We start from the raw sequence: 57,671 nt of genomic DNA, 5'->3' as shown, positions 1-57,671 counted from the left end.
AAATGACGAAAACGCGCTGAATCAAGAACACCAGCCATACCAACTACTTTATGTGTAGGGAGACCTGAAAATTTCTGCAATGCCCACACCATCGCATCAAGGGGATTGGTAATACAAATAACAAACGCTGAAGAAGCGTATTTTTTAATTCCAGCTCCAACTTGTTCCATAACCTTTAAATTAATGCCCAAAAGTTCATCACGGCTCATACCAGGTTTTCGCGCAACACCTGCTGTTACAATAACAACATCAGCATCTTCAATTGCTTCATAAGCATTAGCACCTTTTAGACTGATATCAAAACCATCAACGGGAGAAGATTCGGCGATATCTAGAGCCTTACCTTGTGGCACACCTTCTGTAATATCAAATAAGACCACATCAGCAAGCTCTTTAAGCCCAATAATATGTGCTAAAGTACCACCAATCATACCTGAACCAATGAGAGCTATTTTTTTCCGTGCCATTTTATTTTTTCCTAACTTTTAGATCATTCAGCGCACACCCAATCAACGTCCGTATACTGAATATTTTTGACTTCAACCATATTCAAACAATATCATAAAAAGGAGTAAAGAAATGAAATTTACAAATTTATCTCCTTACAGAAACAACAACCCTCCGCTGAAACAACTATTAGAAAATTATCACGATGTATCGATAAAGTGAATTTAAAAAAAATACAACAGAATTATTATATTTCTTTAATTTCAAAAAGTTATTGTTTTGACAGTTTACGTAAAGGTAAAAGTATAATCAATGCTTCTTCTTCAAAAGAAAATGTTCTTCCCAAAGTTTTAAATAATCGTAGCTTTGCATTTCGAAAAGACGTGATTGTGTTCTTTGAAATTCAAATGTTTCCGTAATCTGCGCATGCCCTTTATACAAATCCCCTATCCCTGCGGCTGCCGACATAAACAACCGTATATGCCGCTCATAAAGAATATCAATAAGCAAAATAAACCGTTTTGTTTCATTGCGACATGTATCATCCATGACCGGTACATTATCAATAAAAATCGTATGATAATGCTCTCCTAATAACAAATATTCAGCCGCGGCCAAAGGCTTTGCACATAAATCCCCATAATCAAAACGAGCACATCCTGCACCAAAGCGCGGAATAGGAATAAAGCGCCCTTTTATAGAAAGCTCATCAGACATCTCCTTATGTCCTTGCAATACAAGTGCCCATGCTTGATCCATATATTCATTTGCTTGGACCCCCAACGGCGATACATACATCTGTTGTAGATTTGATTTTTCAAGGCGATAATCTGTTTTTGCATCAAGATTAACAACACGAACATATGCTTTCAAAACTTGAATAAAAGGCAAAAAGAGCTCACGATTCAAACCGTTACAATAAAGGTTATCCGGCGCCACATTTGAAGTCGCAATAAAGAAAATTCCTTTATCAAACAGAGCAGAAATAAGCCGCCCCAATACCATAGCATCAGCAATATCCGTTACACTAAACTCATCAAAACAAAGTACTTTTGCTTCTCGTGCAAGATCTTTAGCAACAGCTAAAATAGGATTATCTTGTTTAAATTTTGTACACCCAGATGCTTGACGATAAGAATTAATACGCTCATGCACATCAGCCATAAAATCATTAAAATGGGCACGCTTTTTATGAACTTTAGGCAAACAAGAAAAGAACAAATCCATCAGCATGGTTTTGCCCCGTCCTACTTCACCATAAATATACAGTCCCTGAAAAAAAACTGTTTCATCTCCTTGTTTTACAACGCAAGAAATATTTTGTTTTTTCCTTTTAAATATTCTGTTAAAGAAAGAGCAAAATATCCAAGGCAAAGAATGAGAGATATTTTGTTCCGCAATTTTTTTTAATAAATGATCAAAATATTCTGTTATAGCTAATTGAGCGGGATCAAAACAAACCTCTCCTTTAGCGACAAGCTCCTTATAACGTGTTGAAACGAGAATCATCCAAAAAACCTTTTTCAAACCGACCTCAATGAAAAATACAAATACTTTTCAAGAATCTGTCCGTCTAGTTTAGTTTGTCATAAACGATCAAAAATGATTTAACGACTTAAAATAACGGGATGATCATCAAGTGTACGTCCCTCAAAACGATCAACATTTGAAGAATAAAGAACGAGGATAACACGTCCAGAGTTATTATAAAAATATAATCTTTTTCCTTTAACAGCCCACGATCTCACTTGGGAAACAATTCCTGGACAGTGTAAAGGACCAGCACGGTACCCTTGTCCAAACTTTGTTTGTGGAGTTGCAATCCGGCAAACTTTTCCTCCCATAGAAAGATTCCATACCCCAGCAATACTTGCAGGAAATAAATCAGTGGCATTGCTTGGCAATTCGAGACTAGCCATTCGTCCATCGCTCTGAGAATCTCCTTTTTCATACATCGGAGCGTTTGCATCTTCAGATATCGACGAAGAAGTAGACGACAGATCAGACGCTTCTAATATTGTCATTTTTTGAGATGGATAAAAAACTTCTAATGCGTTACCATCGTCATTACCATCAAACCGTGTTGTTGAACACCCCCCTAAAAACATTACAGTTGATAGTGCAACGAAAAACGAAACTTTTGAAAACGCCATGTCTGTACTCTCTCCCACGACAATAAATAAGTTCACAAAAAAATTAAGCGAATATTTGTTATAGTTACAAAGATAAATTAACAAATTAAAAAAAACAGGTTAAAATCACTTATTTTAAAAGAAATAATTTATGTACCCAATTTTATATTTATTAAACACTAGAAATTTATAATATTTTCAGTCATATATCTTTTTATAAGTAATCATTAGAAATAGAGAAGTTTCATGAAAACGCCATTTAGCAAAATGGACGGTCTTGGAAATCAAATTATTGTTGTTGATATGCGTGAAAGCACATACGCTCTTACACCACAAGCAATCCTTGCTTTGTCGGCAGATCCTGAAATGCATTTTGACCAAATCATGGCTATCCACACACCAACCCAAAAAAAAGCCGACTTCTGCATAGAAATATGGAATGCCGACGGATCAATGGCTAAAGCTTGTGGCAATGGTACCCGCTGTGTCATCGCATGGCTTAAAGATCACAATTTTGGTGAAAAATTTCATTTAGAAACTCCCGCTGGAATTATTGAAGGAAAATACCAAACCGATAATCTCATTTCTGTTGATATGGGATGCCCAAATTTCAATGCAAAAGAGATGCCTGTTTCACGTGAAATAGTTGATACCAATCACGTAGAAATTATGGCTGGTCCCATAAAAGACGCTTGTCTCATATCCATTGGCAATCTCCATGCTATCTTTTTTGTTGAAAATGATATTCAACATATTCCATTAGAAAAATATGGGCCAAAACTTGAACATGATCCCCTGTTTCCCGAACGATGCAATATTTCCATTGCTTGCATAACGTCAAAGAAAAGTCTAAATTTACGTACATGGGAGCGAGGGGCAGGATTAACACAAGCATGTGGGAGTGCTGCTTGTGCAAGTGCAGTGGCTGCTTATCGTCGTGGACTTACAGAGCGCCATGTTGATGTAAATTTACCAAAGGGAACACTTAATATTTTTTACCGAGAAGACGATCATATTATCATGACAGGACCAATTAAATATCACTTTAGTGGTTTTTTAAGCCCTTTAACAGGGTGCTACAAAAAGGATCACTCCTGATGGCAATAGAAATTGTAACTTTTGGTTGTCGACTTAATAGCTACGAATCGGAAATCATTCGCAAAGAAAGTACTTCTTCAGGGCTAGATCAGCTTAAAGATGGTGCTATTATCTTTAATACCTGTGCTGTCACTGCCGAAGCCGTACGACAAGCAAAACAAGCTATCCGCAAAGCAAGACGTGAAAATCCTCATGCGCGTATCATTGTAACAGGGTGTGCAGCCCAAACAGAAGCACAAAATTTTGCCTCAATGACAGAAGTAGATATTGTTTTAGGAAACGAAGATAAACTTCACGCTCATTCTTATCGTCAACTTCCTGATTTTGGTATTAATCATTCTGAAAAGGTGCATATCAATGACATTATGGAAGTACAAAAAATTGCTCCACATATGGTCAGTGCAATGCAAGAGCGCACCCGCGCTTTTGTACAGGTACAAAACGGATGCGATCACCGCTGTACATTTTGCATTATTCCTTATGGACGAGGACCATCTCGTTCAGTTCCCATGGGTGCTGTCATAGAACAAATTAAAAAGCTGATAGGTGGGGGTATCCAAGAAGTGGTCCTTACAGGTGTTGACCTTACAAGTTATGGCCACGATCTTCCTGGAAAAGCTACTCTAGGAAAATTAACTTCAGCTATTTTGCATCATGTCCCTGACTTAGCCCGATTACGCCTCTCATCTATTGACTCTATTGAAGCAGACGAAGAACTCATAAATCTTTTAGCTTATGAAACAAGAATCATGCCCCATTTGCATTTATCTTTGCAAGCAGGTGATAATATGATTTTAAAACGGATGAAACGGCGTCATCTGCGCGAACATGCCATTCAATTTTGCCAAGAATTGCGTACCAAACGTTCTACAATGGTTTATGGTGCCGACTTAATTGCTGGTTTTCCTACAGAAACAGAAGAGATGTTTCAAAATAGTCTTGCCTTAATCAAAGACTGTAATTTAACCCATCTCCATGTCTTCCCCTTTAGTCCAAGAGAAGGAACACCTGCCGCACGTATGCCACAAATCAACCGTAAAATAGTTAAGCTGCGTGCTGAAAAATTGCGTAAAGCAGGTGATATGGCTTACCAAAAGCATCTTGCTCATTTACAAAACAGTCTACAAACAATTCTCGTTGAAAAAGATGAAATCGGACGAACAGAAGATTATACTCTTGTACAAGTTAAAGGTGCAAAAGCAGGAACAATTGTTCAAGCCCTTATCGTTGATCATGATGGCGATAAATTGATTGCTGTCCTTCCAAAATTAAACGCTGCTTGAGCAGGAGAATTCTTATGACTAAATCTTTTATTAAAAAAATATTCTCTTTTAACAAATCTCAAGAGCAAGAAATAGAACAACAAATTTCTATTCCTGATAAAAGCGATATAATAGAAGAAAATAATGAAAAGACAAAAAATAATCAAATTTCTATAGACACAGAAAAAGAAGAACAAACAAAAAATCCAGAGTCAATACTTACAAAATATGATGAAAAATCTCCATTTCTAGAATCCCATTCTGATAAAATTCCCTTTTCTGGTAAAATTATTGTCACAGACAACATCCGTAAAAAAAAGAATGAAGAAATTTTATCTGAACCTTCTGTTGAACAAAAAAAGACAGCGTGGTTTGGGCGCCTTAAAAAAGGCCTATCCCTTTCTTCACAACGCCTAAGCGGATCAATTGGCGATCTCTTTGTTAAAAGAAAACTTGATGAAGATACATTGCAAGAGCTCGAAGATATTCTTATCCAAGCTGACATAGGTGTAGAGACGGCAACACGTATCACAAATACTTTAGCTTCCAGTCGTTACGGAAAAAACCTCTCCCCAGATGATATTCATACTATTGTAGCTGATGAAGTCAAAAAAGTTCTGGAACCTGTTGCAATACCATTAGAACTTGATCTCAGCCATAAACCTCATGTTATTTTGCTGGTAGGTGTAAATGGCACTGGAAAAACGACAACTATTGGAAAACTTTCAGCCAAATTAACAGAAGGGGGATTAAAAGTTATGCTGGCAGCTGGTGATACTTTCCGAGCCGCCGCTATTGAGCAACTACACATTTGGGGTGAACGTACCAATTCTCCTGTTATTTCGACAAAATTGGGTGCAGATGCCGCCAGCTTAGCATTTGATGCTTATGAAAAAGCAAAAAAAACAAACAGTGATGTATTAATTATTGATACAGCAGGGCGTTTACAAAATAAATCTGAATTAATGGATGAGTTGGCAAAAATTATTCGTGTTTTAAAAAAACACACCCCCCAAGCACCCCACACAATCCTTCAAACTCTTGATGCAACAACCGGACAAAATGCACTCAACCAAGTGGACATTTTCCGTGATATTGCTGGTGTTAATGGTTTAGTTATGACAAAGCTAGATGGGACTGCACGAGGAGGAATTCTTGTCGCTATAGCAGCAAAATATAAATTACCCGTTTATTTTATCGGTATAGGAGAAGATATTGAAGATCTTCAACCCTTTTCTGCTTCTGACTTTGCCGAAACTATTGCAGGAAAACACGCATGAAACAGCCTTTATCTAATCTTAATTTACACAATAATTCTGAAAAAAAGATGAATAACAATAAAAAAATTTCTCTCTCACCAACACTTAAGTTTCTTTTGGAAATGGGTCCATTGGTTGCCTTCTTTTTTGCCAATTATAAGGGAGAATGGCTGATAAAAAACATTGGATTTTTTCAAAATTTTAGTAAGCCTATTTTCCCTGCAACAGCTATTTTTATGGTGGCTATTATTATTTCCCTAAGCTTATCATGGATCCTTGCAAGACAAATTCCTATTATGCCTCTTATTTCAGGAATATTTGTTTTAGTTTTTGGCTTTCTAACTCTCTGGCTTCATAATGAAACTTTCATAAAAATGAAACCAACAATCATTAATAGCTTATTTGCTTTTATACTTTTTGGTGGGATGTTTTTTAAAAAACCACTTTTACGTTATGCTCTTGATTCTACCTTAAAACTTGATGATTTAGGTTGGCAAAAACTTACCTATCGTTGGGCGTTTTTTTTCATTTTTCTTGCCATTTTGAATGAAATAATTTGGCGTAATTTTAGCGATAATTTCTGGACAAGTTTCAAAGTATTTGGCGTCATGCCTATAACAGTCCTTTTCATGCTTACCCAAATGCCTATAATTATAAAACATTCAAAAGGACTTTTTACAGAAGAGGACAAATCTGATTCTTAAAAAAATCATCACTACCGATTATTTTATAGATTCATCGCCAAACACTGTTCACGAGAAAAAATATGTTGATTGAACAGTTTATTTGTCGAGAAGACAATTTCGGTGTACTCCTTCATGATGAAAAAAGTGGTATGACAGCTGCAATAGATGCTCCTGAAGGCAAAGCGATTCACAATGCCTTAAAGCGCCGCAATTGGACACTTAACACTATTTTTGTAACTCATCATCATCACGACCATGTAGAAGCCCTATCAGAATTAAAACAAGTTTACAACGCTACGGTTATCGGACCAGAAGCAGAAAAAGAAAAGATCAATCATCTTGATAAAACACTTCAACCTGATGAAAGTTTTTCTTTTGGCTCACACCTTCTTTTAGCTCTTTCAACACCTGGTCATACTCTAGGCGCATTATCTTACTATTTTCCTGAAAAGAATTTACTCTTTGCTGGAGATACACTTTTTTCATTGGGCTGTGGACGTCTTTTCGAAGGAACACCAACACAAATGCTGAATTCTTTAAAAAAACTTCGTAAACTTCCTGATGAAACACTTCTTTATTGTGGACATGAATATACAAAAAATAACGCTCTTTTCGCACTAACAATTGACCCACATAATAAAAAACTCCACCAAAGAATAGAGGAAGTTTTTTTGCTACGTGCAAAAAACGCTATGACTTTACCAGTAACCTTAGGGCAAGAAAAAGCCACCAATCCCTTTCTCCGCTGGGATGATAGTGTGTTGCGAAGAAACCTTGTAATGGAAGAAGAAACAGATGAAGAAGTCTTTGCTGAAATTCGAAGAAGAAAGGATAATTTTTAACTATGCGTAAGTTCGTATTACGTTTGTTCCTGCTTTTTCTTTTCGTGATACATATTCAACAAACAATGGCAGAGGAAAAGGAAACAGATAATTCTTCTCTTATATCATCTCTCATTGCAAATTATCCCTTAACAGAAGATTTTCTTTTAAAGCTGGAAAAAATTGAAAAAGAATGTAAAAACTTACTTCCAGAAACAAAAAATAATCTTATAACTTATGATTCTAGTATCCAATCTAGTATTGAAAATTACACTACCTATATTTCTAGTAAACCAAAACTTGTAAATATTTTAAAAGAAAATAATATAACACCGAAAGATTTTGCTTCAGGAACCTTAGCTCTTAAAGAAATATCAACGCTTCTCATATTTGTACCTGAAAAGGAATATTCTACTGAGAAAAATACTATATTTCTAAACAATCTTGAATTTGTTAAAAAACATTTTTTTAAAGCGACAATTCTTTTAGATAACTGTGAAAAACTCATTTTGAGCAACTAATCAGCTATGACACATTAAAAAATCACCGTGTTTTTATCATTCCTAATAATTGGGTTTATTTCGATTATATTTAACAAATGTTTTTATAAAAATAAAGAATAACAGACGAAAAAATATTTATTGAAATTCAAAAAAGAAAGGATAATTTTTAGTCATGTTTAAACTTCTATTGTGCTTTTTCTTCATTTTTCCTTTTGCATCATACGCTCAAGAAAAAAAACAAGAAATAGATGATCTTTCTTTTATACCGCCTTTCATTGCAAATTATCCCTTAACGGAAGATCTTCTTTTAAAGCTGGAAAAAATCAAAATAGAATGTAAAAATTTATCTTCAGAACCAGAACAAACAAATAAAAAAAGTGATTTCAATAATTATAATGATAATATTGAAAAATACGCTGCCTATATTTCTAATAATCCAAAACTTGTGAATATTTTAAAAGAAAATAATATAACACCGAAAGAGTTTGTTATTGCTCACCTAGCACTTCAAGCGACATTGTATGTACTTACTGATGAAGGAAATTCTACTTATGAAAAAAACTTTTTACCTCCAAGCAATATAGAATTTGCTAAAGAGCATATGTATAGAATAATAAAAATTTTAAAAGATAACTGTTAAAAAACTTTTTATAACAATTGATTAACTTTGTAAACGCCGACAAATTTCATCTAATTGTTCTAATGAAGAGTAATGTATTTTTAAATCTCCACCTTTTTTACCATGTCGAATAATAACTTTCATTCCTATCACATCTGCAAGTAATTTTTCTAAAGATTTTGTTTCAGCATCTTTCTCCGTATTGGTACGCTTTTTAGTTTTAGGATTAGCTTGCTCATATGCAAGTATTTCTGTTTGACGTACTGAAAGCCCTTCACGAATAATTTTCTCAGCTAAATTTTGTGGATCATCAACCGTTATAAGACAACGTGCATGACCTGCAGAAAGTTGTCCATCAGTTAAGAATTGTTGTACTTTTTCTGGAAGTTTTAACAAACGAAGCGTATTTGCAACATGACTACGACTTTTTCCTATAACTTGCGCTAAATCTACTTGCGTATAATCATGTTCATTTAGAAGCATCTCATATCCCTTTGCTTCTTCGATAGGATTAAGATCTGCACGTTGAACATTTTCAATAATTGCCAATTCCAAAGCCGTTTTATCGTCCACATCACGAATAATAACGGGTAATTGACTTAAATTTGCACGTTGTGCTGCACGCCAGCGCCGTTCACCCGCAATCAATTCAAACCGATGAGGATGATCTCTTAAAGGTCTCACAATAACCGGTTGAACCACACCGTGTTGACGAATTGATTGTGTCAAATTATCAAGCTCTGTTTCAGTAAAATGACGCCGAGGATTGTGAGGATTACATGAAATAGTTTCAATAGAAATAAATCGCTCAGAAAGACTACCGGATTCATTTAATTTATCAAAGCTTGATGAACGTGCAATATTGTTGTTTAAATTGATATCTCCAATCAATGCCGCTAATCCACGTCCTAGTCTTTTTTTTGATAGATCATCGTTCATAATTTTGCTCTTTGAATTTTCTTACAAAATTTTTTACATTTTTAAGCAGCAGCACGTGCTTGTTTTTCACGTTGAATCATTTCTGATGCTAGACGCAAATAAGCTTGGCTTCCAGCACATTTAAGATCATAAAGCAATACAGGTTTGCCAAAAGAAGGCGCTTCTGATACTCTTACATTTCGTGGAATAACAGTACGATAAACTTTATCTCCCATAAAAGAACGTACATCTTCAACAACTTGATTTGAAAGGTTATTACGTCCATCATACATTGTTAAAACAATACCTTGGATTTCTAAAGATGGATTAAGTACGGATCGCACTTGTTTTACTGTTTCAAGTAATTGACTTAAACCTTCAAGTGCTAAAAACTCACACTGCATAGGCACTAAAACAGAATCCGCAGCCCCCATAGCATTAAGTGTTAAAAGATTAAGGGAGGGAGGACAATCAATTAAAATATAATTGAATTTTTCTTCCATTTCCGGATCATCATAGAGAGCTTTACGTAAGCGTTGTATGCGATCTTTTGATGAAGAAATTTCCATTTCCACACCTAAGAGATCAAGTGTAGAGGGAACTATATAAAGATTGGGTACGGCTGTTTTTAAAGCCGCCTGTGTAATTGAAACGCCCGAAACCAAAACATCATAAGAAGATAAAGGACGGCTATTACGATCAATCCCTAAACCTGTACTAGCATTACCTTGTGGATCAACATCCATAATAAGGACATTTTCACCAATAGCCGCTAAAGCTGTAGCAAGATTAATTGCTGTGGTTGTTTTTCCGACTCCACCCTTTTGGTTTGCAATAGCGATAATTCGTGTTTCGCTCATTTTGCTCTACCCTCTATATGATCGAATATGAGAAATTTCCAAAATAACAGAATTTTCATCAACTTTACTTTTATGTTTTAACAGATCAAAGTGCCAATTGGCAGAGGCATTTTTTATTTCTGTAGCGTAATCCCGACCTTTTTGCAAAAGAGCTATTGTTTTTTCTGTTAATAAAGGAAAAATGAGTTGTAAAAGAGTATCAAGCGGCGCTAATCCCCGTGCCGTTATAATATCAGATATGGGAATTTTTTGATATATATCTTCAATTCTAGCGTGATAAACCGTTGCTGGAAGATTAAGTTGAGCAATAACTGTTCGCAAAAAAGCAACTTTTTTCCCATTACTTTCAACAAGATTAATATGTGCTGTTTTTTTTTCTTTCAAAAAGATAGCAATCACAATTGCAGGAAAACCTCCTCCTGATCCTAAATCACACCAATGTAAAGAATGAGCATACAAAGGAAAAATTTGTGCTGAATCTAGAATATGTCGTGTCCATAGATCTGGTATAGTTGTAGCAGATATCAAATTAATATGTGTATTCCACTGAAGTATTAAAGACTCAAACTGAATTAAATTTTCCATCGTTTCACGTGAAACAGAAGGAACAATATTTAATAATTGTTGATATTTTTTTTCTGTAGAAAAATTCATTAAGCTGTTTTAGCCTTTTCACGTCGTTGACGTTGAATATGTGTAATAATAAGCGATAACGCGGCGGGTGTCATGCCATCAATTTTTTGTGCATCAGCAATTGAACGCGGCGACACTTCTTGAATTTTTGATTTAAGTTCATTTGAAAGACCTGAAATTGCCTGAACATCAAGAGAAGAAGGAATTTCTAAACGCTCATCTCTCTGAAGAGAGGCAATATCTTGTGCTTGTTTATCTAAATAAACCGCATATTGTGCTTCAATTTCTAAAGATTCTGCTGTTTTAGAATCAATTGTTTGTAATTGTGGCCAAAAATTTGAAAGACGCTCTAAGGTCATATGAGGATAAGCAAGAAAATCATAAGCCGAACGCCGAATTCCATCATGATTAACATGTAATCCATGAGCAGAAGCTTCATTGGGTGTTAAAAAAAGATTTTGACATATTGATCGTGCTTGATCAAGCCGTTGTTGTTTTTTCTGATAACATTCCCAACGTATTTTACTCACAATACCCCATTTTTGTGCCAAAGGTGTTAAACGCGTATCAGCATTATCAGATCGTAAAGATAAACGAAATTCAGCACGTGATGTAAACATCCTATAAGGTTCACAAACACCACGTGAAACTAAATCATCAATCATAACACCAATATAAGCAGTAGAACGACTTATAAGTATTTCATCTAATTTACCTACTTTACGTGCAGCATTTAATCCAGCTAAAAGTCCTTGTGCTGCTGCTTCCTCATATCCTGTTGTACCATTAATTTGGCCTGCTAAGAACAAACCCGGTAAAGAACGTAATTCTAAGTTTCTCGTTAATTGTTGTGGATTAACAAAATCATATTCAATAGCATAACCAGGTTGCAAAACTATAGCATTTTCCAATCCTTCAATGGTTTTCAATAGAGAAATTTGTACATCTTCAGGAAGAGAAGTAGAAAGACCATTTGGATAAACAGTATCATCATTTAATCCTTCTGGTTCCAGAAAGATCTGATGTCCATCACGTTCTCCAAATTTCACAATTTTATCTTCAACAGAAGGACAATAACGTGGTCCTAACCCTTCAATATTTCCAGAATATAAAGCAGAGCGATAAATATTCTCGCGAATAATTTGATGTGTTTTCTCATTTGTACGTGTTATTGCACATTCAATTTGTGGTTGTTCAATTTTCTCTGTTAAAAGAGAAAAGGGTATGGGATTTTCATCTGCTTGTTGTTTTTGGAGAGCTTCCCAAGCAATTGTTTTTTTACTCAAACGAGCAGGGGTTCCTGTTTTTAATCGTCCAAGTTTTATATGATATTTTTTCAAATGTTCAGCAAGTTTTACACTTGACTGATCTCCCATACGACCAGCAGCCCATGTTTTATTACCAATATGAATAAAACCATTTAAAAATGTACCTGTTGTTAAAACAACAGCACCAGAAAAAATTGTTCCTTGTTTTTTTAAAATAACACCTGATACACAATTATCTTTAACAACCAGATCAATAACTTCATCCTCAATAAGAGTAAGATTTTCTTGTTCTTTTAATAATTTTTGAATTGCTTTTTTATAAAGTTGTCTATCTGCCTGTGTCCGTGGTCCTCTTACTGCCGGTCCTTTACGTCTATTAAGTAGTCTAAACTGAATTCCAGCAGCATCTGCTGCTCTTCCCATAAGACCATCTAACGCATCTATTTCACGAACTAGATGCCCTTTTCCAAGTCCACCAATAGCAGGATTACACGACATTGTTCCCAGTGCTGATATTTTATGTGTAACAAGCACTGTTTTGGCTCCTACACGTGCTGAAGCTGAAGACGCTTCACAGCCAGCATGACCACCACCAACAATAACAACATCATATGATTGCATTTAATTCATTCCGTAGAAAATATTACAAGGTTTCACGTGAAACAGTATATAAATTACATAATCTTTATAATCTGTCTATGAAATAATCAATGTTTCACGTGAATCATTATTTACCAACACAAAATTCTGAAAAAATAATATCAAGCAAATCTTCAACATCAATATCTCCTGTAATTTTCCCAAGAAAATCACTTGCACAACGGAGATGTTCTGCACGTAAACTGAGATCAAGAGAATGATAATTAAGAGAAAATTCAATCTCTTTAACAGCCTGCTTTAATAATTGAAGTTGCCTTTTACGTGCTGGAACAATATTTCCAATTTTAGAAGCACGATAATGACAAAATGATTCAAGTTCTTTTATAAAATAATCAAAATTTAAACCAGTTAATGCGGAAAATTGTATAGACCAACGCTGATCACTTTTTTCATAAAGATCAAGCTTATTGCCAACACACCATATTTCAGCCGATGTTTCTGGTAAATCAACTTGCGTAGGATTTCCTATATCATAAACCAAAATAACCAAATCAGCTTCCATAACATGCTGTTTAGCAACTTCTATTCCCATCTGTTCTATTTTATTTTCTGTTTTTCTAAAACCAGCAGTATCTGTTAAAAAAATAGGTAAACCACCAAGAATAATTCTCATTTCTAAAGCATCACGGGTTGTTCCTGCTTCTTCCGTTACAATAGCAACAGATCTTCCTGAAAGACGATTCATAATGCTTGATTTTCCAGAATTTGGAGCACCAGCAATAACAATTTTTAATCCATCACGTAAAATACTCGCACGTTCTCCTTCAGTAATATATTCCCGAATAGAAGTACAAAGATCATCAACATCTTTCCAAACTTTATCAGATATTGCGTTGGGAATATCTGCTTCATCAACAAAATCAAGTTCTGCCTCAATAAAAGCACGCGCCTTCATAAGCTTATGACGCCAATCACGATAAAGCGTCGTTAAATGTCCACTTGTACCCATAACAGCTAAACGCCGTTGGCTTTCCGTTTCTGCTTCTATTAAATCAGCAAGACCTTCTGCTTGAACAAGATCTAATTTTCCTTCCATAAAAGCACGACGTGAAAATTCACCTGCCTCTGCAATACGGCATCCAGAAAATGTCGACAATTCATCGAGAAAACGATTAACTACTGCTTTTCCTCCATGTAAATGGAATTCTGCACAATCTTCCCCCGTAAAACTATGAGGAGAAGGAAAAAAAACAGTTAAACCAGAATCTAAAAAACTACCATCACGAGCAGTAAGATTTCCATAATGCATAAAACGTGCTTTAGGTAAACGACCACAAAGCGTTTTAACTATATCCACAACATGAGGACCAGAAAGCCGAATGACTGCAACCCCTGAAGGTAACAATCCACTCGAAACAGCAAAGATTGTATCCACAGGTTTTATCCTAATAAAAACTTTAATAACTCTACGTATTCATTGAATCAAAAAATTCACTATTATTTTTTGTTTGCTTTAATTTATCAATCAAAAATTCAATTGCATCTGTTACATTCATAGATGCTAAAATACGACGAAGAACAAAAATTTTGTGTAAATCTTGTCGTTCTACCAGAAGTTCTTCTTTACGCGTTCCTGACTTTAAAATATCCATAGCAGGGAAAATACGTTTATCAGCAACTTTTCGATCAAGAACAATTTCCGAATTACCTGTTCCTTTAAATTCTTCAAAAATAACCTCATCCATACGACTTCCTGTATCAATCAAAGCCGTTGCAATAATAGTTAAAGATCCGCCTTCTTCAATATTACGTGCTGCACCAAAAAAACGTTTTGGACGCTGGAGGGCATTTGCATCCACACCACCTGTTAAAACTTTACCCGAAGAAGGAACAACTGTATTATATGCACGTCCAAGACGTGTAATAGAATCGAGAAGAATAACAACATCACGCCCATATTCAACGAGACGTTTGGCTTTTTCAATGACCATTTCTGCCACTTGTACGTGACGTATTGCTGGTTCATCAAAAGTAGAAGAAACCACTTCTCCTTTTACTGAACGCTGCATATCAGTAACTTCTTCTGGTCGTTCATCTATTAAAAGAACAATGAGATAGCATTCAGGATGATTAGTGGTAATAGAATGAGCAATATTTTGAAGTAAAACTGTTTTTCCCGTTCGAGGAGGAGCTACAATTAACCCTCTTTGTCCTTTTCCCAATGGAGATATCAAATCAATCACGCGTGATGACATATCTTTCTCTGTAGGATCTTGTATTTCCATTTGGAAACGTTCATTTGAATAAAGAGGAGTAAGATTATCAAAGTGGATTTTATAACGAATCTTTTCAGGTTTTTCGAAATTAATTGTATTAATTTTAAGGAGAGCAAAATAACGTTCTCCCTCTTTTGGACTGCGTATGGGTCCTTCAATTGTATCGCCTGTTTTTAAAGAAAACGACTGTATTTGTGCAGGTGAAAGATAAATATCATCAGGACCAGGAAGATAATTAGCATCAGCAGATCTCAAAAATCCAAATCCGTCTTGTAAAACTTCAACAACACCTTCTCCTATAATTTCAACGTCTTGTAGAGCAAGTTTTTTCAAGATAGCAAACATTAATTCTTGTTTGCGCATAAGGGAGGCATTTTCAACTTCTAATGTTTCAGCAAAAGAAACAAGCTCAACGGGATTTTTGCTTTTAAGTTCTTGTAGTTTCATTTTTTGCATGAAATATGCTCTTTGTAATTAAGGAGAAGATTGTTCTAAATAATTTATGGAAATTTATGAGTGAAATATTATTAAGAAAAAATATCCTACACTCAATTTTTTTAATCTGCAAGTACCATTTATATGAAATTTGTTCCTGTAATATTAAGTAATTATATGAAAAACTTGAAAAAATGTAAAATCCAAATAGTATTTAATTATTTTAATAACAAAAATGTGAGTTAGAATTATAGCATTAATGAAATGCTATTCAAAAGTATTTTTTACAGAAATTTATATTAATAAATTTATATTAAAGAAAGGATTATTCTTATTTATAACTGTGTTTAGTGTGGATTATTATTTATCCTCAATTTTATCCACAAAAGGAACTGAAAAAAGAATAAAAATATCACTATCTTAAAGATATTATCCCCTCTTTTTTTATAAGAGGGATTAAATTATCACAAGCATTTAATTTGTGCATAAAAAAGGAGAATTTTTCATAAATTTTAGTTTTATAAAAAACGGTGAGGATATATACACATGTCTTAACAAGGAGTTAAAATTTTTGTGACAAAAGAAAAAAAATTCTTTCATTTACACATGCTTTCTGATGCAACAGGAGAAACATTAATTTCTGTTGGAAGAGCTGTAGCATCGCAATATGCAATGATTCAGGCAACAGAGCATATCTATCCTATGATTCGTAATAGAATACAGTTACAGAAAGCTCTTAATGAAATACAACAAGAGCCAGGTATTGTTCTTTACACAATGATTGATGAAGAATTTAAACTTCTCCTTCAAAAAAGGTGTAAAGAAATGAAAGTTCCCTGTATTGATATATTGCATCCTGTTTTAAATGCTTTTCAGTCTTACCTTGGAATGCCAACACATTTACGTGCGAGCGCACAACATGATCTTAATGCAGATTATTTTCGCCGTATTGAGGCACTGGATTTTACAATAGAGCATGACGATGGACAGTCTTCCAGTAGCTTATCCGAAGCAGATGTGATCCTTGTGGGAATTTCAAGAACCTCTAAAACGCCAACAAGTATCTATTTAGCAAATCGCGGAATAAAAACGGCTAATATTCCTCTTATTCCTAATATTGATTTGCCAGAATCCCTTTTAGAGGCAAAAAATTCTTTAATTATTGGTTTAATTGCTTCAGCTGAAAGAATCTCACATATCCGCCAAAATCGAGATTTGGGAGAAAGTTTTGCTCTTGATAATTATACAAATCGTATCAACATAGCTGAAGAATTAATCTATGCAAAACGCATTTGCGAACGTTTTGGTTGGCCTATTATTGATGTCACAAGACGTTCTATTGAAGAAACTGCTGCTGCAATATTTGAACTGTTATCACGATTTCGTGAAGGAAATGAGAGAAAATTCTCATGAACGCAGATACTTTAATATTAGCATCTCTTAGTTTTTATCGTGCAAAATTATTAAAAAAAGCAGGCTTAAATTTTTCCATTGAAGGAGCTTCTTTTGATGAAAGAGAAGTAGAAAAAAAAGCAAAAGAAAAAAAACCTAAAGAACTCAGCTGTTTTCTTGCGAGTGCAAAAGCAAAAAATGTTTCAGATCGTTTTCCTGATGCTTTCGTTATTGGTTGTGATCAAGTTCTTGATTTGGAAGGTCAAGTTTTTCACAAAGCAACAAATATTAAAGAAGCACATCAACGTTTATGTGAATTATCAGGAAAAGCCCATTCTCTTCATAGTGCGGTAGCTTTATTTAAAAATGGTCAAAAAATTTGGGTTGAAGCTTTTAGTGCACATATGTCCGTCCGTTTACTCTCATCAGAATTTATTGAACGTTATTTAGCACGCGTAGGAAAAGATGTTTTAAACAGCGTGGGAGTATATCAAATTGAAGGAGAAGGAATTCATCTCTTTGAAAAAATTGAAGGAGATTTTTTTACCATTGTTGGTTTACCTTTGCTGCCTCTACTCATAAAACTGCGCCACTTAGGAATTATTGATGGTTGACTTAACAATAAAAAAAACAAATTATCCGCGTGCTTTTGTTGTTGGTTCTCCAATTCATCATTCAAAATCGCCAAAAATTCACAATTTTTGGCTTAAACAATATGGTTTACAAGGAGAATATCTTGCACAAGAAGTAACATCTGAAGAGTTCAGTCATTTTATTGCGTCTTTACAAAAAATAGGCTTTTGTGGAGGAAATGTTACTTTACCTTATAAACAGGAAGCTTTTCGTTTAGCAGATTATAAAGATGAGAGAGCAACAATGATTGGTGCTGTTAATACACTTTGGTATGAAGGAGATAAGCTTTGTGCCACGAATAGCGATGCCTATGGTTTTAGCGCTAACCTTGATGATTTTGCATCTGATTGGGGAGGGGAAACAGCTCTTGTTTTTGGAGCAGGTGGTGCCGCACGCGCTATCATATATGCCTTAAAAAAACGCGGATTTAAACAGATTTATTTAATTAACCGTACAAAACAACGTGCTGATAATTTAGCTCAGCATTTTGGAAAAATCATTAAAGTTTACGATTGGTATAAAATCCATGAAATACTTCATCAAGTTGATTTGATTGTTAATACAACATCTATTGGCATAAAAATTCCAGAAGAAAAAAGTGATTCTTTTTTTTGCGATTTTCATAAAGCAAAAAAAACGGCGTTAGTAACAGATATTATTTATACACCATTGATAACTCCTTTTTTACAACAGGCAAAGGCTTGTGATCTCAAGACGGTTGATGGGCTTGGGATGCTTCTACATCAGGCTGTTATAGGGTTTGAACAGTGGTTTGGAATAAGACCACAGGTGACAAAAGCGTTACGGACAGCCATTTTAGATGATATGAGTGAAAAAAGAGAATGAAGATCGTAGGATTAACGGGATCAATTGCTATGGGAAAATCAACAGTTGCTGATTTTTTCAAGCAAGCGGGTATTTCTGTTTTTAGTGCTGATGAAGCAGTAAAACAGCTTTATAAAAGTGAGCCAGCTTTGTCATTCATAGAGCGTATTTTTCCTGGTGTTGTTGAAAACGGTGAAGTTAATCGTTTGAAACTTTCTGAAATTTTGATTGATGATAAAGAAAAATTACAAAAATTAGAAAAAATAATTCATCCTTTGGTACAAGAAAAAGAAAGGGAATTTATTGATATAGCGCGTGAACAAGGGAAAAAATTAGTTATTCTTGATATTCCACTTTTGTTTGAAAAAAATGGTGAAAGTCGTTTGGATAGCGTTATTGTTGTTTCTGCTCCACTAGAAATACAAAAAGAACGTGTCATGATTCGCCAAGGTATGAATGAGAAAAAATTTGCCTTTATCAATGCTCAACAAATGCCAGATGAAAAAAAACGAGAACGTGCTGATTTTATTATTGATACAGGGAAAGATTTAGAAAATACCCGTCAACAGGTTTTTGATGTGATAAAAAAATTGCTAAAGAATTAAAATCATGCGTGAAATTATTTTTGATACAGAAACAACAGGTTTAGATAAAGAGAAAGATCGCATAATCGAAATTGGTTGTGTAGAAATGGTTGATCGTTATCTCACAGGACGCCAATTTCATGTTTATTTAAACCCTGAAGGCGTTATTATTCCTGATGAAGTTGTAGCAATTCACGGATTAACCAATGAACGCTTGAAAAACGAGAAAAGTTTTAGTGATATTGTTGATGAATTTTTGGAATTTATCAAAGACGCGACAATGATTGCGCATAATGCGAGTTTTGATATTGGTTTTATTAATGCAGAATTAAAACGCGTCAACAAACCGCTTATCAGTATTGATAATATTCTTGATACATTGGCTATGGCGCGGCGTAAATTTCCTATGGGTCCTAATTCTCTTGATATTTTATGCAAACGTTTTGGAATTGATAACAGCCATCGTGTTCTTCATGGTGCTTTGCTTGATGCAGAGATTCTAGCTGATGTTTATATTGAGCTCATCGGTGGAAAGCAAGGTGTATTGGGTTTTGATAACAGAAGGGGTATTGATGAACATATCCAGAACGATAAAGATACATCTTATGCCGTTAAAATTCGCCCACAGGTTTTACCTTCAAGATTGAGTACGCAAGAAAAAAAGTTACACGCTGATTTTATCTACAAAATGGGTGAAAAAGCTCTGTGGAAAAACTTCAAAATTCATGAATAACATCATCTTTTATCTAAAAGAGTCACGATTGAAATTAAAGGATATCGATGTCAAAAAAACGGTCGTTGTGGGGAGGGGAACACCACAACGACCCTGTCGCTACATCGTACCTCAGCTATCATAGGAGGAGCAAAATGAAAGCTATTAATCCTGTAACAGCAAAGAAAAGCTCTAGGTACTTAATATAAAGTGCAACGACTTCACGTTTTATGAAGAGAAAAAATGGCTTTTTAGAGGCAAAGTGAAAAAATATATAAGGGTAATTTGTTTTTTTAGCTGAAATGGAGAAAAAATTGTCATGAAAGCAACAGATCATCTTTTTTTGGTTGACGGATCAGGCTATATTTTTCGTGCTTATTATGCTTTGCCGCCTTTAAAACGTAAAAAGGATGGACTTCCTGTAGGAGCAGTAGCTGGTTTTTGCAATATGTTATGGAAATTACTTTGTGATGCTCGTAATACAGCTACGGGTGTTGTTCCAACACATTTTGCTGTTATTTTTGATTATTCATCTGATACTTTTCGGAAACAAATTTATCCTGAATATAAAGCGAATCGTGTTGAACCTCCTGAAGATCTAATTCCTCAATTTGCGCTAATACGCCAAGCAACGAAGGCTTTTAATTTGCCTTGTATTGAAAAGGAAGGCTTTGAAGCGGATGATTTAATTGCTACCTATGCAAAGTTGGCAACAAAGGTTGGGGCAAAAACAACCATTATTTCTTCTGATAAGGATCTTATGCAACTCGTAAATACGCATGTATCTTTGTATGATGGAATGAAAGATAAGCATATAGGTATCTCAGAAGTTATAGAAAAATGGGGTGTTGCGCCTGAAAAAATGATTGATTTACAAGCATTAATTGGAGATTCAACGGATAATGTACCGGGTATTCCAGGCATTGGTCCAAAAACTGCAGCTCAGTTGTTAAATGAATTTGGTTCTCTTGATCTTTTATTGCAAAACGTAACAGAAATTAAACAAACAAAACGACGTGAAAACATTCAAGCTTATAGAGAACAAGTTAAAATATCTCGTGAACTTGTCAGGCTTAAAACAGATGTTCCTATAGATAATGATTTAGATGATTTTATTTTGGAGCCACAAGATGGTCCACGTTTAATTGCTTTTTTGAAAGCGATGGAGTTTTCAACATTAACGCGTCGCGTGGCAGAGGCAACGACATGCGATGCAGCTGTTATTGACGCACTTGATATAGATGTTGAATGGGAAAAACTAAGCCCCAGGAATGATTCTGATATCAGGCATGATTCTTATATCAAGAATACTGAGCGCGCATCTCTTCATAATTTTTCTGAAAATTCTCCACAAGTTTTTGCACAAAAACGTAAAGATCAAGCGCTGACTCAAAAAATTACAAGAGATGCTTATACAACAATTCTTGATGAGGAAATTTTAAAAGACTGGTTATCACAAGCACAAGAGCAGGGTTTTTTTGCTTTTGATACTAAAACAACATCTCTTGATCCGATGCAAGCAAAGCTTGTTGGTTTTTCACTCGCATTACAGCCGGAAAAAGCAGCTTATATACCTCTTGAACATTTTGATGAAGGAGAAGAGGACCTTTTGAGGGGCGGGCGCATTGCCTCACAGATTGAGGACCAAAAAGCTTTAGCACTTTTAAAACCGATATTAGAAGATTCAGCGGTGTTAAAAATTGGTCATAATATAAAATATGATTGGTTGGTGATGAAGCAATATGACATTATGATAAGCTCTTTTGACGACATCATGCTTTTATCATATGCTTTTGATGCTGGAATGTTAACCCATAATATGGATGATTTGTCTGAACGTTGGCTTGAGCATAAACCAATTGTCTATAAAGATTTAACGCATAACGGGAAAAAAATTACTTCTTTTGCACAAGTAGATTTAAAACAAGCAACCCTTTATGCGGCGGAAGATGCTGATATAAAGCTACGTCTTTGGCAAGTATTGAAACCGCAACTTGTTGCTCGTGGAATGACAAAAATTTATGAGCGTCTTGATCGGCCTCTTGTAGAAGTTCTTGCAAGAATGGAAGAACGGGGGATTCTTATTGATAGGCAGATTTTATTGCGTCTTTCAGGAGAGTTAGCACAAGCTGCTTTGATTCTAGAAGAGGAAATTTACAAACAAGCTGATGAAAAGTTTAATCTTGCTTCGCCAAAGCAATTAGGGGATATCCTTTTTGGCAAAATGGGATTGCCTGGAGGCGCTAAAACTAAGGGTGGACAATGGTCAACTTCTGCACGGACCTTAGAAGAGTTGGCTGCTGAAGGTCATATTTTACCGCGTAAAATTATTGAGTGGCGTCAACTTTCAAAGCTAAAATCTACCTATACAGATGCCTTGCCTTCTTATATTTTTTCAAAAACAGGGCGAGTTCATACAAATTATTCTTTGGCAATAACATCAACAGGTCGGTTATCATCATCAGAGCCAAATTTGCAAAATATTCCAGTGCGAACTGCTGAAGGACGTAAAATTCGAACAGCTTTTATTGCTCCCAAAGGACATGTGTTACTTTCTGCTGATTATAGTCAGATTGAGTTGCGCATTCTTGCACATATTGCGGATATAAAAGCATTAAAAGAAGCTTTTGCTAAAGGGCATGATATTCACGCTATAACGGCATCACAAATGTTTGGTGTTGCGATAGAAGGAATGCATTCAGATATACGACGGCGTGCAAAAGCGATTAATTTTGGTATTATTTATGGTATTTCAGCTTTTGGACTAGCCAATCAATTGGGAATTTCACGCCAAGAAGCGGGTCGTTATATTCAACTGTATTTTGAAAGATTTCCAGGAATTAAAGATTATATGGAGAAGACCAAAATCTTTGCACGTGAAAATGGTTATGTAGAAACAATTTTTGGACGTCGTATCCATTATCCAGAGATAAAAGCAAAGAATGTAAAAATTCGTTCTCTTAATGAGCGGGCAGCTATCAATGCTCCAATTCAAGGTTCTGCAGCAGATATTATTCGTCGCGCTATGATACATATGGGAGATGCTTTAAAAGAAGAAAAACTATCAGCAAAAATGTTGCTGCAAGTTCATGATGAACTGATTTTTGAAGTACCAGAAGAAGAAAGTAAAAAAACCATGACTGTTGTTAAAAATGTTATGGAAAATGCTACAATACCGGTTCTATCTTTATCTGTACCGCTTGAAGTAAAAGTTATGACGGCTCAAAATTGGGATGAGGCACATTAATTTTTTTTATTTATTTTTAAGAATATTGATTGCGTTGGAAAGATTAAGATAGGCTTTGATAGGCAAATGATCTGAAGCAATGCGTGCAAGTGGTGAATAATGATTTTCAATACTTGTTACCAATTGGTGGGGAAAAGAAAAAACTCTATCAAGGGCTAACAAAGGAAAACGAGAGGGAAAGCTTGGTACAACTTCAAAAGTGCTATCAAAATAGGGAGAAAAATGATTTAAAGATGAGCCTTTTCCCATTCGCCATTCATTAAAATCTCCTATGAGGAGTGTAGGCATAAGGGGGCGTTTTTGGAAAATTTCAAGGAGCATTTTTGTTTGTTGTTTACGAGAGTAACGTAATAAGCCAAAATGAGCCGCAATAATACGAATAGGGCCTGCTGCCATTTCCAATTCTACAATTACAGCCCCACGTGGTTCAATACTAGGAAGAGTGACTTGTAAAGTATCACGTACATATCCCTTTTGCAAAAAAAGAGCATTCCCATGCCAACCATGGCCATGAGGTGACATAGTATTAAGAGGTACAGGAATCAAACCGGTTTCAGCTTTTAATAGCTGAAGATTAATCAAACCGATGCGTTCCCCAAAACGTTTATCTGCTTCTTGAAGAGCAAGGATATCAACTTGTAATTCAGTAATAACACGGACAATTCTTGTAGGATTAAAAACTTTATCAACACCTACACATTTATGCACATTATAGGAAGCAACGGTCAGATCATAATTACTATTTTGATTGACGATGTTTGATTGACGATGAGAGCGGCTGTGAGTTGTATTTAAAAGGGAGCTATGGAGTTTTTGTTGGATAAAACCGGTAAACCAAGGGAATTTTTGCTTATAAGGGATTTTTGTCATTTTGCGAAAAGAATAGTTTCTAAGAAGCAGAGGGTAAAGATTTACACTAAAAACAAAAGAACCTTGTTTCTTTTAGAAACAAGGTTCTTTAATTAAGTAATGATTTTTGCAATCAATCACGGTTTGAGCCAAGAAACTGTAGCAAGAAGACAAACATATTGATGAAATCAAGATAAAGATTCAGCGCGCCCATAATAACTTTACGTCCTCTGGTATCGCTTTCATCTCCTTCATAATACATCAACTTAATGCTCTGGGTATCGTAGGCTGTTAAACCAGCAAAGATAAAAACACCAATCACAGAGATAGCAAACTGCAAAGCGCTTGATCCAAGAAAAATGTTCACAATCATGGAAAGCAACAAGCCGATCAATCCAATGAATAAGAATGAACCGATTGCTGTGAGATCACGCTTTGTTGTGTATCCATAAAGTGAAAGAGCTCCAAAAGTTGCGGCGGAAATGACAAAGGTTTGCACAACACTTTCTGTCGTATAGCGCAAAACGATTGAAGACAGTGAAAGACCAACCAGAGCAGCATAACCAAAAAAGAGGCTACGAGCAGCATTTGTGCTCAATGTATTAATTTTAAAACTGAGGAATAAAACTGCTATGAGTGGTGCAAACATAACAATGTAAGAGAATGGCGATGTATAAAATGTTACTCCAAATGATGTTAAATAAACACTGCTATTGATTTGAGCTGCTGCTTGGTTCATATCTGTTGTCGTTGCTAATGATACAATTACATAAGCGGCAGCAGCTGTAATAAGCAAACCAATGGCCATTGTATTATAGACACCCAACATATAGTCGCGCAATCCCTGATCAATTGATGCATCGGCGTGAGAAGTAGGCGCCGAACGTAAATTTTTAAAATTAGCCATAATATAAAATCCTTTAGCATATGTTCTGTCAGGTATAGGGCTTTAAAGGTGTCTCTGTCATTACACAGATAAACTTGGTATAAGCCTTAATTAGGCAAATACAAAAACCCTTAAGAATCACTGACAGAATTCCAGCATATATGCTCTTATTATGGAGATTTATTTAAAAATTACAAGAGATTTATATGAAGAAGGAACCTTACAAATTGGTAAGGAAATAGTTCATTTTAATAAAAAATATTTCCATTTTTTGCCATATTTTTGCAAGATAAAAAGACTACACTTAAAAACTTTTCTATTGTTCACAGAAACTATGTAATACAATCCCTTATAAAATATTCACTATTTTTGCGTTTATGAGAAGAGCGGCAAGTATCATCACACTATTTTCAACCTCCAATATTGCATCTGTTTTGCACGGTTATAAGAGCTATTGAATTGGATTTTTATATAAATATTGATGTATAATGATAAATTGTCTTTTTGAATGCTAAATGATACTCCGAATATCGCAAGATTCTCTGGTTGAAAATCTGTTCATATTAAATAAATCAAGATTATTGATTTGCTTGTGTCTTACAAGAGACATGGTTTTAATGGATTCAACATGAACAGATTCCAAATAAAAGAGATTTAGGATAGTAAGGGCTTTTATTCAATATGAAAAACGGTAATTTATATTTATAATCAATATGTTGGTTTAACAAGACACCATTGAAAATAGTTGAAAAAATGTTTTTTATTAAACAATATATAAAATAAAAAAGGAGAGTTTTTAAACGAAGCACTTAAGAAAGGCTCTGTAAAAGCGATATCTGTAAAAACTAAAAAACATACGAAAAGCAATTGTTCTAATCAAATAAACAGAACTTCAAATGCTGTGAAATGTCTCCTCAAAAATTGTGATGTAGGACACATGGATAAAAAATATTGATTCTATTTGGGTTCATTTCTTTTGCACTAACTAAGTGTAGAAATGTAAAGTTGGAAAGAAAGTAAGATCTTATAGTCCCATGAAGAGAAACACGTGAAATGACGAGCAACAAGAATTGATTAAGAGAAATCAATGTGTAATCAGACTTGTGATGGTCAATAATCTCTGTTTTCTAAGGCACTGAACATATCAATGAGAAGATGCACTATTGGAATGACGCCTTGCTTTTATCCAAGTACGCAATTCTTCAATAAGGATGGCAATAACACCGAGAGTGATAAAACTATCTGCAAGGTTGAAAATAGCAAAATAAAAAATATCATCAATATGAAAAAGTATATAATCAGTGACATGATGAAAGCGAATACGATCAATGAGATTGCCGATGGCTCCCCCAATAATAAGAATAAGACCAAAGCGCATTAAAGACTTATTATATTCAGTATTTTTCCATAACCATAGAAGAAAGATAATCACAATGATCGTGATGGCGATGATTCCCCACTGAGAAAAGGAAGAAAAAAACGAAAATGCAATGCCAGAATTGCGCACATGATAAAGGGAAAGAAAAGGAATAAGCGAAATTTCTGTTCCTAAAGGCATATTGTGCATAACCCAGTATTTGACAGCTTGATCAAGTACTACTGTAAAAGCCAAGCCCAAGAGAAGAAAAGGGAGTGATTTACGAATCATGTTTTTCCTCACATGGTTCCAGTATTAAATAGGGGCGACGGATTTCATAAAGCATAACAGCTGTTGCTACAGCTAGATTAAGCGAGTCTGCTCGTCCGCTTTGTGGAATACGCGTAAGTTTATCACACCGATTCGTAAGAAGATCTGATAATCCCTGTTTTTCATTTCCCATTAAAAGGATAATAGGGCCATTTTTGAAGTCAAGTGTGCGATAATCCAGAGAACCTTTGAGGTGTGTTCCAACAATCATACCTTTAAAGTGAGAAGACCAGTTTAAAAAGCCGTTTTCATCAAAACGATAAAGTGGTACAGAGAAAATAGATCCCATGGTTGCACGGACTGTTTCAGGCGAGAAAGGGTCTGTTGTCTCGCCAATTAAAATAACACCTTTAGCATCTACAGCATCAGCTGTTCGAATAATGGTACCAAGGTTTCCAGGATCACGTACACGATCAAGCGCGATGTAAACATCTTTAATCTGCCCTTTTATCATTTCAAAAGAGTGCCATTTTTGCTTGAAAATACCAATAACTGTTTGTGGATTATCGCGTCGGGTAAGTGATTCCATAACCTTTTGTGAGGCTTTAATAACAAAACCACCGTTGGCTACAGCACGTGCAGCAGTATTTTCGATAGTAGCATTACCGATTTCACTTTTAGAAAAAATAAGCGTCTGTATTGTCCAGCCAAGATTGAGAGCATCAATGACCAATTTCAATCCTTCTGCCATGAAAAGACCTTCTCTATTACGGTTTTTCTTTTGGCTAAGTGCTTTAAGATTTTTTATGATGGGGTTGCTAAGAGAGGTAATTTCTTTCACTCTACCAGTTTTGGGTCTACACATATTCAAGCAATCCAACGGCTAAAAAGAGAAGTAGAAAGAGCACGTCCTGCAACTTCTTCACGCAAAATGAGTTCTCCTGATTCGACCGTACCACCAAGATTTACAAATGCATCACGCATTAAAGCATGAAGTGCAAAGAAGGAAGCACGAATAGAATAAGCTGTAAGGACAACAGAGAGCGGTTTATCAGAGAGAAGTTTACGACAATTTGTGATCATAGCGGGTAAATGATCAAACAGTTGCCAAATTTCACCATGGGGTCCACGCCCATAAGCAGGGGGATCAAGAAGAATCATATCATAGCTTTTCTTACGACGCAGTTCACGCTCGACAAATTTCATAGCATCATCGCAAATCCAGCGAATAGAATGATCTGGTAATCCTGCTCTTTCTTGATTAGCTTTTGCCCACGCAATGGCTTTTTTAGAAGCATCAACATGGGTAACATTCGCACCCGCTCGTGCTCCAATCAAAGAGGCAATACCTGTATAGCCAAAAAGATTCAACAATTTTATAGGGCGTTCGGCTTTAACAATTTGTTCTTCCATAGAGCGCCAATGGGCATCTTGTTCAGGAAAAACCCCCACATGACGAAAGGAAGTAAAACGGCCTAGAAAAGACAATCCATTCCAAGCAAGAGCCCATGTTTCATCAAGTGGCTTTTTAGGAAAATGCCAACGCCCAACCCCTTCTTCATCAAGGTTTCCTGTGAAAATAGCATCAACATCAGCCCATTGTTTTTGTGGTAAAGCGGGTTTCCATAGTGCTTGACCTTCTGGTCGAATAATGCGGTAAGCTCCATAACGTTCTAATTTTTGTCCATGACCAGAATCAATGAGAGCATAGTTTTCGCTTATACCCGTTTCTAAAATAAGGGGCAGCTTTTCCTGCGGATATCTATTGAATTGAAAGCATTGTGCGGGCATGTTTTGTATCACGGTATATGAGGTATAAAAATATATTATAAAGCTCTTAAATGTTTCGTAAAAGTGCAAAAAAGCTAAAGTCAATTAAAACATGTATAAAAAAAGAAAAAGAGCACTTTTAACTCTGTACTGAATATAAAATACAGAGAGAAAAGATTTCATTTAAATACCATTACACCAGATTTGTGATAGATGTTTTCAATTTTTCAATCTCGGCTTTACTTTTTTTGAGAGCTTTTTTGTATTTGTGATAGGAAAACCAACTGATCAGATTTCCTAATAAAATACCAAAAACAAAGAAAATAAAGAGCCATATAAAGAGGGGAGCATGATAAGTAAAACTTTCAGGATTTGCTCGAAAAGGATCAAGGGTTAACGGAACCATTTGACGATTAGCCACGATAAAAACAATCAAAACCGCTGCGAGAATCACACCGATACTTGTTAGAAGAATACGTTTAATTATCATAAGTTTCTCACTGATTAAGACGGTCGCGTAAATCCTTGCCAGTTTTAAAAAAAGGAATCCACTTTTCTTCAACAGAAACGGCTTCACCTGTTCGTGGATTACGTCCATTACGGGCTGAGCGGCTTTTTACAGAAAAAGCTCCAAATCCACGAAGTTCAACGCGATTGCCATTTGCAAGTGCTGTTGCAATTTCCTCAAAAATAGCGTTTACAATATTCTCCACATCCCGTTGAAAAAGATGCGGGTTATGACGAGCGATAATTTGCACAAGCTCTGATTTTACCACAATAGCCTCACTTTCACACAAAAAAATTTTGTAATTGTGCACTCCATGCATATTACAATATATAAACGGATAAAAGCAAAATAAAATCAAGAAAAAACAAATTGCAAGAAACAAAATTTGAAAATACCTTCTATAAAGGGTATACAGATTAAAAATGCGGAGGATTTAAGAGATCAGGAGAGTATGTCCGTACACAATCATTATAAAGCCTTTTCAACGCGATCATCTTTTGGAGATGTTTTAAAAAAAGCATCTCGTCATTCGCGTCGCATTAGCATATTAAAAATTTTTTTACCTCTCTTAGCGTTGATTTCAGCGCTGGTTTTTTGCTGGTTTACGTTTTTCTTGGTTCCAGTTACTTCTGATTCTATGCCTTTGAATAATGGAGAAAGTGGCGTGATGAATTTGACGATGCTCAATCCAAAATTAGAAGGGTATACGCGTGCTCATGAACCTTATTGGCTTAAAGCAGAAAAGGCATTTCAAGACCATACCCACGCTGGAATGATTGGGTTGCAAAACATTACAGCTAGAGCATTTATGGGCCAACAAAGACAGGTTTTTCTTTCAGCACAAGGGGGGGGTTACGATAACATTAATGGTTTTTTACAGTTGGATAAGCCATTCACGATTACGACGAATGATGGGATGATGGTACAATTTATGTCAGCTAGTATTAACTTATCCGAGGGACAGTTAAAAACAGATCAACGTGTTAATATTCAGCAAGCCGGTTTGAATCTTGCCGCAAACGCCTTACAAATTCGAGAAAAAGGAAAAAACATATATTTCCATGGTGGTGTGCATTTAGTGCTTCAAAAGCAATAACGCAATATCAATACAAATCTTTAAAGGATATTTATAAAGAGAAGTATGTGTATATACAAACAGAAGAATTGAAATAATGAAATCGTACAAAAGATGGATAGGTGTGATGTTGGCTTTTAGCATGGGAATGTTAGGAGAAGGAGCAGTTTTAGGATATGCTGAAGTGGCCCATTTTGGAATAAGTCTATCAAGCGATAAAGAACCGGTAGAACTTCATGCAGATTCTTTGGAAATACGTGATAAAGAAGGGATAGCGCTTTTTAAGGGTGACGTTTCAGTGGTACAAGGTGAACGTCTTTTAAGAACGGCAGAATTAGTTGTTTACTACGATAAAGCATATAAAGAAATTGATAAAAACAGGAAAGATACAAAGGCATCATCTGTTTCTTTATTTGGTTCGTCGAGTATACAAAAAATGGAAGCTTTAGGAAAAGTTTATATAAAAATTGCTACGCAAGTTGCTACGGGTGATAAAGGCGTTTTTGATGGAAAGTCAAAAATGATGAGTTTGACAGGGAATCATGTTGTGTTAACTGATGGTGACAATGTGGCAACGGGGTGCAAACTAACGGCAAATATGGAAAGCGGAAAGGCTTTTTTAGAAGGTTGTGAGACGCCTAAGAAAAAAGGCCGTGTTTCTATTATTTTAAAACAAAATCAAAAGAATGGCCATTAAGATTTCATGTTTGGAATCAAAAGAAAAAAACAGACCGATAGGTATAATCTTGAAAGTGAAGCTTCAAAAAATCCCTTAAAAGGGACCTTGATTGCCAGTAATTTGATTAAAGTTTATCGAGGAAGACGAACTGTTAATGGTGTTTCTTTTGGCATTCGTACGGGAGAAGCCGTTGGCATTTTAGGGCCCAATGGGGCAGGTAAAACAACTTGTTTTTATATGGTGACAGGGCTTATAAAATCTGATGGAGGATCCATTAAAATTGATGGATTTGATATTACGCATCTTCCGATGTATCGACGTGCGCGTTTAGGTATTGGATATCTTCCACAGGAAGCGTCTATTTTTCGTGGTCTTTCAGTAGAAAATAACATTAAAGCTGTTTTAGAGGTCGTTGAAAAAGATCGCCTTAAACAACGTGAAGAGTTAGATAGCCTTTTACATGAATTTAAAATTGATCATTTACGTAAAATGTCTGCACTTTCGTTATCTGGAGGTGAACGTCGGCGACTTGAAATTGCGCGCGCTTTAGCTTCTCGTCCCCATTTTATGTTACTTGATGAACCATTTGCAGGAATTGATCCTATCGCTATTTTCGATATTCAACAACTTATTCGTCATTTAACGAGGCGTGGCATTGGTATTTTAATAACGGATCATAATGTGCGTGAGACATTAGGGCTTGTCGATCGCGCTTATATTATTCATACAGGGCGGGTGTTAGTTCACGGTTGTCCTAACGATATTATCAACAACGTTGATGTACGCAGAATTTATTTGGGAAATCAGTTTTCTCTTTGATTTTACAGCTTTCACGAGTTTCCATTTAAGTTTAACCAAACATTATTACTGAAAATCTCCTTATTTATGCCAAAACTTCTTTTATGACTATAACCTTAATGTTGTTATTGAGTGGTGAAAAAGGCTTCATCATTAGAGGTTAGTCTGTTGTTTTATAAGTTTAGCTTACTCATAATTGTATCATAGAAAAGATATCACTAGATTAACGTGATAATGAGTGATAAACGAAGCGCTCAATAAATGCGTGTGTTATTGAAAGGTAAGAGATATTTATCATATTTTTCTCTGTCGAATCAAATCATATATCGATGATGCTGTTTTAGGTATTTTGATGGGAGCACCGGTTTATATATTGCGGTTATTCAATAGGAGTTGTCGTATTTTATTGGTTTATATGGCCTATTTGAAAATAGGAGCTTGGCTACAGATATCAGGCTAAATCTATAAATCTTTTAAAATAATCATTAAATTTCTAAAAATCTTTATATTCTTGTTATAAGTCGATGTTCAAGCTATACAGTAATTTTCAAAGTAAAGGTCCATTTTGCTCAGTATGCTTTTCATCTTAATTTAAGGGCTCATTTTTAAAGAAAGAAAAACTCTGATGGCGGATTATACATCAACTCTTATGACAAGTTTAATAAATTTATGAATAATGGCCTTTTCTAGAGTCGTAAGGAAATTAACTTTATGAACAACTTCATTTCTTTGGTTTCTTATGCCGTTAATGATGATCCGAATAATATTTATTGTTGTTTTAGAAGTGATATGAGATGTATTGAGCCATCACCCATTATAAATTGAAAAGTAAAAACACATGCGATGTTGCGAAAAGTGAAAGAACATTAAGTATCTATAGCGTTTATAGGTTTATTGATGAGCATTTTAGCGTGTAAGAGGAAAATTAAAGTATGAATTTGAGTGAGTTAATAGCACCGGAAGCGATCATTCCGGCTCTTAATGCTAATTCGAAAAAACAAGTTCTGCAAATTTTAGCCGAAAAAGCTTCCAAGCTAACAGGTCTTAGTGAGCATGTGATTTTTGATGTTGTTTTACAACGCGAGAAGCTTGGTTCAACGGGTTTGGGTGGAGGTATTGCGATTCCTCATGGAAAATTACCTGATATTAATCGGATCATTGGTATATTTGCACGTCTTGAAAGTCCTGTTGATTTTGAAGCTCTTGACGACGAACCTATAGATCTCGTTTTTCTCCTTTTAGCACCTGAAAATGCTGGTGCAGATCACTTAAAAGCTTTATCACAGATCGCACGTGTTTTGCGTCACACTGATGTTGTACAAAAGTTGCGCAGTACGCATAATGCCAATGCGCTTTATTCTTTATTGATTCAGACTTCAGAATCAAATGCAGCTTAAAAGTTATTATGAGCGTATAAATTGCGAGGTATGCACTACAGAGCGTAGGAAATAATATAATTTGCATCTTAAGACTAATAACAAAAGGTTATGTCATGAGATTTAAGAAAATCACTTCTAAGTGAACCTTCTTTTTAAAGAGCAAGCAACAAAAACGAAGGGCTTGTCCTTTCTTGTTCTCGTATATTAAAGCATCTAATTATTATGTTCGTGGATTCTTTTATCCTGTTATACTGTAAAAACACTATCATTTGAGATATGGTGAGATAAATTCTGTAAGTCTTCTTAATATATTAAGTGCTTTAGAGTGCGTGGTAAATATTTTTAAGCAGGACTTGTTTTTAGAGCCTTTAGTTAAGTGAATCACATGAGTGGGAAGAAAAGAGGAGACCGCTCGACAAGAATCCAAACTTTTTCAGTCCAGATTGGATTAAGAATCTTCGTCCTTTGAAAGCGGGAAAGAAATCAACAGAAAAGTTTATTTGTGCATTGAATTTTTTTGTAAGTTGAGTTTGAGTGTTTAGGGATAATATTTTAATGCTCAAGAAGAAATAAGAGATATATTGTATCTTCAGTATAGCAAGATATTGATTTTAAATATAATTCACTATTTCGCATGTTGGATGAGAGATCCGAATATTGTAAAATTCTCTCATTCCAAACTTGTTTATGTTGAATCAATCAAAACCATTTCCTTGCACGTTGTAAACGGAATTAGCGTGTGGATAAAAACTGTACAAGAAAGGGGTAAAAATGCTTCCTATGAATCGTCTCAAGTATCGAGAGTTGTAGCAAAACATTGGGAGCTGGAAAATAGTGTTATGGTGCCAGCTTTCTTCTTCACAAGTGGAGAGATCAACTATTTTATAGATATGATTTAGATGTCTGCTGTTGTATAGAGCTCATGCTAAAGAACAATTTTGTACGGTAAGAATGAAAATTATACCTTTAGGTTGGGTGAAAGAGTTTTTATGTATAGGAAGATTTATTTAAGTGTCTTTAATTGATTAAAATATTGTTTAAAAAACGGTAATGTTAGAACTGCTATAGAAAAAATTTTTATATTTCTTTTTATAAATTACTTAGAAATAAGATAAGGAGACTTTCCCAAAGAATTCTTAAGAAGTTTTTTATAACAGAAAGAAAAATATCGTCTAATACATTAAAATAATACGATTAAGCTATTATAAGCTACTAAAATCATTTTAGAAATTAATAATTGGATATGAAATATATAAGGAAATAAGATCAAAAGAAACAAAGTTGTATGTGATTATTGAGATAGAATCTAAATTCTTTATGTTTTATTATTAATATCTTGATAATATTTTATTATTTTTACAAGGTCTTTTGAAGATTGAGAAAAAGTGTTATCGGGACGATATTGAATACGAAATATGAATGCACTATAATGAGTAAAAGATGGAGTATTTTGCGAACATAAATGTATTGAATGCATAAAGTCGAGAAGTGATATTCGTAAGGCGATTAAGCTTTTTTGCGGGGAGTCCGGGGTGTATTTTCAAAATTTTGCATCAGATTGCTTGTGATATAAAGAGTATGGTTTATTTCTTAACAGAGTGATGGTATATTTTTATCTCGTTTTGAAGTTCTATAGCTTAAAGAAATCGTTTTTTATACAAAAACGAAATAAGTAGCGTAAAATGGAGATATTATTTTTTAATGTGGTTATTGAATAAGAAGTTTATGTTTTGGTAACGATTAAAAGGTCACAATGAAACGTAGAAATCTATTTTGATTAGTGTGAAAATATTTCGCTTATTGAAGGAATTAGGACAATAACACATGAATATCGAGGAGTTTTTGTTGAATTTTTCTAATGAAGAAAATCTTGTTAGAGACTAAAGAAGTGAGCTAAATGAAGATGTTTGAGAAGACTGTTATTGCTGCATCTGTAATGGTTTTTGTTACAGCGGGAGTGGCATATGCACAAACGCCAAGCCGTTTAAATCAATTTGAAGCGTGGGGAGCCTATTCTTATAAATCGCCCAAAAATACGATTTGCTATGTGTTATCGGTACCTTTGAAGGCTCTTCCAACGACAGTTAATCATGGTGATAACTTTTTCTTGGTTACCAAGCGTTCTCATTCACCTATTTCGTTTGAACCGCAGTTTATGGCTGGTTATACCCTTCAAGAAGGGTCGAGAGTGACAGTGACCATTGGAGGTAAGGACTTTGATTTTTTCACGAAAGATTCCTCAGCTTGGCTGGCGTCATCAGAGCTAGAAAAGCAACTTGTTTCTGCTATGCGTGCTGGAAGCAATATGACAGTGCAAGCGATATCAAAACGAGGAACGCATACCACTTATACTTATTCCTTAAAAGGGGTCACTGCTGCATTAAATGCAGCTCAAAAGTGCCATTAAGGTTTCGATAACTCTAAAATAGTGATGTGAATTGGAAAGCAATGGCCATTTCTTATGACCTTAGACCAGTTGGTTCATGTTTTGCACGAAAAACAGATAATGTGGTCGTGAAGGAGAGTTCTAAGCTCTCTTTAATTGGTTTGTCGCAAGATGAAATGATGCAAGCTTTAAAGACAGTTAGTGTACCAGAGCATCAAACGCGTATGCGTGTGCGTCAGCTTTGGCATTGGCTTTATGTGCGTGGTGTTTCAAATTTTGATGATATGCTGAATATTTCTAAAGCAATGCAAGAAACACTTAAGTGTCATTTCTCCATTGCGCGCCCAGAAATTGTTGGAGAACAAATATCAAAAGATGGTACGCGTAAATGGCTCTTACGTTTTCCTGCACGTGGAGCTGGAAGGCCTGTTGAAATTGAAACGGTTTATATCCCTGAAGAAGGACGTGGTACTTTATGTCTTTCATCGCAAGTAGGGTGTACGTTAACCTGCTCTTTTTGCCATACGGGAACGCAGATGCTTGTTCGTAATCTGACCGCAGAAGAAATTTTGGCACAATTATTGGTTGCACGTGATTGTTTGGGTGATTTTCCTGATAAGAATACCCCTGATGGAGCAATTGTTCCCATTGAAGGACGAAAAATTACCAATATTGTTATGATGGGAATGGGAGAACCTCTTTATAATTTTGAAGCTGTTAAAAAAGCTTTATTGATTGCCTCTGATGGCGATGGACTTTCTTTATCAAAACGTCGAATTACGCTTTCAACTAGTGGGGTTGTTCCTGGAATTATCCGAACTGGAGAAGAAATTGGTGTTATGTTAGCAATTTCACTCCACGCAGTACATGATACACTAAGGGATATGCTTGTTCCCATTAATAAAAAATATCCGCTTGCTTTACTAATGGAGGCTTGCCGTAATTATCCTGGTCTTTCCAATGCAAAACGAATCACATTTGAATATGTTATGCTGAAAGATATCAATGATAGTTTAGATGATGCTAAGCGATTGATTCAGTTATTGAAAGGGATTCCTGCTAAGATTAATTTAATCCCTTTTAATCCGTGGCCAGGGAGTAATTATCAGTGCTCTGATTGGGAGCAAATCGAGCGTTTTGCTGATGTCGTTAATCAAGCGGGCTATGCTTCTCCTATTCGGATACCGCGTGGACGCGATATTTTAGCTGCATGTGGACAGCTTAAATCGGCTTCAGAGCGCTTACGTAAATCTGAACGTTTACGACTTGAAAATGCTATTGGTCATTAGTTAACGTAATTTTCAGCTATATCAAGGCCTATACTTTTTTGTTTGTAATTTAATATCCAAACCTCATGCGATGGCATATGTGAGACAGATACTAAGATGGATAAGTGCTAGACGAACAGTTTCAGCGTTTATATGCTAAATGGGGTAAGATATTGTCTATAGTCTCGTTTGTATAATCTCTGAAATTAAGAAGGAAGCCTAATTTAGAGGGAATATGAGGTCTTAAGGATTATAACTAATTTTTACCTTATTATCATACTCTTTAATTCGGTTTTATGTCTTTTAAAAGCATCTACGGTAATATATTTTAAAAAGTGGAGATTGTGCAGTGCCTCATGTTTTTGTTTATTATTTTCTTAAATAAGATCACGCATCACAAGCAAAACAGAGGATCTAAAATATAAATACCATTGAGTTATCCATTGATATGTTTTTTAAGTATCTCTTAGTGCACTCTTCATATCACGATAATGCTTGTGAGGAGTATAACAAAAAGCTTCTGTGAAATGTATTGTACTCCTACACCTTTATGTTTAATAAAGGTGTAAATTGGTACTACCATTCTATTTTTTAGCTCCCAATGTTGTAACAGCTTTTAGCACTTGAGATGGTTCATAAGAGGTGTTTTTATTCTTTTCTTAGATAGTTTTTATCCATACGAAAACTCCAGCTTCTCTTGTGATGTACAAAGGAAAGGTATTGTTTTTTTATTTAAATTAAAAGCGATACATTACACTTATAAATCAATGTTTTGTAACCACAAGGAGATGGAGGGCAAAGCTGGTAAAAGTACCAGCAATAAGCCAGTCGAGAAAGCGAATATAAAGAGGGTTCTTTTTGAGAGTTTTGGTAAGTTTATGCGCTGTAAAAACGATTGCAATTGTAATGGGGAAAGAAATAGGAATATAAGAGAGTCCTAAAAAGAGTAATTTTTGTGTTGCCATAGGATCATTCGCATTGATAAATTGTGGTAAGAATGTCGCGTTAAAGAGTATAACTTTAGGATTGAGAAGATTAATTCCAATACCAGCAAGATAGTTACGTTTAGCGCTTTGAGATTTAGAAGATGTCTGTTCAAAGGAAAAATTGGGGTTTCTCCGTAACGCTTGAAAGGAAAACCATAAAAGATAAAAGGCGCCAACAATTTTCAGAAGAACAAAAGTATGTGGTGCAGCAAAAATAAGCGCTGATAAGCCAAGTGCTACAGCCGTAACCTGAATGGCAAATCCTGTTGCACTACCCAAGGCGCACATAATTCCAGCTTTTTTGCTTTGTGTAATGGTTCGTCCTACAGAAAGCATCATATCTGGTCCTGGAATAAGTGCTAAAATCAACGATGCTAAAGCAAATTGTACAACAATAGACCACTCCGGTAGAAATGACACGTAAATCTCCTTTTGTTTTTAAGCAGTGTTCACTATTTATACTTTGAGGCACCTTTATTTACGCTTTTTGCGTCTTTTTAATGTTGCTTAAAAAGAATTTATTTTTATATTTCTTGCATCGTTTTGATTTTTGGGTAGAAATAAAAAAGTAGCTCATATAGAACGTTAAAATGAAAAAGTGGCAAAATATTAGAAAAGTTGTTTTGGCTTATTCAGGTGGATTGGATACGTCAATTATTCTTAAATGGTTGCAAAGTGCGCTAGGTGTTGAAGTTGTAACTTTTACAGCAGATTTGGGGCAGGGGGAAGAGCTAGAACTTGCTCGTCGTAAAGCTGAAATGCTAGGTGTTAAAGAGATCTACATTGAAGATTTGCGCGAAGAATTTGTGCGTGATTTTGTGTTTCCGATGTTTCGAGCCAATACCGTTTATGAGGGGACTTATCTTTTAGGAACATCAATTGCACGTCCACTTATTTCAAAACGCCTTATTGAAATTGCTGAGGAAACAGGGGCAGATGCCATTGCTCATGGAGCAACAGGAAAAGGCAATGATCAGGTACGCTTTGAGCTTTCCGCTTATGCGCTTAATCCTGATATAAAGATTATTGCTCCATGGCGTGATTGGGATTTTAAGAGTCGGACAGATCTCTTTGAATTTGCTCGTATTCATCAAATTCCTGTAGAAAAAGATAAGCAAGGTGAAGCGCCTTTTTCAGTGGATGCAAATTTATTGCATTCTTCATCAGAAGGAAAGATTTTAGAAGATCCAGCACTTCCTGCTCCTGAATATGTCCATATGCGTACTCTTTCGCCGGAAGATGCTCCAGATCAAGCAACCAGAATTACTCTTGGCTTTAAAAAAGGCGATGCTGTTTCAATCAATGGAAAAAATTTATCTCCTGCAACTTTACTTGCAGAATTAAATCGTTACGGGTGCGATAATGGTATTGGTCGGTTAGATTTGGTAGAAAATCGCTTTGTGGGTATGAAATCGCGGGGTATTTATGAAACACCAGGTGGAACCATTCTTTTGACGGCTCACAGAGCTATAGAATCTTTAACGTTAGATCGTGGCGCAGCTCATTTAAAAGATGAGTTGATGCCACGTTATGCAGAACTCATTTATTATGGATTTTGGTTTTCGCCGGAACGTAAGATGTTGCAGGCAGCTATTGATTTATCTCAAGAACATGTTGAAGGTGAAGTCACGTTAAAGCTTTATAAGGGGAATGTAATTATTGAAGGGCGCCAAAGTAAGAAATCACTTTATTCCAGTGAGTTAGTAACTTTCGAGGATGATCAAGGTGTTTATGATCAAAGAGATGCAACTGGTTTTATTAAATTAAATGCTCTACGTTTGCGTACATTAGCAATGCATCATCAAGGTGATAAAGAAAAGAAATAGAAAGTTACGGTGACAAGTGTAAAGTAGGTGCAGTGCTTTTGTATGAAATGCCTAGTTTAAGCATTTTTTCTGTTGGTTTTTACCGTTCTTTCGTTCAATACTAGAAGCTTATCTTTTGCGCTAATAAATATAATAAGCAAAACCCATGACAATAATAGCAATGAAGGCTTCGATAATCAAAACAAGTCAATTTTGCTTTATAATATTGAATGTTTTTGATTTTTATCAGAACAGAATATGTTTATAACGAGGGCGGTTTTTGTATTGTGGCTTAGAGTATAAAGAAATTTTCATCTTTTTGCTTGCTATTATTGACGAATAAATTCAAGAACCATACACCCTATTTTGAAAGAGTGTAATTTTTAGGATAAATAATGATGCGTGATCAGTGTGATACCCTCAACCTTACGCCTGAATTAAAAGATGCAGCTTCTCAATCGAGAACTTGGCCATTTGAAGAAGCACGTAAGATTATCAAACGGTATGAAAAAACGGGTTATCCAGACAGTCTGATATTTGAAACAGGTTATGGCCCTTCTGGTTTACCGCATATTGGAACTTTTGGGGAAGTTGCACGTACAACCATGGTGCGTCATGCATTTCATATTCTCACGGAGAATAAAGTAAAAACAAAATTACTTTGTTTTTCTGATGATATGGATGGTTTGCGCAAGGTTCCTGAGAATGTGCCTGATCGCGAGAGGATGGAACATTATCTTGGTCAACCGTTGAGCCGTGTACCCGACCCTTTTGGAGATGATTATCCTTCTTTTGGAGCGGCAAATAATGCGCGGTTACGGGCTTTCCTTGATCGTTTTGGTTTTGATTATGAATTTGCAAGTGCTACGGATTATTACAATTCCGGTCGTTTTGATGAAACACTTTTAAAAATCCTTGCTTGTTATGACAAGGTTATGGCAATTATTTTACCAACATTAGGTGAAGAACGGCAAGCGACCTATTCACTCTTTCTACCGATTTCTCCTTTTTCTGGAAAAGTATTACAGGTACCGATGATTGCGCGTAATGTTGAAAAAGGGACTGTCACTTATATTGAACCTGAAACAGGAGAAACCATAGAAACAGAGGTTACAGGGGGCAAAGTTAAGTGTCAGTGGAAGGTAGATTGGGCAATGCGTTGGACAGCACTTAGCATTGATTATGAAATGGCCGGAAAAGACCTTATCGATTCCACAAATCTTTCTTCTAAAATTTGTAAAGTATTAGGTGGAAAGCCCCCAGAAGGATTCAACTATGAGCTCTTTTTAGATGAGAAAGGGCAGAAAATTTCCAAATCCAAGGGAAATGGCTTAACCATTGATGAATGGCTTACTTATGCCCCAACAGAGAGTTTAGGGCTTTATATGTTTTCAAAACCTAAAACAGCAAAAAGGCTTTATTTTGATGTTATTCCTAAAGCTGTGGATGAATATTATGCTCATCTTTCTGCTTATGGTCGTCAAAGTTGGCAAGAACGGCTTAGTAATCCTGTATGGCATATTCATAATGGTTGTCCACCGCAGGTTGATTTGCCTGTATCCTTTGCGATGCTTTTAAATTTAGTAAGTGCTTCAAATGCGGAGAATGCAGAAGTTCTTTGGGGTTTTATTTCTCGTTACGCTAAAGGAGCAAATGCACAAACTTATCCAGAACTTGATCAATTGGTGAAGTTTGCCATTAAATATTTTGATGTTTTTGTTAAACCAAACAAGAAATTTCGTATACCAGATGATAGCGAACGAGCAACATTAGCACAAATTGATGAAAAATTAGCTCATTTACCTGAAACTGTTGATGGCAACATATTACAAAATATGCTTCTTGATGTTGCACGGTTAACGGAACGCTATCAAGATCATAGCAAAAAAAGCCCTGAAGGTGGGCCTGGTGTTTCCAATGTTTTTTTTCAAATGTTGTATGAAGTTCTTCTTGGACAAGAGCGAGGTCCACGATGGGGATCATTTATAGCGCTTTATGGGATTAGTGAAATGCGTGCACTGATTGCTGAAACACTTGCACGACCTATGGAGGAATAATGGAACGAAGAGTGCAGGAAGTAAAGCGACGCCGTACATTTGCAATTATTGCTCACCCAGATGCGGGGAAAACAACATTAACAGAAAAGCTTTTATTGTTTGGTGGTGCTATTCAACTTGCAGGAGAAGTAAAAGCCAAAAAAGATCGTATTCAAACCCGTTCTGACTGGATGAATATTGAGCGTGATCGTGGTATTTCCGTTGTGACTTCGGTGATGACGTTTGAATATGAAAATCATATTTTTAATCTCCTAGATACCCCAGGCCATGAAGATTTTGCAGACGATACTTATCGCACGCTTACAGCTGTTGATAGTGCTATCATGGTATTGGATGGGGCCCGCGGGATTGAGCCTAGAACACTAAAACTGTTTGAAGTATGTCGGATGCGGGATATTCCTATTGTTACTTTTATCAATAAAATGGATCGTGAGGCACGTGATCCTATAGAGCTTTTAGATGAAATTGAAGAAAAGCTTGCTCTTGATACCGCCCCTATAACATGGCCCATTGGGACGGGTAAAGATTTTGTTGGTACCTATGACCTTCATCATAATCGTTTTCGTCAAAAAGATGATGAGATAACACAGCAAATAGTTTCAAATCCCAGAGAGATTTTCCATTTACTCCCTGAATATCAACGTTCCACTTTTATTGAAGGGGTAGAACTTGCTCAAAGTGTTTGCAAGAATTTTGATCTTCAAGCTTTCCGTGAAGGTCATATGACTCCGGTTTATTTTGGTTCAGCTTTACGAAATTTTGGTGTTCGTGATTTGATCAATGCACTTATTGATTTTGGTCAAAGTCCTCGTGATCAAAGTGCAGATCAGCGCAATATCATAGCAACTGAACCTAAAATGACGGGATTTGTTTTTAAAATTCAAGCGAATATGGATCCTAATCATCGTGATCGTATTGCATTTTTTCGGGTATGTTCGGGAACACTTGAACGTGGTATGAAAACAAAGTTGGTCCGAACAGGAAAACCGATGACACTTTCGGCTCCACAATTTTTCTTTGCGCGTTCGCGCCAAATTGCTGATCAAGCCTATGCTGGTGATATCGTAGGGATTCCTAATCATGGAACATTGCGTATCGGCGATACTTTGACTGAAGGAGAAGATATCCTCTTTAAGGGAGTACCAAATTTTGCACCAGAGATTTTGCGTCGTGTTTGTTTAGGCGATCCAATGAAAGCAAAAAAGCTCAAAGAAGCTTTGCAACAAATGGCTGAAGAAGGGGTTGTACAATTGTTTATTCCTGATGATGGGTCGCCTTCTCTCATTGGTGTTATTGGTGCTTTGCAAATTGATGTCTTAAAAGAACGATTAAAAATAGAATATTCTTTGCCAGTGAATTTTGAGTCTGCGCGCTTTAATTTATGCCGTTGGATTTCAGCGCAGAGCAAAGATGAGTTGCAAAAGTTTCTCAGCAATCACCGTTCTGCTATTGCGTATGATTTAGAAGGTGATCCAGTTTTTTTAGCGGAGAACCATTTTTCATTAAATTATGAAGCAGAAAGAGCTCCTAAGATAAAATTTTCTACTTTTAAAGATTATCAAGTAAGCTTTTAATGTAAAGAAGAATTTTTTATGTAACAATTTGGTTGATAATGATTTTTCATATTGAGTTGAGGATCTGAATATTGTTATTTTTTCTGAAAACAAAAGGAGTATGTAAAGAACACTTTCAGATTGCACTGTATAAAGAATACGGTAAATTTATTTATTAATATTCAATAAGTTATAATATATTTGTAATTGTAACGTCTTTTAAAATTTTGATATATTTTTTCACAATAGCTTAAGACAAGGTCATATATTTCAGTATTTTGAATGTCAGCTAAAAATCTCCTGTATAAATAGAGCTTTTCAGTTTTTTCTTGTATGAAAATTGTATACAGTCAAAATAATACAAATAATCAATAAGCTAAAATTTGTTATCCCAAATATGAGATCATATGACCCATAAACCGCATGTTTTTTCTATTTCTCTGGGAACTGCTTTTTTGCCTCACTTTGTTGATGCACTACTCTCTGGTAGCCTTATTGATAATTTCGCTTCAAGTGGAGACATTCAAACTGCCCTTGCCGATAGCCTTATTTATGTTCCGACACGTCGTGCTGCTCGCGCTTTACGTTTAGCTTTTGTTGAAAGAAGCGATACACAATCAACTTTCTTACCAACCATTCGTGCTCTAGGAGATGTCGATGAAGACAGTTTCCTTTTTGTTGAAAATCATACCAGCGCTCTGAATCCACCCATTGGAAAAAGTGAACGCTTACTGCTTTTAGCGCGCCTTATTCGCCCATGGCGTGAAAATTTACCTGCGCATCTGCGTGCCATGTTTGGTACAGAAGATGTGCTTATTCCGGCTCATAGTGCTGATGCGATTTGGCTTGCTCAGGATTTAGCGCATTTGATGGATGAAATTGAAACAGAAGGAGCAGATTGGTCGAAGCTTAAAGATATTGCACCTGACATGATCGCTGAATGGTGGCAAATAACGCTCGACTTTCTGACTATTGTTACGCAAAATTGGCCACAAATCTTGACCGAAAGGCAACGAAGCAATCCCGCTGAATGGCGTAATCAAGCACTCACAATGCATGCAGAGACTTTGCGATGCACGCAGCCTGATAAACCTATCATTGCTGCTGGTGTGTCGGGTTCTATGCCCGCAGTTTCTCATCTTTTAAAGGTTATAGCTTCTCTGCCCAAAGGGGCTGTTGTTCTTCCTGGTCTTGATCTCCATATGGATGAAGAACAATGGAATGCATTAAGCACAAGCAATAAAGAAAAAACAGCTTGCGATTTTTTTGATCCTGCAGAAAATGTTTTTAGCCATCCTCAATATCATTTAAAAAAACTTCTTTCTCTCATGGAGTGTCAACGTCATCATGTTTGCGAAATTGGCCAACAGAGCAGCACAAAGAAAAGAAGAATGGCTCTTTTATCAGAAGCACTCCGACCAGCTTCTACGACAGATAAATGGATACAAATTGTCCGTGATGATTATGAAAATCTTTGTGCAGATTGGTCATTTATTGAAGCTATAAATGAACGTGAAGAAGCTCTCGCTATAGCTGTTACCTTACGCAAAGCTATTGAAGAACCTCAAAAAACTGCGGCTCTTATTACAAATGACCGTAATTTAGCACGCCGTGTTGCCGTGGAATTACAGCGATTTGGAATTGAAGCAAATGATTCAGGCGGAATACCACTTGCACAAACATTGCCTGTAACTCTCTTACGACTTATCTTAGAAAATGTATTGCAACCTGATGATCCCATTGCTTTTCTTTCTCTTCTTAAACATCCCCTTACAACACTCCAACAAAATCGTCATCGTTTACGGGAAATGGCAGAAAATTTTGAACTTTTTGTTCTTCGAGGGAATACAGGGCGCATCAATCTTTGCGAGTGTGATCAATTTCTTGAAAAATGGATTGAAACATACTTTCATAATAGTTCTGAAATCAACGCTCTTGATCAGCAGAAATGTGAAGAAGCACGTTTCCTTTGTCATCTTTTGAGGACAGCTGTTGAACCTTTAACATCTCTTATGAAACAAGAGAAAGAATGCACCATCAACGAAGCTGCGATAGCAACTGTTGAAGTTTTTGAAAATTTTGGTCGCAATGAGGATAATTCTCTTGCACATCTTTATCAACACGAAGCAGGACAAGCCCTATCAAAGTTTTTACGTGAATTGGTCAGTGATCAATCAGGATTAACATTTCATCTTTGTGAATGGCCTGCTATGTTTTCTGCTATAATAGCAACTCGTTCCGTTGCACCTTCGCCTGGAGGACATCCACGTTTATTCATCTGGGGTACTTTGGAATCGCGTTTGCAAACGGTTGATACAGTGGTCATCGGCGGTCTTAATGAAGGGTCATGGCCGATATCAACCCGAAATGATGCTTTTTTATCGCGACCGATGAAAATGATGTTAACTCTGGAACCACCAGAGCAGCGTATTGGTCTTTCTGCGCATGATTTTCAATGGGCAATGGGAATGGATAAAGTGGTGATGAGTCGCGCATTGCGCGTTAATCATACGCCTTCCATTCCTTCACGCTGGCTACAACGCATGGAAACAGTTGTAGGAAAACAGGTTTGGGAACAAATCCGTGAACGAGGTGAAATACTACGCCATTGGGCAAAGATACTTGATCATACAAGCATAACTTCTGAGGTGGAACGTCCTTGCCCTTCTCCACCTCTTGATATACGCCCGCGCCATTTTTCAGTCACTGAAATAGAAACATTGCGATATGATCCCTATGCTATTTATGCCAAAAAAATCTTAAGGCTCAAACCACTTAAAGAACTTATTCATGATCCTAGCGCTTCAGAACGTGGAATACTTTATCACGCTATTCTTGCGGCTTTTTGTACACAAATGAAAAATCCAAATGATGCAAATGCACTCAACGTACTGCTTTCTATTGGACGTAAAGAATTTGATAAATTCAACTTTCCACCCGATATTGAAGTAATTTGGTGGAATAGTTTTGAAAATCTTGCTCCACGCTTTATTCAATGGGAACAAAGTTTAGGACTGCGAGAGCGATATTCGGAAGTGGTATCACAAAAAATCCCTATAGGAACAACAGGGGTAACCCTTTCAGGACGTGCTGATCGTCTTGATGTTTTGCCAGATAAAACGGTTGAAATTCTAGATTTCAAAACCGGAACGCCTCCTTTATCAAAACAAGTTCGTGAATTATTATTTCCGCAATTGGCTTTAGAAACAGCTTTGCTCATACAAGGGGGCTTCCCAGATTTTCAAGATTTTACACCTTCAAATTTATTTTACATTCCCCTTAACAAAAAAGGTGAAATTAAATCCCAATCAATTCTTTTAAAGAAAAAAGACGGAAAAACTTATCTAAGTGCTGTTGATCTTGCTGAAAATGCATGGGAAAATCTTATCGCACTCATAATTTATTATCAAAATCCACAACAAGGCTATCTCTCACATGCTGTCCCCATGTCAAAACGATATGAAGGTGACTACGACCATTTGGCTCGGTTGTGGGAATGGTCAAGTGGTTTTCATAAAGAAGAGTAATCATGACGTTTTTTTCTATTCCTGAAGCCGCTCTTGATGCACAAGCAACAGCAACACATCCCCAAAAAAACGTGTGGGTTTCTGCAAATGCTGGATCTGGAAAAACCCACGTTTTAAGTGAACGTGTTATCCGTTTGCTTTTAAACGGTACGCCTCCAGCACGTATTTTATGCCTTACTTATACAAGAGCTGCTGCTGCTGTTATGCAATCACGAATTTTTCGCACGCTTTCCAGTTGGAATGAGCTCGATGATGCACAGCTGCAAGAAACCTTAACACGGTTTGAAAAAAAAACTGTTAATGCGCAAAAACTAACTTATGCACGGCAACTCTTTGCGCGTGCCCTCGAAACGCCTGGTGGCTTAAAAATCCAAACGATTCATGCTTTTTGTGAATCTCTCTTGCATCAATTTATGTTAGAAGCCAATATTGCAGGGCATTTTGAACTTCCCGATGATATCAGTCGAAAAAAATTACGACAAGAATCTCGTCGTCAACTTTTAGCTCGTCGTGATGTACAACCTGCTTTGCAACAGTTACTTCAAGTTATTAGCGAACATACTTTTAACCAATTGCTCTATGAGGCAGTTGAAAAGCAACATAAATTGTCTGATTTTTTATCTTCTCTTTTATCTGAAAATGGAGAAGAAAAATTGCGCGCGCTTTTTAACTTAGCGCCCAATGAAACAAATCAATATCTTCTGGAACAAATTAAACAAACAGCGCGCCTTCCTCTTTATGCTCTTAAGCATTGTGAAACCAATGGTAATCAAAGCTTTAAGGATATGGTGGCAAAACTTTCCCAATTAGAAAAGGTGCATGATGAGACAAATATTCTCAATCTTATTTCTGATGTTTATTTTACAACAAAAGGTGAGCCGCGTAATTTTTCACATTTATCTCATAAAAAATCAGACGAAATTTGGCCTTTTATTCAACAAATGCTTGAAGATAAACAAAACAAGCTTTCTGTTCTTTTAGAAAAATATCAATGCGCAAAGGTTGCCACCCTCAATATGGCTGCTTTTCAGCTCTGTACTATTTATCTCAAAATTTATAAGAATCTAAAAAAGTCCAATGGCTTCTTAGACTTTGATGACCTTATTGAGCGTACACTTCATTTGTTACAGCGCAAAGGTGCAAGCCAATGGGTGCACTATAAACTTGATCAGGGACTTGATCATATTCTACTTGATGAAGCACAAGACACCAACCCTGAGCAATGGCAAATTATTCAACTGTTGGCACAGGAATTTTTTTCAGGGTATAGCCAACGAACAAACATACGGACTCTTTTTGCTGTTGGAGATGAAAAGCAATCTATTTATTCTTTTCAAGGCGCTGCTCCAGAAAATTTTGCTGCAAATGGACGAATTATTCAAAAAAAAGTGCAACAAACAAATCAACAATTTGAAAAAATACAACTGCATTATTCTTTTCGCTCTACAGAAGATGTTCTTAAAAGTGTTGATCTTGTTTTTGAAACACCAGAAAACTATAAAGGGCTTTCGGCAGAAAATACAAAAACGGTGCATGAAGCTATCCGTATTCACAGTCCCGGTGAAGTTGTTATATGGGATGCCATTTCCAAAGAAACGAGTGACTTTCCTCAAGATTGGCATACAACTGTTAATCATTTAGATACACCTGAAGTTCGTTTAGCAGAAAAAATTGCTGAAACGATTGCCGACTGGTTACAAAAAGGCGAAATGCTTCCAGCAAAAGGACGCTTAATACGTGCAAGTGATATTATGATCTTGGTCCGTAAACGTGATCAATTTGTCTCAGCTCTTTCCCGTGCTCTTAAACACCGTAATATTCCCGTAGCAGGGGCTGATCGTTTACAGCTTACCAAACATATTAGTATCCGTGATTTAATGGCGCTTGCGCGTTTTGTTTTGCAGCCACAAGATGATCTTTCTCTTGCTTGTGTTTTAAAAAGCCCACTTTTTGCTCTTAGTGAAGAGGAACTCTATCAGCTTGCCGTACACCGCACCGGCTCTCTTTGGCAAAGTCTGTGCGCGCATATATCATCGCAGGTATCTTTTAAAGATGCTTTTGAAAAGCTAAACCATTATCGCGCTTTAGTGGATAAAATACCAGTTTTTGAATTCTATAGCTATATTCTGAACAATGATAAGGGACGACAAAAAATTCTGTCTCGTTTAGGATCTGAAGCAAATGATGTGCTCGATGCTTTTATGGATTATACGCTCACTATTCAAAAAACAGGATTACCAGGATTACAAGCTTTTTTAGAAACATTAAGTGCAAGCGAACCAGAAATTAAACGTGAATTTGAACAAAGTAATGAAGAAATTCGTATCATGACTGTTCATGCTGCAAAAGGACTAGAGGCTGCTGTTGTGTTTTTAGTCGATCCTGGTAGTGCGATTTGGCATCCTCAGCATGCGCCTCACTTGCTTAAAGTTCCTTTAAACAATGCACAATGGAACGGAAAACAAGCCTTTATTTGGCATCCCAATGAAAAGTTTGATACAAAACTCTCTAAACAAGCAATTTCATATTTAAAAGAGCGTGCAGAAGAAGAATATAGGCGTCTTCTTTATGTAGGAATGACACGCGCTGAAGATCGCTTGTTTATTTGTGGGTATAAAGGTCCGAAAACGCCATCTCATACATGGTTACAACTCGTAAAAAAAGCCCTCGAACCGCATGCCCTTGCTATAAAAGATTCTTCGGAAGATATTGCAGCTTGGCGTTATTGCATTACACCTGCTTCTTCTGCTTCTATAAACTCAAAAGTTCCTTCCGCTGAATGCCAAACCTTACCACCTTTGCCTGCTTTTTTCTCTCATAAAGTACCAGCAGAACCAGTGTTACCAAAACCGTTAAAACCGTCAGTGGCGAGCCTTTCCATTGAAGCTGATACAGAGCTGTCCTCAAGTCCAAAACAGCTTACCACTTCACCTGTTTTAGGAGCCATGAACACAAACAGAGCTTTTTCCATTGAATATGGTAATCTCGTTCACCGATTGTTACAATATTTGCCCGATTGTCCCCCACAAAAACGTCGAGATTATGCTCGAAACTATCTCAATATCAAAGCCTCTCATTGGCATGAGAGCCAAAGAGAAGATGCTCTTTGCCATATTTGGAAAATATTAGATCATGTTTATCTCAAACCCCTTTTCTCTGAGCATTCACGTGCTGAGGTCTCCTTAATGGGTATTGTGAAAATTCGTGGAAAAGAACAAGCAATCTCTGGTCAAATTGACCGTCTCTACATCAAGCAAAACAGCATTATCTTTGCCGATTTTAAAACCGGAACTCCACCAGAAAATGAAGCTGCTATTGCTTCCCATCACTGGTTGCAAATGGCCCTTTACCAAAAATTGTTGCAAGCTATTCATCCCGATAAAGATATCCAGGCTCTGCTTATCTACAGTAAAGAAGCCAAAATTTTTAAACTTCCTCCAGAAAAACTTGAGGCATTTCTTCGTGAAGTTGCCTTATAAGTTACTCTTTTCCTTGCAAAGCATTTTTACATTTTATTTACTTTCATAAAATCGCTCAAACAAACACAACGCACAATCCCTGGTGTAAAAAAGTCCTTTAATAATTTATCTTTGCAATAACTTGATATGAATTGTTATTATACCAATCTATAAAAAGTGAATATAAAAGGATAAATAAATGACGTGTATAAAAGTTGATAAGGACAATTTCGAAAGTGAAGTTCTAACCTCTTCCATCCCTGTTGTGGTTGATTTTTGGGCAGAATGGTGTGGCCCTTGCAAAGTGATTGCTCCAATTTTGGATGAAATTTCAATAGAAATGCAAAATCAAGTTAAAATTGCTAAGGTAAATATTGATGAAAATCCGGAACTGGCTACCCAATACGGAGTACGTTCTATCCCTACATTATTAATGTTTAAAAATGGAAATATTTCATCGAATATGGTTGGCGCTACCTCTAAAGGACGTCTTTCTGAATGGATAAAAGATGGGCTTAGTTAATTCCACATATAATCACTATAAAGGAGAGAAATTTTGTCTCTCCTTTTGACTTTTTTAAAATATTCTTTTTTGCATTATATTATAATGAAAAGACAATAAAAATCAAAATTTTAAATGAATTTAAGAATTCATGCTTTTATGCATGTTTCAATTGACTATTTTTTATAAAAAATTGCTTTGTATGAAGAATATAGGCAATTCTTTCCTTATAGGCGCGTTAAAAATATTAGGTGAATGATAATTTCATAAAGGTATTTCTTCTTAGACAAGACTATTGAAATAGATAGTGTTTTCAACACATAAAAGGAGATTTTAAGCAAAAACTTTGCAAATTACTTTTCTGAAGCTCACAATTTTTAAGCAGAAAGAAACAAGCAATTCACTACAGGTTATATAATGCTCTTCTAAAGGGTTACCACTTCAATTTAAAATTCTCTTATACTATTCTCTAGAATCAAAATTGTAGGTATCAGATTCTCTAAAATAAATTGATGAATTCCTATAAATTAACGGCTGTCCTTTGCAATTTATGTCATTGTTATATGAAAGAGTCAGCATTTCGTTTCATCTTCCATGGTTGGTACCTCCATGAAGCCTTCTTTATGTTGTCCATCATCTCAGATTTCATAGGTAGTATTGAGGTATTATCAAATTAAAAAATGATGATGTTCATGTTTTTTTAAAATGTACGAATTGCGAAAGACTGTTGCAAACATTCAATGGAATGTTGCGCTGATCTAACTGTTACATGACGCCCATGTTCTTTATAGTGTAAGGTGACTGCAAAAGTGGCAAGCTCTAAAAGAGCTGTATTTCTTTCTGGCCATTCAACAAGTAAAATATTTTTCTCACGAGCTTCATGAAGCCCTAATTCATCAATTTCTTCTGCCATAGAAAGGCGATAAAGATCAGCATGAATAATTTCAAACTTTGGAAGTTGATAGCTTTGCACAAGAGTAAAAGTAGGGCTTGGAACATCCATAGTGTTATTGTTCGCAAGTGTTTGAATGATTGTACGTGCAATGGTTGACTTTCCAGTTCCAAGATCCCCTTGCAGCGTCACAAGATCTCCTGGCTTTAAAGAAAGAGCTAAATTTTGTGCAAAAAGCTTTGTTGCCTCTTCATTTTCAAGAAAAAAACTAAAATTCATTAAAAGTTCCATGAAATGGATGAAAAATTTTTGTTATCATAAAGGTTAAAATTAAAAAATCTTATCTCCTTTGGAGAGTGGGAAAAAACATTTAACTGTTGTTCCTTTTCCAGAACCGGTAAGAATTTCAACATGTCCACCGTGTAGTTCAACGAAACTTTTTACAAGGGAAAGGCCAAGACCCGCTCCCGCACGCCCACCATGGTGTGAATGGGAAGAAAAACGTTTAAAAATACGATCAAGGATGTCTTCTGGGATGTCAGAGCCCTGATTGTGAACGCTAAAGACAATGTTATCATCTTGTTCATCGACGCAAAATTCAATAGTACTCGCCTCCGTTGCAAAATTAATAGCATTACTCAGTACATTCACAAAAATTTGATGCAAGCGCTTTTCATCAGCAGAAATAGAATTTAAGGAAGGAGAAATTTGTTGTAAAAGCGTAATATGACGTCCATTAAGGCGATCTTCTACACGTGCTACTGCTTGTATCATAGCATCGGCAATGTTAACCGATTTTATGTCCAACTCCATAATGCCTGCATCAAGGGTAGCAAGATCAAGAATATCGTTAACAATATTTAAAAGAGTTCCTGATTCTGAATGAATGTGTTCAAGATATTCTTGTTGACGTTCATTGATAGAGCCGAAAATTTGATCACGTAAAATATCGGAAAATCCAATAATATTGGTGAGAGGTGTGCGTAATTCATAAGAAACATGTTGGACAAATTCATTACGCAAACGATCAGCACTTTCTAATGCTTCATTTTTTTCTTGAAGAGCACGCGCAACATGGACAGTGTCCGTAACATTCACAAAAGTAAGCATCGTTTGTCCATTAGGAAGAGGGACCAGAGTATAGTCAATAATCATATCATTTTTAAGATCTATACGACCTGAAAATGTTTCACGTTTTTCAGCAAAACCGGTAATGAATTTGGTAAATTGATCCCATTCTTGTCCTAAGGTTAAGGCTGAACAATGGCTTTGTAACTGTGTAATATGGGTCCCTTCTACCAGTAAATTATAAGGAAGAGACCACAATTTCGACAAGGCAGGATTCGATAAACGAAGGCGTCCATCAGTACCAAAAACAACCACGCCTTCGGAAAGTTTATCAAGTGTTTCACCTTGTATTTTAATAAGTGTATTATAACGGCGTTCAAGATCAATTTTTTCTGTAAGGTTTTCGTAAAGCCAAGTGACACCTCCTTGTGGATGAGGGTTCGAGATAACACGCACCGTACGCCCATCTGGAAGATTCCAAATTTGTTGGTTCGATTCTGTTTGTCGATAGGCTTTAAAAAGTTCTTCTTTCCATGCGCGCCAATCGGGGTGTGCAGCAATGAGCCCTTTTTCACGTAGACGTTCAAGAAATAATGTATGGCTTGGTTCACTTTCTAAAAAGGAAGTCTCCAACGGCCATAAAATTTTAAAAGCATGATTACAGAATTTTAATTTTTGGTTTGTATCAAAAATAGCTACAGCTGTTGAAATTTGGTCAAGTGTTTCACAATGGCTTTGAAGGACATAACTTAATTCATGAGCAATATTTTCATATGCGCTGTCATCACGCGCAAAAGCTGCCATCCCTTCGGCTGTTGTAATACGTGTGAGATGAAAACGATGTCGTTCTCCATCAATAACTGTGTGAACATGTTCTTGAAAAATTGTTTCTGTTTCATTTGTTTTGCGTTGTGTATTTTCATTGAAAAGATCCCCCACTTCATCACTGCCTTCACGAAAATCTGTCATTTCTCTAAAGGCGCGATTGATAAAACAAACTTTTCCTTCACAATCTTTTATCCATACGGGCTCTTGAATAAGATCAAGAAGATTACGCTGCATTCTCAGTTCAGTAAGAAGGCGGGCGATATCTTTCTGTAAACGAGCATTTTCACTCTGTTGTTTTGAGATATCTTGAAAACGAGCAATAGCGACTGTTCCTGCGATGACTCCTGTAACTTGCAGCAATACATTGTTTGTGGTGGTGATAGAAAGATCAAAAGGGTGACATTTACAACGTAGTTGAGTCAATGCATAATCAAGTTCTCGAAGAGAATTTTCTTCAACCCAGAGCTCAAAACGCTGAAAATCTTTCTGGTCGATTCCTATTTTTTGCAATGCAGAAAGGGCACCAACGACACGGGGTAAGGTTGTTGGATTTTCCCAAATAAGAAGGAATTGCTCGGTTTCTTCCAGAAGCCATTCATAATATTTAAGTTTTTCAGAAAAATTTGCCTGAATTATCTTCAAAGTCTTCTGTGCAGTTTTTTTTGCACGCATAATAACAGCTAGGCACGTGAGAAGTGAAGCACAAGAAATTCCTCCACACAGCGCTAAAAGCAGCCATGGACCATTCGGCAAAGTGAAGAAAAATGGTAAATAACCTTCCAATGACTGAGCAACAGCGCATGTTGGAGAAAAAAAGAAAAAAAGGCAAAATATATACGCATAGATTCGAATCATTTTTTGAGCTTTTTCTTTGGGGTTATAGTCACCAAAGCTGCGCACGATATCTTTCCCTTTTTTAACCCAAGGAAATGTTTAGTAACGGTAATGGTTTGGTTTATAAGGTCCTTGTGGTGTGACTCCAATATAGGCGGCTTGTTCTTCTGATAAAACACTTAATTTTATTCCTAACCGATCAAGATGTAGACGTGCAACTTTTTCATCAAGATGTTTAGGCAAAACAGTGACTTCATTTGTATAGTGTTCTGCACGGGTAAAAAGTTCAATTTGCGCTAAAACTTGATTAGTAAACGAGGCTGACATGACAAAAGAGGGATGCCCAGTCGCATTCCCGAGGTTTAACAAACGCCCTTCAGAGAGCAAAATGATGCGTTTTCCATCGGGAAAGGTGATCATATCAACTTGTGGTTTAATATTTGTCCATGGCAAATTTCTAAGGGCTGCGACTTGGATTTCGTTATCAAAATGACCAATATTTCCAAGAATACACATATCCTTTACTTGTCGCATATGGTCTAAACGAACAACATCTTTATTGCCTGTTGTCGTGATGATAATATCAGCACTGGAAGCAGCATCATCCAAATTAACAACTTCATAGCCATCCATAGCTGCTTGAAGAGCGCAAATAGGATCAATTTCTGTTACTTTAACACGAGCCCCAGCACCAGAAAGAGATGCTGCTGAACCTTTTCCTACGTCACCATAACCACAGACAATGGCAGTTTTACCAGCGATCATCACGTCTGTTCCACGTCGAATACCATCGACCAATGATTCTTTACATCCATATTTATTATCAAACTTTGATTTAGTGACGCTATCATTGACATTAATAGCAGGAAAAGGCAAAAGCCCTTCTTTTTGTAACTGATAAAGACGGTTTACACCTGTTGTGGTTTCTTCGCTTACACCTTTAATTGCTGCGCGCTGTCGTGTAAAAAATCCTGGCGTTGCATCCATACGATTTTGTATTTGTTTGAAAAAAATTTCTTCTTCTTCTGTTTTTGGATGCGATAGGATATCTTTATTTTGTTCTGCACGACTTCCCATTAAAATATAGTTTGTGGCATCAGCGCCATCATCTAAAATAAGATTGGAAGGATTACCATCTGGCCATTGGAAAATTGCATCTATATAAGTCCAATATTCTTCCAATGTTTCACCCTTAACGGCGAATACAGGAATACCAGTTGCGGCGATAGCTGCTGCTGCATGGTCTTGCGTAGAAAAAATATTGCTAGAGCTCCACCGTATATCGGCGCCAATCGCTTTTAATGTTTCAATTAAAACAGCTGTTTGAATTGTCATGTGCAATGAGCCAGAAATACGCGCTCCGCGCAAAGGTTGATTAGAGGAAAACTCCTTACGACAAGCCATCAAACCAGGCATCTCAGTTTCAGCAATATCAAGTTCTTTACGACCATAAGCGGCAAGTGCAATATCTTTGACAACAAAATCTTGAGCTGCCATTCTTTATTCCTTTAAAATAAGTTTTTCCAAGACGGTAGGAGAAATTAAAAAAAAATGCAAGACAAGAAGAGGACTTCTTTATGTGAAAAAGCTCTTTTAAAATCTCCATAAATTTGTGCAACAAATATGCATTTATGAATCTGAATAATGATGTTACTGATAGAATAAGAGATCTTCATGATAAGTCTTATTATATAAACAAAACTCTATCCTTTTCACGTAACTTTAAAGCTTTTAAAAATCTCCAAAGAGAATACCTTTTAAATAATAAAAATTGTGCATTGCTTCACAGTTTTTATATCGATTTTTTATGGGATAATATCGAAAGTATTATACTCGTATTCTACTCACTTATGCGGTTGTTGAAAAAGGAAGAATTACTTTAATCTCATTATTAAGCTTTCTACCAAAATAATATAATGCAAAGTCATAGGTTATCATATTTATGAATAGGCAATTCAGAATCGGTTCTTTAGGATTCCAATGTTGCATCTGCTCTTGGATAAAGACAGTTTATAAGAAGTGCTTTTCTCCTGTTTTCAACGATTTTTATCAAAATACTATAGGTATACGATTAAACATTTTTTGTGATACTGAATAGAGCATTTAAAACGCAAAAACATTACTCTATTGAGCATTCTGATTTCAGAATCGCTAACAACGAGCTATAAATTATAAATCAAATAATAACTCAGTTTTGGAAAAATTTATTCTAGACGTGTAAGTTTTGGGAAAATTGACCATGTGGACGAAATCGCCAAAGATAACTTGGCAAGAATGCAGCCATTGCTCTGGGGGTAATTCCCGCACCTTCTAGAGTATATCCATTCTCTATAGCCTCTTTAGAAACAATGTTATCCATTTGCAAAAAACGTATCTGATTGGCTGTTACAAGTGTTGGTACAAAAGGCAATTTACCGATAGTTCCCAAAATTCCTCCAATCAATAGACCAGCAGAAAGAGGCATGGATAGGATTGTTTTTTTACGGTGAATAATTTTGAGTATATTTTCAAGAGTATTTTGAAAGGTGATAATCTGGGGACCACCAAGATCATAATTTTTTCCCCAAGCAACCTGTCCATCTAAAGCGCGCGCGATAAACTCAGCAACGTCACCAACATACACGGGTTGCAATTTGCTTTGCCCACCCCCAAAAAGAGGCATAATTGGTAAAAAACGTGACAAATCTGCTAAGGTGTTAAAGAAACAATCCTCTGGTCCAAAGATAACGGATGGACGGATAATAATTGCTTGAGGATGCTTGTTATGAACGATTTGTTCACCCATAAACTTAACACGTGCATAAAGACATGAAGCATTCTCGTTAGCCACAAGTGCTGACATATAGATGAGCGGAATAGCAGCTTGTGCTGTTAATTCAGCAACATTGTAAGCACCATCAATTTGTGTGTTTTTAAAATTCGATTGATTTGCTTGTTTTAAGCTACCAGGTAAAAACACTGCCGCATCAGCTCCAAGCAACGCGCGTGCAACAGAGGCACGATGCTTGATATCCGTTTTAAGCATTTGGGTTTGTCCTACTTCTCCTATTTGGAGCATGTAATAAGCTTTTTGTGGATAACGAACAGCGATACGAACGCGATATCCCCGCTTAGTCAAAGTTTCAACGACATGTCGTCCTACAAAACCAGATCCGCCAAAAACAGTAATAAGTTTAGGATGTTGATAAAGTGCACAATCAAGTTGCATGATTAAAAAGTCTATCTTTCAAAGCTTTAAAATAATCAATTTCTAGCATGGAGGTGTTTTATTGTCACGTAAAATATCGCCCGCAAGATAAAGGGAACCACTAATAAGGACAATTGCCTCTTTATATTCGGCTCTAATCTTATGCAAAGCATCTTGTAGATGTGCTTGTGGAGTAGCAAAGATTCCTGCTTTTTGCGCTGATTCAGCTAATTTTATTGGAGAGATACTGGCATTATTGTTAATTAGCGGTATCGTATATATTTTATCGACAAGGTTCGCTAAGGAACGAAAATAACCGACAGCATCTTTGGTATTGAGCATGCCAGCAATCATAATAATAGGACGATCTGTTTTTTTTCTCCATTGTGTAAGTTCTGCTGCAATAATTTTTCCAGCAGCAGGATTGTGACCACCGTCTAACCATAAATCAATATTAGGAGACAGTTGATCAACCAAATGTCCTTGGATAAGATGTTGCATCCGTGCGGGCCAATAGATATTTTTCAAAGCATCATTTA

At 36.1% G+C, this 57,671-nt stretch carries 47 protein-coding genes (2 of these 47 running past the window's edge); 25 read left to right on the top strand and 22 right to left on the bottom strand.

All coding sequences use genetic code 11. The features are described 5' to 3' along the window. The 3 genes from mdh to ACFINO_RS00810 form a co-directional block, all read right to left on the bottom strand. Positions 1 to 467 carry the start of a malate dehydrogenase gene (gene mdh, locus ACFINO_RS00820; RefSeq protein ID WP_375617436.1) on the bottom strand. It extends 496 nt beyond the left edge of the window, so only the first 467 of its 963 coding nucleotides appear in the window; its start codon is at positions 465 to 467; its stop codon lies off the left edge, out of view. Between the two features lie 289 nt (positions 468 to 756). Then, positions 757 to 1,956, bottom strand: a complete 1,200-nt coding sequence (gene zapE / locus ACFINO_RS00815) for a cell division protein ZapE (RefSeq protein ID WP_375633630.1) — start codon at positions 1,954 to 1,956, stop codon at positions 757 to 759. A gap of 98 nt (positions 1,957 to 2,054) precedes the next feature. Continuing rightward, on the bottom strand, positions 2,055 to 2,600 hold the full coding sequence (locus tag ACFINO_RS00810; RefSeq protein WP_375633631.1) for an AprI/Inh family metalloprotease inhibitor: 546 nt from the start codon (positions 2,598 to 2,600) through the stop codon (positions 2,055 to 2,057). Positions 2,601 to 2,825: 225 nt separating this feature from the next. On the opposite strand from ACFINO_RS00810, the gene dapF reads away from it, so the two are divergent. The 7 genes from dapF to ACFINO_RS00775 all read left to right on the top strand — a co-directional run bounded on the left by dapF (position 2,826) and on the right by ACFINO_RS00775 (position 8,848). Further along, the gene (gene dapF / locus ACFINO_RS00805) at positions 2,826 to 3,677 is read left to right on the top strand and encodes a diaminopimelate epimerase (protein ID WP_375654820.1); all 852 of its coding nucleotides are present in this window, start codon (positions 2,826 to 2,828) and stop codon (positions 3,675 to 3,677) included. Continuing rightward, positions 3,677 to 4,960 (top strand): tRNA (N(6)-L-threonylcarbamoyladenosine(37)-C(2))-methylthiotransferase MtaB, encoded by a 1,284-nt coding sequence (gene mtaB, locus ACFINO_RS00800; protein ID WP_375654818.1) that lies wholly within the window; start codon positions 3,677 to 3,679, stop codon positions 4,958 to 4,960. The genes dapF and mtaB overlap by 1 nt, the downstream gene beginning before the upstream one ends. Positions 4,961 to 4,974: 14 nt before the next feature. Beyond that, the gene (gene ftsY, locus ACFINO_RS00795; protein WP_375654816.1) at positions 4,975 to 6,219 is read left to right on the top strand and encodes a signal recognition particle-docking protein FtsY; all 1,245 of its coding nucleotides are present in this window, start codon (positions 4,975 to 4,977) and stop codon (positions 6,217 to 6,219) included. Next, entirely contained in the window at positions 6,216 to 6,902 is a 687-nt protein-coding gene (locus ACFINO_RS00790; RefSeq protein WP_375620900.1) for a septation protein A, read from the top strand. The genes ftsY and ACFINO_RS00790 overlap by 4 nt, the downstream gene beginning before the upstream one ends. A 62-nt stretch (positions 6,903 to 6,964) precedes the next feature. After that, entirely contained in the window at positions 6,965 to 7,726 is a 762-nt protein-coding gene (gloB, locus tag ACFINO_RS00785; RefSeq protein ID WP_375633636.1) for a hydroxyacylglutathione hydrolase, read from the top strand. Positions 7,727 to 7,728: 2 nt separating this feature from the next. Further along, complete coding sequence (locus ACFINO_RS00780) at positions 7,729 to 8,226, top strand: hypothetical protein (RefSeq protein ID WP_375633637.1); 498 nt, start codon at positions 7,729 to 7,731, stop codon at positions 8,224 to 8,226. Positions 8,227 to 8,380: 154 nt separating this feature from the next. Continuing rightward, complete coding sequence (locus tag ACFINO_RS00775; RefSeq protein ID WP_375633638.1) at positions 8,381 to 8,848, top strand: hypothetical protein; 468 nt, start codon at positions 8,381 to 8,383, stop codon at positions 8,846 to 8,848. A gap of 21 nt (positions 8,849 to 8,869) precedes the next feature. Here ACFINO_RS00775 and ACFINO_RS00770 read toward each other — a convergent pair whose 3' ends face one another. The 6 genes from ACFINO_RS00770 to rho form a co-directional block, all read right to left on the bottom strand. Continuing rightward, positions 8,870 to 9,766, bottom strand: a complete 897-nt coding sequence (locus ACFINO_RS00770; RefSeq protein ID WP_375642794.1) for a ParB/RepB/Spo0J family partition protein — start codon at positions 9,764 to 9,766, stop codon at positions 8,870 to 8,872. A 41-nt stretch (positions 9,767 to 9,807) separates the two neighbouring features. Further along, positions 9,808 to 10,605 (bottom strand): ParA family protein, encoded by a 798-nt coding sequence (locus tag ACFINO_RS00765; RefSeq protein WP_375617447.1) that lies wholly within the window; start codon positions 10,603 to 10,605, stop codon positions 9,808 to 9,810. A gap of 6 nt (positions 10,606 to 10,611) precedes the next feature. Next, positions 10,612 to 11,259: a 16S rRNA (guanine(527)-N(7))-methyltransferase RsmG gene (rsmG, locus tag ACFINO_RS00760; protein WP_375654813.1), complete on the bottom strand. Its 648-nt coding sequence runs from the start codon at positions 11,257 to 11,259 to the stop codon at positions 10,612 to 10,614. Beyond that, complete coding sequence (mnmG, locus tag ACFINO_RS00755) at positions 11,259 to 13,127, bottom strand: tRNA uridine-5-carboxymethylaminomethyl(34) synthesis enzyme MnmG (RefSeq protein WP_375654811.1); 1,869 nt, start codon at positions 13,125 to 13,127, stop codon at positions 11,259 to 11,261. Before mnmG ends, rsmG begins: the two co-directional genes overlap by 1 nt. 106 nt (positions 13,128 to 13,233) lie before the next feature. After that, a complete protein-coding gene (gene mnmE / locus ACFINO_RS00750) occupies positions 13,234 to 14,541 on the bottom strand; it encodes a tRNA uridine-5-carboxymethylaminomethyl(34) synthesis GTPase MnmE (RefSeq protein ID WP_375654809.1) in 1,308 nt (435 codons plus the stop codon). A 31-nt stretch (positions 14,542 to 14,572) separates the two neighbouring features. After that, entirely contained in the window at positions 14,573 to 15,838 is a 1,266-nt protein-coding gene (gene rho, locus ACFINO_RS00745) for a transcription termination factor Rho (protein ID WP_015857121.1), read from the bottom strand. Between the two features lie 552 nt (positions 15,839 to 16,390). On the opposite strand from rho, the gene ACFINO_RS00740 reads away from it, so the two are divergent. From ACFINO_RS00740 to polA, 6 genes are all read left to right on the top strand, one after another. Then, positions 16,391 to 17,230, top strand: coding sequence for a pyruvate, water dikinase regulatory protein (locus ACFINO_RS00740; protein WP_375633959.1), 840 nt, complete (start codon positions 16,391 to 16,393; stop codon positions 17,228 to 17,230). Beyond that, complete coding sequence (locus tag ACFINO_RS00735; protein ID WP_375633961.1) at positions 17,227 to 17,823, top strand: Maf family nucleotide pyrophosphatase; 597 nt, start codon at positions 17,227 to 17,229, stop codon at positions 17,821 to 17,823. Before ACFINO_RS00740 ends, ACFINO_RS00735 begins: the two co-directional genes overlap by 4 nt. Beyond that, positions 17,816 to 18,688, top strand: a complete 873-nt coding sequence (locus ACFINO_RS00730) for a shikimate dehydrogenase (protein ID WP_375654807.1) — start codon at positions 17,816 to 17,818, stop codon at positions 18,686 to 18,688. Before ACFINO_RS00735 ends, ACFINO_RS00730 begins: the two co-directional genes overlap by 8 nt. Beyond that, positions 18,685 to 19,272, top strand: a complete 588-nt coding sequence (gene coaE / locus ACFINO_RS00725; protein ID WP_375654805.1) for a dephospho-CoA kinase — start codon at positions 18,685 to 18,687, stop codon at positions 19,270 to 19,272. Before ACFINO_RS00730 ends, coaE begins: the two co-directional genes overlap by 4 nt. A 4-nt stretch (positions 19,273 to 19,276) precedes the next feature. Next, positions 19,277 to 19,984 carry a DNA polymerase III subunit epsilon gene (dnaQ, locus tag ACFINO_RS00720; protein ID WP_375633965.1) on the top strand — a complete coding sequence of 236 codons (708 nt, stop codon included), beginning with the start codon at positions 19,277 to 19,279 and terminating at the stop codon, positions 19,982 to 19,984. Positions 19,985 to 20,282: 298 nt separating this feature from the next. Then, positions 20,283 to 23,210, top strand: coding sequence for a DNA polymerase I (gene polA, locus ACFINO_RS00715; protein ID WP_375642790.1), 2,928 nt, complete (start codon positions 20,283 to 20,285; stop codon positions 23,208 to 23,210). A gap of 6 nt (positions 23,211 to 23,216) precedes the next feature. Here the strand turns inward: polA and ACFINO_RS00710 are convergent, their stop codons facing one another. From ACFINO_RS00710 to ihfB, 7 genes are all read right to left on the bottom strand, one after another. Continuing rightward, positions 23,217 to 24,080, bottom strand: a complete 864-nt coding sequence (locus ACFINO_RS00710) for an endonuclease/exonuclease/phosphatase family protein (protein ID WP_375654803.1) — start codon at positions 24,078 to 24,080, stop codon at positions 23,217 to 23,219. 112 nt (positions 24,081 to 24,192) lie between these two features. After that, the gene (locus tag ACFINO_RS00705) at positions 24,193 to 24,966 is read right to left on the bottom strand and encodes a Bax inhibitor-1/YccA family protein (RefSeq protein WP_375654801.1); all 774 of its coding nucleotides are present in this window, start codon (positions 24,964 to 24,966) and stop codon (positions 24,193 to 24,195) included. A gap of 1,123 nt (positions 24,967 to 26,089) precedes the next feature. Next, positions 26,090 to 26,593, bottom strand: a complete 504-nt coding sequence (gene lspA / locus ACFINO_RS00700; RefSeq protein WP_375654799.1) for a signal peptidase II — start codon at positions 26,591 to 26,593, stop codon at positions 26,090 to 26,092. Next, positions 26,583 to 27,437, bottom strand: a complete 855-nt coding sequence (locus ACFINO_RS00695; protein WP_375654797.1) for a TrmH family RNA methyltransferase — start codon at positions 27,435 to 27,437, stop codon at positions 26,583 to 26,585. The genes lspA and ACFINO_RS00695 overlap by 11 nt, the downstream gene beginning before the upstream one ends. A gap of 2 nt (positions 27,438 to 27,439) precedes the next feature. Further along, positions 27,440 to 28,363: a class I SAM-dependent methyltransferase gene (locus ACFINO_RS00690; RefSeq protein WP_375654795.1), complete on the bottom strand. Its 924-nt coding sequence runs from the start codon at positions 28,361 to 28,363 to the stop codon at positions 27,440 to 27,442. Positions 28,364 to 28,535: 172 nt separating this feature from the next. Beyond that, complete coding sequence (locus ACFINO_RS00685) at positions 28,536 to 28,832, bottom strand: lipopolysaccharide assembly protein LapA domain-containing protein (RefSeq protein WP_375617461.1); 297 nt, start codon at positions 28,830 to 28,832, stop codon at positions 28,536 to 28,538. A gap of 7 nt (positions 28,833 to 28,839) precedes the next feature. Next, positions 28,840 to 29,118, bottom strand: a complete 279-nt coding sequence (gene ihfB / locus ACFINO_RS00680; RefSeq protein WP_273790186.1) for an integration host factor subunit beta — start codon at positions 29,116 to 29,118, stop codon at positions 28,840 to 28,842. A 183-nt stretch (positions 29,119 to 29,301) separates the two neighbouring features. Between ihfB and lptC the strand changes: the two genes are divergently transcribed. From lptC to rlmN, 6 genes are all read left to right on the top strand, one after another. Continuing rightward, on the top strand, positions 29,302 to 29,946 hold the full coding sequence (gene lptC, locus ACFINO_RS00675) for an LPS export ABC transporter periplasmic protein LptC (protein ID WP_375654793.1): 645 nt from the start codon (positions 29,302 to 29,304) through the stop codon (positions 29,944 to 29,946). 76 nt (positions 29,947 to 30,022) lie between these two features. Then, on the top strand, positions 30,023 to 30,622 hold the full coding sequence (locus tag ACFINO_RS00670) for an LptA/OstA family protein (RefSeq protein ID WP_375633646.1): 600 nt from the start codon (positions 30,023 to 30,025) through the stop codon (positions 30,620 to 30,622). A 6-nt stretch (positions 30,623 to 30,628) separates the two neighbouring features. Continuing rightward, entirely contained in the window at positions 30,629 to 31,423 is a 795-nt protein-coding gene (lptB, locus tag ACFINO_RS00665; protein ID WP_375633647.1) for an LPS export ABC transporter ATP-binding protein, read from the top strand. A 911-nt stretch (positions 31,424 to 32,334) separates the two neighbouring features. Next, positions 32,335 to 32,799, top strand: coding sequence for a PTS IIA-like nitrogen regulatory protein PtsN (gene ptsN, locus ACFINO_RS00660; RefSeq protein WP_375636394.1), 465 nt, complete (start codon positions 32,335 to 32,337; stop codon positions 32,797 to 32,799). 1,885 nt (positions 32,800 to 34,684) lie between these two features. Next, a complete protein-coding gene (locus tag ACFINO_RS00655; protein WP_375632169.1) occupies positions 34,685 to 35,188 on the top strand; it encodes an invasion associated locus B family protein in 504 nt (167 codons plus the stop codon). A gap of 41 nt (positions 35,189 to 35,229) precedes the next feature. Further along, entirely contained in the window at positions 35,230 to 36,456 is a 1,227-nt protein-coding gene (rlmN, locus tag ACFINO_RS00650) for a 23S rRNA (adenine(2503)-C(2))-methyltransferase RlmN (RefSeq protein WP_375639479.1), read from the top strand. 743 nt (positions 36,457 to 37,199) lie between these two features. Here rlmN and ACFINO_RS00645 read toward each other — a convergent pair. Beyond that, positions 37,200 to 37,841: a LysE family translocator gene (locus tag ACFINO_RS00645; RefSeq protein ID WP_375617465.1), complete on the bottom strand. Its 642-nt coding sequence runs from the start codon at positions 37,839 to 37,841 to the stop codon at positions 37,200 to 37,202. 170 nt (positions 37,842 to 38,011) lie between these two features. Here ACFINO_RS00645 and ACFINO_RS00640 point away from each other — a divergent pair, with 170 nt between their 5' ends. From ACFINO_RS00640 to trxA, 6 genes are all read left to right on the top strand, one after another. Then, on the top strand, positions 38,012 to 39,247 hold the full coding sequence (locus ACFINO_RS00640; RefSeq protein WP_375617466.1) for an argininosuccinate synthase: 1,236 nt from the start codon (positions 38,012 to 38,014) through the stop codon (positions 39,245 to 39,247). 374 nt (positions 39,248 to 39,621) lie between these two features. Next, positions 39,622 to 41,283, top strand: a complete 1,662-nt coding sequence (locus ACFINO_RS00635) for a lysine--tRNA ligase (RefSeq protein WP_375654790.1) — start codon at positions 39,622 to 39,624, stop codon at positions 41,281 to 41,283. After that, the gene (locus ACFINO_RS00630; RefSeq protein WP_375654788.1) at positions 41,283 to 42,857 is read left to right on the top strand and encodes a peptide chain release factor 3; all 1,575 of its coding nucleotides are present in this window, start codon (positions 41,283 to 41,285) and stop codon (positions 42,855 to 42,857) included. The genes ACFINO_RS00635 and ACFINO_RS00630 overlap by 1 nt, the downstream gene beginning before the upstream one ends. A gap of 386 nt (positions 42,858 to 43,243) precedes the next feature. Further along, entirely contained in the window at positions 43,244 to 46,363 is a 3,120-nt protein-coding gene (gene addB, locus ACFINO_RS00625) for a double-strand break repair protein AddB (protein WP_375654786.1), read from the top strand. A 2-nt stretch (positions 46,364 to 46,365) separates the two neighbouring features. Next, the gene (addA, locus tag ACFINO_RS00620; RefSeq protein WP_375654784.1) at positions 46,366 to 49,842 is read left to right on the top strand and encodes a double-strand break repair helicase AddA; all 3,477 of its coding nucleotides are present in this window, start codon (positions 46,366 to 46,368) and stop codon (positions 49,840 to 49,842) included. Between the two features lie 178 nt (positions 49,843 to 50,020). Next, the gene (gene trxA / locus ACFINO_RS00615) at positions 50,021 to 50,344 is read left to right on the top strand and encodes a thioredoxin (RefSeq protein ID WP_375633656.1); all 324 of its coding nucleotides are present in this window, start codon (positions 50,021 to 50,023) and stop codon (positions 50,342 to 50,344) included. Positions 50,345 to 51,023: 679 nt separating this feature from the next. Here the strand turns inward: trxA and tsaE are convergent. From tsaE to ACFINO_RS00590, 5 genes are all read right to left on the bottom strand, one after another. Further along, complete coding sequence (gene tsaE, locus ACFINO_RS00610) at positions 51,024 to 51,494, bottom strand: tRNA (adenosine(37)-N6)-threonylcarbamoyltransferase complex ATPase subunit type 1 TsaE (protein ID WP_375633657.1); 471 nt, start codon at positions 51,492 to 51,494, stop codon at positions 51,024 to 51,026. A gap of 51 nt (positions 51,495 to 51,545) precedes the next feature. Further along, positions 51,546 to 54,011, bottom strand: coding sequence for an ATP-binding protein (locus tag ACFINO_RS00605; protein WP_375633658.1), 2,466 nt, complete (start codon positions 54,009 to 54,011; stop codon positions 51,546 to 51,548). A gap of 33 nt (positions 54,012 to 54,044) precedes the next feature. Then, on the bottom strand, positions 54,045 to 55,442 hold the full coding sequence (gene ahcY / locus ACFINO_RS00600) for an adenosylhomocysteinase (protein ID WP_375654782.1): 1,398 nt from the start codon (positions 55,440 to 55,442) through the stop codon (positions 54,045 to 54,047). A 712-nt stretch (positions 55,443 to 56,154) separates the two neighbouring features. After that, positions 56,155 to 57,153 (bottom strand): complex I NDUFA9 subunit family protein, encoded by a 999-nt coding sequence (locus ACFINO_RS00595; RefSeq protein WP_375648831.1) that lies wholly within the window; start codon positions 57,151 to 57,153, stop codon positions 56,155 to 56,157. Positions 57,154 to 57,195: 42 nt separating this feature from the next. Then, on the bottom strand, positions 57,196 to 57,671 hold the 3' end of the coding sequence (locus ACFINO_RS00590; RefSeq protein ID WP_375654780.1) for a bifunctional folylpolyglutamate synthase/dihydrofolate synthase. Its footprint extends 844 nt past the window's final position; the window shows 476 of its 1,320 coding nt (coding positions 845-1,320); its start codon lies off the right edge, out of view — the gene reads right to left on this strand; the stop codon is at positions 57,196 to 57,198.

Origin of the sequence: Bartonella sp. AA83SXKL (assembly GCF_042196965.1) — a bacterium.
Taxonomy (GTDB): Bacteria; Pseudomonadota; Alphaproteobacteria; order Rhizobiales; family Rhizobiaceae; genus Bartonella.
Note: the sequence above shows the minus strand (reverse complement) of the source record. Positions and strands in the feature narration are given on the sequence as shown.

Bases quoted from the DNA above. Each gene is read 5' to 3' on its own strand.
- zapE (WP_375633630.1), bottom strand. From the start codon at position 1,956: ATGATTCTCGTTTCAACACGTTATAAGGAGCTTGTCGCTAAAGGAGAG.
- ACFINO_RS00810 (WP_375633631.1), bottom strand. From the start codon at position 2,600: ATGGCGTTTTCAAAAGTTTCGTTTTTCGTTGCACTATCAACTGTAATG.
- dapF (WP_375654820.1), top strand. From the start codon at position 2,826: ATGAAAACGCCATTTAGCAAAATGGACGGTCTTGGAAATCAAATTATT.
- mtaB (WP_375654818.1), top strand. From the start codon at position 3,677: ATGGCAATAGAAATTGTAACTTTTGGTTGTCGACTTAATAGCTACGAA.
- ftsY (WP_375654816.1), top strand. From the start codon at position 4,975: ATGACTAAATCTTTTATTAAAAAAATATTCTCTTTTAACAAATCTCAA.
- ACFINO_RS00790 (WP_375620900.1), top strand. From the start codon at position 6,216: ATGAAACAGCCTTTATCTAATCTTAATTTACACAATAATTCTGAAAAA.
- gloB (WP_375633636.1), top strand. From the start codon at position 6,965: ATGTTGATTGAACAGTTTATTTGTCGAGAAGACAATTTCGGTGTACTC.
- ACFINO_RS00780 (WP_375633637.1), top strand. From the start codon at position 7,729: ATGCGTAAGTTCGTATTACGTTTGTTCCTGCTTTTTCTTTTCGTGATA.
- ACFINO_RS00775 (WP_375633638.1), top strand. From the start codon at position 8,381: ATGTTTAAACTTCTATTGTGCTTTTTCTTCATTTTTCCTTTTGCATCA.
- ACFINO_RS00770 (WP_375642794.1), bottom strand. From the start codon at position 9,766: ATGAACGATGATCTATCAAAAAAAAGACTAGGACGTGGATTAGCGGCA.
- ACFINO_RS00765 (WP_375617447.1), bottom strand. From the start codon at position 10,605: ATGAGCGAAACACGAATTATCGCTATTGCAAACCAAAAGGGTGGAGTC.
- rsmG (WP_375654813.1), bottom strand. From the start codon at position 11,259: ATGAATTTTTCTACAGAAAAAAAATATCAACAATTATTAAATATTGTT.
- mnmG (WP_375654811.1), bottom strand. From the start codon at position 13,127: ATGCAATCATATGATGTTGTTATTGTTGGTGGTGGTCATGCTGGCTGT.
- rho (WP_015857121.1), bottom strand. From the start codon at position 15,838: ATGCAAAAAATGAAACTACAAGAACTTAAAAGCAAAAATCCCGTTGAG.
- ACFINO_RS00735 (WP_375633961.1), top strand. From the start codon at position 17,227: ATGAACGCAGATACTTTAATATTAGCATCTCTTAGTTTTTATCGTGCA.
- ACFINO_RS00730 (WP_375654807.1), top strand. From the start codon at position 17,816: ATGGTTGACTTAACAATAAAAAAAACAAATTATCCGCGTGCTTTTGTT.
- coaE (WP_375654805.1), top strand. From the start codon at position 18,685: ATGAAGATCGTAGGATTAACGGGATCAATTGCTATGGGAAAATCAACA.
- dnaQ (WP_375633965.1), top strand. From the start codon at position 19,277: ATGCGTGAAATTATTTTTGATACAGAAACAACAGGTTTAGATAAAGAG.
- polA (WP_375642790.1), top strand. From the start codon at position 20,283: ATGAAAGCAACAGATCATCTTTTTTTGGTTGACGGATCAGGCTATATT.
- ACFINO_RS00710 (WP_375654803.1), bottom strand. From the start codon at position 24,080: ATGACAAAAATCCCTTATAAGCAAAAATTCCCTTGGTTTACCGGTTTT.
- ACFINO_RS00705 (WP_375654801.1), bottom strand. From the start codon at position 24,966: ATGGCTAATTTTAAAAATTTACGTTCGGCGCCTACTTCTCACGCCGAT.
- lspA (WP_375654799.1), bottom strand. From the start codon at position 26,593: ATGATTCGTAAATCACTCCCTTTTCTTCTCTTGGGCTTGGCTTTTACA.
- ACFINO_RS00695 (WP_375654797.1), bottom strand. From the start codon at position 27,437: ATGTGTAGACCCAAAACTGGTAGAGTGAAAGAAATTACCTCTCTTAGC.
- ACFINO_RS00690 (WP_375654795.1), bottom strand. From the start codon at position 28,363: ATGCCCGCACAATGCTTTCAATTCAATAGATATCCGCAGGAAAAGCTG.
- ACFINO_RS00685 (WP_375617461.1), bottom strand. From the start codon at position 28,832: ATGATAATTAAACGTATTCTTCTAACAAGTATCGGTGTGATTCTCGCA.
- lptC (WP_375654793.1), top strand. From the start codon at position 29,302: ATGTCCGTACACAATCATTATAAAGCCTTTTCAACGCGATCATCTTTT.
- ACFINO_RS00670 (WP_375633646.1), top strand. From the start codon at position 30,023: ATGAAATCGTACAAAAGATGGATAGGTGTGATGTTGGCTTTTAGCATG.
- lptB (WP_375633647.1), top strand. From the start codon at position 30,629: ATGTTTGGAATCAAAAGAAAAAAACAGACCGATAGGTATAATCTTGAA.
- ptsN (WP_375636394.1), top strand. From the start codon at position 32,335: ATGAATTTGAGTGAGTTAATAGCACCGGAAGCGATCATTCCGGCTCTT.
- ACFINO_RS00655 (WP_375632169.1), top strand. From the start codon at position 34,685: ATGTTTGAGAAGACTGTTATTGCTGCATCTGTAATGGTTTTTGTTACA.
- rlmN (WP_375639479.1), top strand. From the start codon at position 35,230: ATGGCCATTTCTTATGACCTTAGACCAGTTGGTTCATGTTTTGCACGA.
- ACFINO_RS00640 (WP_375617466.1), top strand. From the start codon at position 38,012: ATGAAAAAGTGGCAAAATATTAGAAAAGTTGTTTTGGCTTATTCAGGT.
- ACFINO_RS00635 (WP_375654790.1), top strand. From the start codon at position 39,622: ATGATGCGTGATCAGTGTGATACCCTCAACCTTACGCCTGAATTAAAA.
- ACFINO_RS00630 (WP_375654788.1), top strand. From the start codon at position 41,283: ATGGAACGAAGAGTGCAGGAAGTAAAGCGACGCCGTACATTTGCAATT.
- addB (WP_375654786.1), top strand. From the start codon at position 43,244: ATGACCCATAAACCGCATGTTTTTTCTATTTCTCTGGGAACTGCTTTT.
- addA (WP_375654784.1), top strand. From the start codon at position 46,366: ATGACGTTTTTTTCTATTCCTGAAGCCGCTCTTGATGCACAAGCAACA.
- trxA (WP_375633656.1), top strand. From the start codon at position 50,021: ATGACGTGTATAAAAGTTGATAAGGACAATTTCGAAAGTGAAGTTCTA.
- tsaE (WP_375633657.1), bottom strand. From the start codon at position 51,494: ATGAATTTTAGTTTTTTTCTTGAAAATGAAGAGGCAACAAAGCTTTTT.
- ahcY (WP_375654782.1), bottom strand. From the start codon at position 55,442: ATGGCAGCTCAAGATTTTGTTGTCAAAGATATTGCACTTGCCGCTTAT.
- ACFINO_RS00595 (WP_375648831.1), bottom strand. From the start codon at position 57,153: ATGCAACTTGATTGTGCACTTTATCAACATCCTAAACTTATTACTGTT.